The organism is Mucilaginibacter aquatilis (assembly GCF_009755275.1).
Classification (GTDB): Bacteria; Bacteroidota; Bacteroidia; order Sphingobacteriales; family Sphingobacteriaceae; genus Mucilaginibacter; species Mucilaginibacter aquatilis.
Window position 1 is genome coordinate 173015 of sequence record NZ_WQLA01000006.1, and the last position, 57034, is coordinate 230048.

General features: G+C 41.3%; 61 protein-coding genes (2 of these 61 cut by a window edge). 28 read left to right on the forward strand and 33 right to left on the reverse strand.

From position 1 onward, the window contains the following. Positions 1-326, reverse strand: the start of a protein-coding gene (locus tag GO816_RS15185) for a M23 family metallopeptidase (RefSeq protein WP_157542792.1). The gene continues 559 nt to the left of window position 1, outside the view; the window shows 326 of its 885 coding nt (coding positions 1-326); it begins with the start codon at positions 324-326; the stop codon falls past the left edge of the window. Positions 327-515: 189 nt separating this feature from the next. Here GO816_RS15185 and GO816_RS15190 point away from each other — a divergent pair, with 189 nt between their 5' ends. The 5 genes from GO816_RS15190 (at position 516) to GO816_RS15210 (ending at position 7393) form a co-directional block, all read left to right on the forward strand. Beyond that, positions 516-926: a BrxA/BrxB family bacilliredoxin gene (locus GO816_RS15190; RefSeq protein WP_157542793.1), complete on the forward strand. Its 411-nt coding sequence runs from the start codon at positions 516-518 to the stop codon at positions 924-926. Between the two features lie 117 nt (positions 927-1043). Beyond that, positions 1044-3539 carry a M1 family metallopeptidase gene (locus GO816_RS15195; protein WP_157542794.1) on the forward strand — a complete coding sequence of 832 codons (2496 nt, stop codon included), beginning with the start codon at positions 1044-1046 and terminating at the stop codon, positions 3537-3539. Positions 3540-3945: 406 nt separating this feature from the next. Then, positions 3946-5394: a circularly permuted type 2 ATP-grasp protein gene (locus GO816_RS15200; protein WP_157542795.1), complete on the forward strand. Its 1449-nt coding sequence runs from the start codon at positions 3946-3948 to the stop codon at positions 5392-5394. 68 nt (positions 5395-5462) lie between these two features. After that, positions 5463-6398, forward strand: a complete 936-nt coding sequence (locus GO816_RS15205; protein WP_157542796.1) for an alpha-E domain-containing protein — start codon at positions 5463-5465, stop codon at positions 6396-6398. A gap of 11 nt (positions 6399-6409) precedes the next feature. Further along, on the forward strand, positions 6410-7393 hold the full coding sequence (locus GO816_RS15210; protein ID WP_157542797.1) for a transglutaminase family protein: 984 nt from the start codon (positions 6410-6412) through the stop codon (positions 7391-7393). A gap of 63 nt (positions 7394-7456) precedes the next feature. Here the strand turns inward: GO816_RS15210 and GO816_RS15215 are convergent, their stop codons facing one another. Next, the gene (locus GO816_RS15215; RefSeq protein WP_157542798.1) at positions 7457-8251 is read right to left on the reverse strand and encodes a DUF4350 domain-containing protein; all 795 of its coding nucleotides are present in this window, start codon (positions 8249-8251) and stop codon (positions 7457-7459) included. A 77-nt stretch (positions 8252-8328) separates the two neighbouring features. Beyond that, positions 8329-8499 carry a hypothetical protein gene (locus GO816_RS15220; RefSeq protein ID WP_157542799.1) on the reverse strand — a complete coding sequence of 57 codons (171 nt, stop codon included), beginning with the start codon at positions 8497-8499 and terminating at the stop codon, positions 8329-8331. Positions 8500-8659: 160 nt separating this feature from the next. Between GO816_RS15220 and GO816_RS15225 the strand changes: the two genes are divergently transcribed. Then, positions 8660-9115 carry a PA2169 family four-helix-bundle protein gene (locus GO816_RS15225; RefSeq protein ID WP_157542800.1) on the forward strand — a complete coding sequence of 152 codons (456 nt, stop codon included), beginning with the start codon at positions 8660-8662 and terminating at the stop codon, positions 9113-9115. Between the two features lie 93 nt (positions 9116-9208). Here the strand turns inward: GO816_RS15225 and GO816_RS15230 are convergent, their stop codons facing one another. The 3 genes from GO816_RS15230 to GO816_RS15240 all read right to left on the reverse strand — a co-directional run bounded on the left by GO816_RS15230 (position 9209) and on the right by GO816_RS15240 (position 13317). Beyond that, positions 9209-11278, reverse strand: coding sequence for a TonB-dependent receptor (locus tag GO816_RS15230; RefSeq protein WP_157542801.1), 2070 nt, complete (start codon positions 11276-11278; stop codon positions 9209-9211). Between the two features lie 108 nt (positions 11279-11386). After that, positions 11387-12709, reverse strand: a complete 1323-nt coding sequence (locus GO816_RS15235) for a PQQ-dependent sugar dehydrogenase (protein ID WP_157542802.1) — start codon at positions 12707-12709, stop codon at positions 11387-11389. 86 nt (positions 12710-12795) lie between these two features. After that, positions 12796-13317 carry an NADPH-dependent FMN reductase gene (locus tag GO816_RS15240; protein WP_157542803.1) on the reverse strand — a complete coding sequence of 174 codons (522 nt, stop codon included), beginning with the start codon at positions 13315-13317 and terminating at the stop codon, positions 12796-12798. A 158-nt stretch (positions 13318-13475) separates the two neighbouring features. Between GO816_RS15240 and GO816_RS15245 the strand changes: the two genes are divergently transcribed. The 5 genes from GO816_RS15245 to lepB all read left to right on the forward strand — a co-directional run bounded on the left by GO816_RS15245 (position 13476) and on the right by lepB (position 17937). Then, positions 13476-14279 carry a ParA family protein gene (locus GO816_RS15245; protein ID WP_157542804.1) on the forward strand — a complete coding sequence of 268 codons (804 nt, stop codon included), beginning with the start codon at positions 13476-13478 and terminating at the stop codon, positions 14277-14279. A gap of 9 nt (positions 14280-14288) precedes the next feature. Further along, on the forward strand, positions 14289-15209 hold the full coding sequence (locus GO816_RS15250; RefSeq protein ID WP_157542805.1) for a ParB/RepB/Spo0J family partition protein: 921 nt from the start codon (positions 14289-14291) through the stop codon (positions 15207-15209). A 9-nt stretch (positions 15210-15218) separates the two neighbouring features. After that, positions 15219-15911 carry a DUF5683 domain-containing protein gene (locus GO816_RS15255; RefSeq protein ID WP_157542806.1) on the forward strand — a complete coding sequence of 231 codons (693 nt, stop codon included), beginning with the start codon at positions 15219-15221 and terminating at the stop codon, positions 15909-15911. 133 nt (positions 15912-16044) lie between these two features. Then, positions 16045-16797, forward strand: coding sequence for a 4-hydroxy-tetrahydrodipicolinate reductase (gene dapB / locus GO816_RS15260; RefSeq protein ID WP_157542807.1), 753 nt, complete (start codon positions 16045-16047; stop codon positions 16795-16797). Positions 16798-16824: 27 nt separating this feature from the next. Next, the gene (gene lepB / locus GO816_RS15265; RefSeq protein ID WP_157542808.1) at positions 16825-17937 is read left to right on the forward strand and encodes a signal peptidase I; all 1113 of its coding nucleotides are present in this window, start codon (positions 16825-16827) and stop codon (positions 17935-17937) included. Between the two features lie 152 nt (positions 17938-18089). Here the strand turns inward: lepB and GO816_RS15270 are convergent, their stop codons facing one another. From GO816_RS15270 to GO816_RS15285, 4 genes are all read right to left on the reverse strand, one after another. Continuing rightward, positions 18090-20588: a TonB-dependent receptor domain-containing protein gene (locus tag GO816_RS15270; protein ID WP_157542809.1), complete on the reverse strand. Its 2499-nt coding sequence runs from the start codon at positions 20586-20588 to the stop codon at positions 18090-18092. 117 nt (positions 20589-20705) lie between these two features. Beyond that, on the reverse strand, positions 20706-21194 hold the full coding sequence (locus GO816_RS15275) for a TlpA family protein disulfide reductase (RefSeq protein WP_157542810.1): 489 nt from the start codon (positions 21192-21194) through the stop codon (positions 20706-20708). 16 nt (positions 21195-21210) lie between these two features. Continuing rightward, on the reverse strand, positions 21211-22227 hold the full coding sequence (locus GO816_RS15280) for a Gfo/Idh/MocA family oxidoreductase (RefSeq protein WP_157542811.1): 1017 nt from the start codon (positions 22225-22227) through the stop codon (positions 21211-21213). A 231-nt stretch (positions 22228-22458) separates the two neighbouring features. Next, positions 22459-23052: a DUF4142 domain-containing protein gene (locus tag GO816_RS15285; protein ID WP_157542812.1), complete on the reverse strand. Its 594-nt coding sequence runs from the start codon at positions 23050-23052 to the stop codon at positions 22459-22461. A 119-nt stretch (positions 23053-23171) separates the two neighbouring features. On the opposite strand from GO816_RS15285, the gene gcvH reads away from it, so the two are divergent. From gcvH to GO816_RS15310, 5 genes are all read left to right on the forward strand, one after another. Continuing rightward, complete coding sequence (gene gcvH, locus GO816_RS15290; RefSeq protein ID WP_157542813.1) at positions 23172-23552, forward strand: glycine cleavage system protein GcvH; 381 nt, start codon at positions 23172-23174, stop codon at positions 23550-23552. 72 nt (positions 23553-23624) lie between these two features. Further along, positions 23625-23945, forward strand: a complete 321-nt coding sequence (locus GO816_RS15295; protein WP_198171533.1) for a VanZ family protein — start codon at positions 23625-23627, stop codon at positions 23943-23945. Positions 23946-24185: 240 nt separating this feature from the next. Then, a complete protein-coding gene (locus GO816_RS15300; protein WP_157542815.1) occupies positions 24186-24404 on the forward strand; it encodes a FeoA family protein in 219 nt (72 codons plus the stop codon). An 8-nt stretch (positions 24405-24412) separates the two neighbouring features. Beyond that, entirely contained in the window at positions 24413-26524 is a 2112-nt protein-coding gene (gene feoB, locus GO816_RS15305; RefSeq protein WP_157542816.1) for a ferrous iron transport protein B, read from the forward strand. A gap of 36 nt (positions 26525-26560) precedes the next feature. Continuing rightward, the gene (locus tag GO816_RS15310) at positions 26561-27175 is read left to right on the forward strand and encodes a SprT-like domain-containing protein (RefSeq protein ID WP_157542817.1); all 615 of its coding nucleotides are present in this window, start codon (positions 26561-26563) and stop codon (positions 27173-27175) included. On the opposite strand, the gene GO816_RS15315 is transcribed toward GO816_RS15310, so the two are convergent. From GO816_RS15315 to pdxA, 14 genes are all read right to left on the reverse strand, one after another. Beyond that, on the reverse strand, positions 27172-27750 hold the full coding sequence (locus tag GO816_RS15315; RefSeq protein ID WP_157542818.1) for a dihydrofolate reductase family protein: 579 nt from the start codon (positions 27748-27750) through the stop codon (positions 27172-27174). The two genes, GO816_RS15310 and GO816_RS15315, sit on opposite strands and share 4 nt — an antisense overlap. Continuing rightward, the gene (locus GO816_RS15320; protein WP_157542819.1) at positions 27747-29141 is read right to left on the reverse strand and encodes a LutB/LldF family L-lactate oxidation iron-sulfur protein; all 1395 of its coding nucleotides are present in this window, start codon (positions 29139-29141) and stop codon (positions 27747-27749) included. The genes GO816_RS15315 and GO816_RS15320 overlap by 4 nt, the downstream gene beginning before the upstream one ends. Positions 29142-29367: 226 nt before the next feature. Further along, positions 29368-30888 carry a M28 family peptidase gene (locus GO816_RS15325; RefSeq protein WP_157542820.1) on the reverse strand — a complete coding sequence of 507 codons (1521 nt, stop codon included), beginning with the start codon at positions 30886-30888 and terminating at the stop codon, positions 29368-29370. Positions 30889-30933: 45 nt separating this feature from the next. Beyond that, positions 30934-31383, reverse strand: coding sequence for a PH domain-containing protein (locus GO816_RS15330; protein WP_157542821.1), 450 nt, complete (start codon positions 31381-31383; stop codon positions 30934-30936). 9 nt (positions 31384-31392) lie between these two features. Next, entirely contained in the window at positions 31393-31827 is a 435-nt protein-coding gene (rpiB, locus tag GO816_RS15335; RefSeq protein ID WP_157542822.1) for a ribose 5-phosphate isomerase B, read from the reverse strand. Positions 31828-31858: 31 nt separating this feature from the next. Further along, positions 31859-32728 (reverse strand): twin-arginine translocase subunit TatC, encoded by an 870-nt coding sequence (tatC, locus tag GO816_RS15340; RefSeq protein WP_157542823.1) that lies wholly within the window; start codon positions 32726-32728, stop codon positions 31859-31861. 71 nt (positions 32729-32799) lie between these two features. Beyond that, the gene (accC, locus tag GO816_RS15345) at positions 32800-34140 is read right to left on the reverse strand and encodes an acetyl-CoA carboxylase biotin carboxylase subunit (protein ID WP_157542824.1); all 1341 of its coding nucleotides are present in this window, start codon (positions 34138-34140) and stop codon (positions 32800-32802) included. Positions 34141-34235: 95 nt separating this feature from the next. Next, positions 34236-34715, reverse strand: coding sequence for an acetyl-CoA carboxylase biotin carboxyl carrier protein (gene accB / locus GO816_RS15350; protein WP_157542825.1), 480 nt, complete (start codon positions 34713-34715; stop codon positions 34236-34238). A gap of 77 nt (positions 34716-34792) precedes the next feature. After that, positions 34793-35782: a beta-ketoacyl-ACP synthase III gene (locus tag GO816_RS15355; RefSeq protein ID WP_157542826.1), complete on the reverse strand. Its 990-nt coding sequence runs from the start codon at positions 35780-35782 to the stop codon at positions 34793-34795. Positions 35783-35795: 13 nt separating this feature from the next. After that, on the reverse strand, positions 35796-36734 hold the full coding sequence (plsX, locus tag GO816_RS15360; RefSeq protein ID WP_157542827.1) for a phosphate acyltransferase PlsX: 939 nt from the start codon (positions 36732-36734) through the stop codon (positions 35796-35798). A 15-nt stretch (positions 36735-36749) separates the two neighbouring features. After that, on the reverse strand, positions 36750-36941 hold the full coding sequence (gene rpmF / locus GO816_RS15365) for a 50S ribosomal protein L32 (protein WP_157542828.1): 192 nt from the start codon (positions 36939-36941) through the stop codon (positions 36750-36752). Positions 36942-36956: 15 nt separating this feature from the next. Further along, positions 36957-37478 (reverse strand): YceD family protein, encoded by a 522-nt coding sequence (locus tag GO816_RS15370; protein ID WP_157542829.1) that lies wholly within the window; start codon positions 37476-37478, stop codon positions 36957-36959. A gap of 96 nt (positions 37479-37574) precedes the next feature. Next, positions 37575-38753, reverse strand: a complete 1179-nt coding sequence (locus tag GO816_RS15375; protein ID WP_157542830.1) for a DUF5009 domain-containing protein — start codon at positions 38751-38753, stop codon at positions 37575-37577. Between the two features lie 102 nt (positions 38754-38855). Then, entirely contained in the window at positions 38856-39911 is a 1056-nt protein-coding gene (gene pdxA, locus GO816_RS15380) for a 4-hydroxythreonine-4-phosphate dehydrogenase PdxA (protein ID WP_157542831.1), read from the reverse strand. Positions 39912-40102: 191 nt separating this feature from the next. On the opposite strand from pdxA, the gene rsmA reads away from it, so the two are divergent. From rsmA to GO816_RS15400, 4 genes are all read left to right on the forward strand, one after another. After that, a complete protein-coding gene (gene rsmA / locus GO816_RS15385; RefSeq protein WP_157542832.1) occupies positions 40103-40882 on the forward strand; it encodes a 16S rRNA (adenine(1518)-N(6)/adenine(1519)-N(6))-dimethyltransferase RsmA in 780 nt (259 codons plus the stop codon). Then, the gene (locus GO816_RS15390) at positions 40882-41826 is read left to right on the forward strand and encodes an NAD(P)-dependent oxidoreductase (RefSeq protein WP_157542833.1); all 945 of its coding nucleotides are present in this window, start codon (positions 40882-40884) and stop codon (positions 41824-41826) included. The genes rsmA and GO816_RS15390 overlap by 1 nt, the downstream gene beginning before the upstream one ends. A gap of 154 nt (positions 41827-41980) precedes the next feature. Then, positions 41981-42454, forward strand: a complete 474-nt coding sequence (gene greA / locus GO816_RS15395; protein ID WP_157542834.1) for a transcription elongation factor GreA — start codon at positions 41981-41983, stop codon at positions 42452-42454. Positions 42455-42524: 70 nt separating this feature from the next. Beyond that, complete coding sequence (locus GO816_RS15400; RefSeq protein WP_157542835.1) at positions 42525-42929, forward strand: HIT family protein; 405 nt, start codon at positions 42525-42527, stop codon at positions 42927-42929. A gap of 19 nt (positions 42930-42948) precedes the next feature. On the opposite strand, the gene ruvC is transcribed toward GO816_RS15400, so the two are convergent. Next, complete coding sequence (gene ruvC, locus GO816_RS15405) at positions 42949-43560, reverse strand: crossover junction endodeoxyribonuclease RuvC (RefSeq protein WP_394350664.1); 612 nt, start codon at positions 43558-43560, stop codon at positions 42949-42951. A gap of 18 nt (positions 43561-43578) precedes the next feature. Then, positions 43579-44208 (reverse strand): leucyl/phenylalanyl-tRNA--protein transferase, encoded by a 630-nt coding sequence (aat, locus tag GO816_RS15410; RefSeq protein WP_157542836.1) that lies wholly within the window; start codon positions 44206-44208, stop codon positions 43579-43581. 193 nt (positions 44209-44401) lie between these two features. Between aat and GO816_RS15415 the strand changes: the two genes are divergently transcribed. The 3 genes from GO816_RS15415 to GO816_RS15425 all read left to right on the forward strand — a co-directional run bounded on the left by GO816_RS15415 (position 44402) and on the right by GO816_RS15425 (position 48157). After that, entirely contained in the window at positions 44402-45787 is a 1386-nt protein-coding gene (locus tag GO816_RS15415; RefSeq protein ID WP_157542837.1) for a DUF1800 domain-containing protein, read from the forward strand. Between the two features lie 35 nt (positions 45788-45822). Continuing rightward, the gene (locus GO816_RS15420) at positions 45823-47022 is read left to right on the forward strand and encodes a DUF1501 domain-containing protein (RefSeq protein ID WP_157542838.1); all 1200 of its coding nucleotides are present in this window, start codon (positions 45823-45825) and stop codon (positions 47020-47022) included. 64 nt (positions 47023-47086) lie between these two features. Then, a complete protein-coding gene (locus GO816_RS15425) occupies positions 47087-48157 on the forward strand; it encodes a PA0069 family radical SAM protein (protein WP_157542839.1) in 1071 nt (356 codons plus the stop codon). 36 nt (positions 48158-48193) lie between these two features. Here GO816_RS15425 and GO816_RS15430 read toward each other — a convergent pair whose 3' ends face one another. The 6 genes from GO816_RS15430 to GO816_RS15455 all read right to left on the reverse strand — a co-directional run bounded on the left by GO816_RS15430 (position 48194) and on the right by GO816_RS15455 (position 52571). Then, on the reverse strand, positions 48194-49048 hold the full coding sequence (locus tag GO816_RS15430; protein ID WP_157542840.1) for a UDP-2,3-diacylglucosamine diphosphatase: 855 nt from the start codon (positions 49046-49048) through the stop codon (positions 48194-48196). Positions 49049-49301: 253 nt separating this feature from the next. Beyond that, complete coding sequence (locus GO816_RS15435) at positions 49302-49835, reverse strand: DinB family protein (RefSeq protein ID WP_157542841.1); 534 nt, start codon at positions 49833-49835, stop codon at positions 49302-49304. Between the two features lie 3 nt (positions 49836-49838). Beyond that, positions 49839-50231, reverse strand: a complete 393-nt coding sequence (locus GO816_RS15440) for a DUF1573 domain-containing protein (RefSeq protein ID WP_157542842.1) — start codon at positions 50229-50231, stop codon at positions 49839-49841. Continuing rightward, complete coding sequence (locus GO816_RS15445) at positions 50228-51136, reverse strand: hypothetical protein (RefSeq protein WP_157542843.1); 909 nt, start codon at positions 51134-51136, stop codon at positions 50228-50230. Before GO816_RS15445 ends, GO816_RS15440 begins: the two co-directional genes overlap by 4 nt. Before the next feature lie 9 nt (positions 51137-51145). Beyond that, positions 51146-51823: a bacteriocin fulvocin C-related protein gene (locus GO816_RS15450; protein ID WP_157542844.1), complete on the reverse strand. Its 678-nt coding sequence runs from the start codon at positions 51821-51823 to the stop codon at positions 51146-51148. Between the two features lie 52 nt (positions 51824-51875). Beyond that, positions 51876-52571: a YjjG family noncanonical pyrimidine nucleotidase gene (locus GO816_RS15455; protein ID WP_157542845.1), complete on the reverse strand. Its 696-nt coding sequence runs from the start codon at positions 52569-52571 to the stop codon at positions 51876-51878. 115 nt (positions 52572-52686) lie between these two features. On the opposite strand from GO816_RS15455, the gene GO816_RS15460 reads away from it, so the two are divergent. Further along, positions 52687-52941 carry a hypothetical protein gene (locus tag GO816_RS15460; RefSeq protein WP_157542846.1) on the forward strand — a complete coding sequence of 85 codons (255 nt, stop codon included), beginning with the start codon at positions 52687-52689 and terminating at the stop codon, positions 52939-52941. Between the two features lie 11 nt (positions 52942-52952). Here GO816_RS15460 and upp read toward each other — a convergent pair whose 3' ends face one another. Beyond that, complete coding sequence (gene upp, locus GO816_RS15465; protein WP_157542847.1) at positions 52953-53597, reverse strand: uracil phosphoribosyltransferase; 645 nt, start codon at positions 53595-53597, stop codon at positions 52953-52955. A 184-nt stretch (positions 53598-53781) separates the two neighbouring features. Between upp and uvrB the strand changes: the two genes are divergently transcribed. The 4 genes from uvrB to GO816_RS15485 all read left to right on the forward strand — a co-directional run. After that, positions 53782-55803 carry an excinuclease ABC subunit UvrB gene (uvrB, locus tag GO816_RS15470; protein ID WP_157542848.1) on the forward strand — a complete coding sequence of 674 codons (2022 nt, stop codon included), beginning with the start codon at positions 53782-53784 and terminating at the stop codon, positions 55801-55803. 202 nt (positions 55804-56005) lie between these two features. Next, positions 56006-56416, forward strand: a complete 411-nt coding sequence (locus GO816_RS15475) for a DUF4199 domain-containing protein (RefSeq protein WP_157542849.1) — start codon at positions 56006-56008, stop codon at positions 56414-56416. Positions 56417-56513: 97 nt separating this feature from the next. Beyond that, positions 56514-56717 carry a DUF2752 domain-containing protein gene (locus GO816_RS15480; RefSeq protein ID WP_317163649.1) on the forward strand — a complete coding sequence of 68 codons (204 nt, stop codon included), beginning with the start codon at positions 56514-56516 and terminating at the stop codon, positions 56715-56717. Beyond that, positions 56707-57034 carry the 5' portion of a TM2 domain-containing protein gene (locus GO816_RS15485; RefSeq protein ID WP_157542851.1) on the forward strand. Its footprint extends 32 nt past the window's final position, so only the first 328 of its 360 coding nucleotides appear in the window; its start codon is at positions 56707-56709; its stop codon lies beyond the right edge, outside the window. The genes GO816_RS15480 and GO816_RS15485 overlap by 11 nt, the downstream gene beginning before the upstream one ends.

Here is a 57034-nt window from a genome sequence, read left to right on the forward strand (position 1 = left end):
TGTATGCTTTCAATGTAGGTAAGCGCTTTGTGGCTGGTACTGTCATGCGAGGCCGAAATAAGGTCAAGCCTTTCAGAACCTTCACTTAACTGATCCTGCAAAGCCTCAACCTGGGCCATTAAACGTCCGTTCTCTGCTTCCTGCATTTTAGTACGCTTGTTTAGCTGAAACACGGTTACCATTAAAACGGCAATAAGCGAAAAGCATACGGCCGTAACAGTTTTTAACCGGGTAAAGTAAATAGTTTTCACCTGTAACAAACGCTCGCGCAAGCCGGGATTATTCAAAGCACGTTCCCTGCTTAAATTATTTTGTTTTAAGCTCATTCAATAGTTCCTTAATATCTCAATTACTTAGAGGGAGATTTTAAACAAATAGATTATTTTGCCGCATTATACGGCAGTTGACAAACGATGGTTAAAATCAAACGTCAAGATAGTGTTAATATTTTAGTACCTGCAAATAATTAAGGCAGGTTTTAATATTTTTGTAACTCATAATTTAAAACTAACGCAATGTATCCAGAATATTTAGTTGCTCCTATGCGGGCTGATTTAACCACTGCCGGCTTTGCTGAGCTTAAAGATGCCGACGAGGTAAAAAACGCTATTGAAAGCGAAGGAACCGTATTTGTTATGGTAAATTCGGTTTGTGGTTGTGCTGCTGCAATGGCCCGCCCGGCTGCAAAATTAGCCGTTCAAAATCAAAAACATCCTGATAAGCTGGTAACAGTATTTGCAGGCATGGAAAAGGATGCTGTTGATGAGGCCCGTCGTTTGATGTTGCCTTACCCGCCATCATCACCGGCTATGGCTTTATTTAAAAACGGCAAATTAGTACACATGATAGAGCGCCATCAAATTGAGGGCAGACCGGCTCAAATGATTGCCGATAACCTGATTGATGCTTTTGATCAGCACTGCTAATCAGACAAAATATTTCTTTTAAAAATCCGGCTCGCAAGGCCGGATTTTTTATTTTCAGTTAAAAAAAATACTGATATTGGCTGCATAGTAAATTAGCTCATACTGTTAAACTATTATATGACTTTAAACAAACCTTTGGCGCATGCAGTTGCCTGCTTCTGCGTTGCCGTTTTAGCTTTACCGGCTTTAGCCCAAACCGGTGAAAAAGCCCCCGAATCGCCTAACCTTAAAATTTACCGCGCAACTCCCGAAAAAATCAACGACCTGGTACACACCAAGCTTGATGTACGCTTTGATTATAAAAAACGCTTTTTATACGGCAAAGAGTGGATTACGCTTAAACCGCACATGTACCCTACTGATAGCTTAAGGCTTGATGCTAAAGGTATGGATGTAAAGAGCATTGCCATTGTTAGCAACGGCAAAAACACGCCGCTTAAGTTTTCTTATGACAGCCTTTCGCTTGCCATTAAGCTAGACCGCGTTTACCGTAATAACGAAAAGTACGTTGTTTATATTGACTACACCTCAAAACCCGACCAGCTGAAAGCAGCGGGCAGCCTGGCCATAAGTGATGCAAAGGGCTTATACTTTATTAACCCCGATAGCGCTGTGAAGGACAAACCGGTTCAAATATGGACTCAGGGCGAAACTGAAAGCTCATCGGCATGGTTCCCTACCATTGATAAGCCTAACCAAAAAACCACCCAGGAAATTTACATGACTGTGCCGTCAAAGTATGTGACACTTTCAAACGGCAAATTAACAACGCAAAAAAACAACGGTAACGGTACCCGTACCGATTACTGGAAACAAGATTTACCTCATTCACCGTACTTGTTTATGATGGCTGTGGGTAACTTCAAAATTCAGAAAGACACCTGGAAAGGCAAAGAGGTTAGCTATTACCTTGAGCCTAAATATGCTCCTTATGCCAAAACCATATTTGGTTACACACCAGAGGCCATTGAGTTTTACTCAAAAACTTTAGGAGTTGATTACCCTTGGGCAAAGTATGCACAAATTGTAGTGCGTGATTATGTAAGCGGAGCAATGGAGAACACCTCAGCTACGCTACATGGTGATTATGTACAAGGCACCGCACGCCAGTTTCTTGATCGCTATTATGCAACCTCGCAGGGCGAAAGCACGGTTGTGCATGAGCTTTTTCACCAATGGTTTGGTGACTATGTAACGGCCGAAAGCTGGAGCAACTTAACTGTAAACGAATCATTCGCTGATTTTAGTGAAACCATGTGGGCCGAGTACAAATATGGTAAAGATGAAGGTGAAGCCCACATTAACGGTGATAGGCGTCAGTACTTAAACAGCGGCGAAGTTGCTGCGGCCAAAAATCTTGTTCGCTTCCATTATAACGATAAGGAGGACGTGTTTGACGTAGTTACTTATCAAAAAGGCGGATCGATACTTTATATGCTACGCAACTTTTTAGGTAACGATGCTTTCTATAAAGGACTAAACATTTACCTTAAAACCAATGCGTTTAAAAATGGTGAAGCCCACCAGCTACGTTTAGCACTTGAAGAAGCGAGTGGTAAAGACTTAAGCTGGTTCTTTAACCAGTGGTATTACAACTCAGGTCATCCGGTGCTGAATATTACTTACGGGTGGGATGCAGCTAAAAAAACACAGTCGGTATACTTGCAGCAAAGTCAAACCGGCAATGCGTTTAAACTACCAATGGCGGTTGATATTTATACCGGTGATAAGAAAGTACGCCACATGGTTTGGATGCGTGATAAAACCGATACGCTGACATTTAAACTTGATGCCAAACCAGATTTGGTTAACGTTGATGGCGACAAAATGCTTCTTGCCAAAAAAACTGACAACCACACGCCTGGGGAATTTCTACACATGGCCATGCATGCGCCGTTATACATGGACCGTTTTGAAGCCTTAACCTGGGCCGAAGCACAGCGCTCTGACAATGCGATTGCACGCCAGATAATTATTGCTGCGCTTAAAGACAAATACTACGGCTTACGCCTTAAAGCTTTAAAGGCGCTTAAGCTCACGAACGATGATGTAAAAAAAGCCGCCTTACCATTGCTTGCTACCATGGCAAAAAGCGATGCCAACAATTTGGTAAAGGCCGGTGCATTAACCGCTTTAGGCACATTAAAATCTGCTGATAATAATGCATTGTTCAAGCAATCATTAAGCAGCCAATCATACGCAGTACAGGCAGCAGCCCTTGAGGGCTTAAGCCAGCTTGATCCTACAGGCAGCCTATCTATTGCTAAAGGTTTGGAAAAAGACAGTGAAGGCGAATTGGCTCAAACTATTGTAAATACATATGCAACAAACGGCTCAGATGCTGAATGGCCTTATGTAAGCCGCAAATTTGAAGAGGCTGACATTCAAGGAAAATTTGCATCAATACGTAAAGTTGCTGCCTTTATTGGTCGTTTGAAAAGTTCGGAGTATGCACGTCAGGGTATTGATCAAATACGCAGTACCGGTGTACGTTACAAGCAGTATGGAATTGCGCCTGCAGTTACTCAAATACTGGAGGGCATTAAAGCTCAGCGTAGCGGTGATGAAGCTTCTGTAAAAGCTGTTGATGCAGCAATAAAAGAACTGCGATAATTAAAATTCATTAAAATCAAACGGCTGCCCTTAAGGCAGCCGTTTTTTGTTTGAGTAATGCAGCATTTGCTGCTTGAGTAGTTATATAGTTTTTAGGGGAAAGGGCACAATTAAAGAACAAGTGAGCTAAATTACTGTTATCAAAAATAGCTTCAAAAAAACTGTTTAAAAGATTGTTGTAATAAACACCGTTCGGAAAACACCGAAACGGTGCTTTGATATTCGCAAAGGTCAGTTAAATGCGTAAATCTTGACGCAATAGTATAAATATAACAACAGTTATCAAAATTTTTTATTCAATTTTAAATTTATTAATAATTTATGATTCAAATTATCAAAAACTGTTATTAAATTACGACAAACTTATAATTTCTCAGTTTCTGTATGTGTAAATTTCCAATCGCTTATGTATAAATCGGCGCATTTTAACGATTACAATGCCATTAATGGCGTTTGGGACGAAATGTATAGCGAAAATTCAACCATTCGCAATCATTATCAAAAGGTAATTAGCTACCTTTCTAACGAATCTACCGATAATCTCAATAAAAAAGAGGAATTGGCGCGTCGCCTGTTCATGACGCAGGGAATAACATTCACTGTTTACAATAGCGGCGAGGGTATAGAAAAAATATTTCCTTTCGATATTATTCCGCGCATAATTACCGCTCCTGAATGGAAGCTGGTTGAACGGGGCATAAAACAGCGTCTTACAGCACTTAACTTGTTCTTAAAAGATGTTTACCATAACCAGTTCATCATTAAAGATGGTATTGTACCAATTGACGTAATCTATTCATGTCCGCACTTTTTGCGCGAAATGTACAAGCTTGACGTACCTTATGATATTTACGTACATATTGCGGGCATTGACCTTATTCGCGATGAAAAAGGCACATTTTACGTACTTGAAGACAATTTGCGTACACCATCAGGAGTAAGTTACATGCTTGAGAACCGTGAGATTACCAAGCGGCTGTTTCCTGATTTATTGCCGCAATGCAATGTGCGCAGCGTAACAGAGTACCCTACAATTTTGTATAAAAACCTGATGGCGCTATCGCCGCGGCGCATCAGTAACCCTACGGTGGTATTGCTTAGTCCGGGCATATATAACTCAGCTTATTTTGAGCACACTACCCTTGCCAGGCTAATGGGCGTTGAGTTGGTTGAAGGGCGCGACCTTGTTGTAAACAATCACAAAGTTTACATGAAAACCACAACAGGCCTGCAACAGGTTGATGTAATATACCGCCGGGTTGACGATGACTTTTTAGATCCGCTTGTGTTTAACCCTAAAAGCGTGTTAGGTGTGGCTGGTTTAATGAGCGCTTACCGCAAAGGCAATGTAGCCATTGTAAATGCCATTGGTAACGGCGTTGCCGATGATAAGGCCATTTACAGCTACGTGCCCGAAATGATAAAGTATTATTTAAATGAGGAGCCTATTTTAAAAAACGTGCCTACTTACCAGTTACGTAATGATGATGAGCGTGAATATACTTTTGCCAACATTAATACCATGGTAGTGAAAAAAACCAACGAAAGCGGCGGGTACGGCATGCTTATGGGCCATGCGGCAAGCGAGCAGGAAATAGATGACTATAAAAAGGAAATACTAAAAGAACCTCGCAATTTTATAGCCCAGCCCACAATTAGCTTATCAGCTGCACCGTGCTACCTGCAGGGAGCATTACAACCCCGCCGTATTGATTTACGCCCCTATGCGCTTTGCGGCCCCGATGGTATTGAAATAGTACCAGGCGGACTTACCCGCGTAGCGCTTAAAGAAGGATCACTGGTGGTAAACAGCTCGCAGGGTGGCGGCAGTAAGGATACATGGGTGCTTATGTAAGCATTGGCAAATAAGATTATCAACCAAATTAAGTAAATAAGAAAAGCTCTTTTAAGTGGGCATAACATATGTTAAGTAGAGTAGCAGCAAGCTTTTTTTGGCTGAGCAGATATATTGAGCGCAGCGACGGCATTTTGCGCATGTTGAAAATAAATTACGCATCATCGCAGGATGCAGTGCGAGAGTTTACATGGGAACCGGTTATACGCATATATTCGGGTGTCGACGATGAATTGACAAGCAAGCTGCATAACGACAGCCGGGCGGTGCTTAGCTACATGGTTAGCGGTCGAAACAACCCTAATTCAATTACTAATATGATTACCCTGGCCCGCGAAAATGCCCGCAGTGTACAGGAACATATTACGCGCGATTTATGGCAGTGTCTAAACGAATATTATCATTGCGTTAAAGATCCGAGCATAAATCAACGCCTGATGGAAGATGACCCCATTAGTGTACTGGATGTTTTGATAAAGCAAATTATGCTATACTATGGCACGGCCGAAATTAGCATGGAACGCGGACAAGGACGTAGCTTTATGAATATTGGCAAGTACCTTGAACGCAGTATACAGGCAGTTGACATTCTTGATGTAAAATTTGGTTCGGTAAACGCAAACCCCGATTTATTGACCGACACTACTTACTGGAAACATTTGCTGCAATCATTAGGTGGTTACGAGCTTTATCTTAAAACCTACCGCGACGGAATTGAAGCTCAAAATGTGATGGAGCTGATTATTTTAAATGATGATTTTCCCCGGTCGGTAATTTATTCGGCTAATAACATTCACCGCTATTATGACAGATTAAAAAATGAAAGCCATTTAAGCAATCACCGGAACATTGCTTTCCAAATTGGTAAACTGCAAAGTTTTATACAATATAGTTCGGCACAAAGCATACGCCAGGTGGGCTTGCACCAATTTTTAACTCAAATACGGCAAGACTTATTTGCCATTGGCACATCAATGAATGAACATTACTTTGCCAATTATTAATTCAATTAGCTATGCCTGAATTTAAAATACAGCATATAACCCGTTATACCTACGAGGGCCTCGTACGCGATAGTGCGAATCAAATTATCCTCTATCCTATTACCGATGTTGCACAGGAGGTATTAAAACACGACCTTACAATTACGGGCAATCCGGTGGTTGATACGCATATTGATTACTATGGTAACCAAGTAGGCAGCTTTACTTATCTTGAAAAGCACAGCCGCCTGGTAATAAATTCTGAAGTGATTGTTGTAACGCACCCTAAAGAGCTTCCGGCTGATGATATTGCGGCAGATGAGCAGTGGCAAATGCTTGCCTCGGTACAGTTCATCGTACCATATATTGACTTTTTAAAGCCTGAATACTTCGAATCGTTACCAGAGCTTATAACTACCATTGAAAGTGAAAGGTTACAGGGTGAAACGCCTTACCAAACCGCATTGCGTTTTGCCGGCTATATTTACAAAAACATCAAATACCTGCCCGGCGTAACAACGGTTGAAAGTACACTTGACGAAGTTTGGAAACTAAAAGCCGGTGTATGCCAGGATTTTGCGCATCTCTTTATACAGATATTGCGCCTGCTGAAAATTCCGGCAAGATATGTAAGCGGCTATATATGCCCCAACCATAACGGTATGCGTGGCGAAGGTGCTACCCATGCCTGGGCCGAAGTATTTATACCTAATTATGGCTGGATTGGCATCGATCCTACGAATAATTGTGTGGCCAATGAAACTCATGTACGCCTTGCCGTAGGCCGCAACTTTTCAGACTGCTCGCCGGTTAAAGGTGTTTACAAGGGCAACTCAGGCCATATGCTTGAAGTAAAGGTAAGCGTTGAATATAAAGGCTTGCCGTCTTCCGAGCCCGAAAACCTGATACCGACCAATCAATTTATTCAAACAATAGAGTCGGAGCCTTTTACAACAAACAGCTACCGACGCTACCAGGAAATAATGCTGATGCAACAGCAACAACAGCAGCAGTAATATTTTAATAAAAGAGAAAAGGCCGTTATTATTAACGGCCTTTTCTCTTTTAAACTGAAAATTCTATTTTTTAGGAACGAGACTTTTTAACCAAACCACCAGGTCGTAAGCAGCTTTATCGTTTTCAAAATTCAGGTTAGCCGGTAATCGCCCGTTGGTGTACTCATCATACAGCCACGGATCGGCAATAGCTATCACATGCCCTTTACCATGCATGGCAGTGGCTATCAGCGTTGCTCCGGCAGCGTTCTTAAGCACAGGGCGTGCGTTACCGCTTGTAGCAATTGAGCAGGCATCCTTCATATAAATTTTCTTTGATGTTTTGAAAACCGGGTTGTCTTTGATAAAAACCCCACCATCTTCAAAATGGTTATCATCAATCACATGGTTTTGAATATCATCATTAAAATGCATTCCAAACACTGCAGCTAATTCGTTATAGTGTTTAAACTCCACATTAGCACTATCGTTAGCAAACATTACCAACACACCACCTTTTTTAACCCAGGCGTCTATGTTTTGAATATCAGCCGGCATTATATAATTAGGAGCAGGATTTTCCTTTTTGCTATCAGGATCAACTATAATGTAAACATCTGTACCTTTTAAATTCGCCGCGGTTGGTGCTGCATTTAACGAGTTTAGCTTAAAGCCCTGGCTTTTGAAAACATCTCCCAAAACAGAGAATCCGTTGTAGTCCTTTTCTTCCCAGATGTAGTGAAAACGCTCTGGTTGTCCCTGGCTGTTTTTCCTTGTTTCGTGGTTAAAATGATAATCGAGAGTTACGGTTTGAGCCTTGCAGTTGACCGCTGTAAAGCCCAAAGCCATTAAAAATGCGTAACAATAATTGATCTTCATAGCAATGTTATAATCGTTAGCGGGCTAAACTATAACTTTTAGTTTATAAACCGTTAAGTGCTATTCAATTTTACAAATCAATCTTCCAGCTGCTTGCTGTCTTTCTCTTTATCTTCATGTATTTTCCGGGTACGATCCTCGGCTTTTTTCACTTCATCGCGCTCGCTTATAGGCTCATCTGTTTTCAAGCTCTCTTCATTTTCTTCAGCACCTTTAATCGGTTTTTTATCGCTTTCATGATTTGCCATAATTCAAAAATTAAATAAGTTACTTTAATGAGTAACGTGACACCAGTCAGGCAGTTTTAATTAATTAATTTCTACGCTTATTCCTGCTAAGAATAATAAAGGTAAAACCTAATGCGACCACTGACGTTTTTAACTTCAGATTAATAAACTTATCTACATTATGGAAACTATAGAAAAATCAGTAGAAATAATTAACGATTTAATAGAGATTAACAACGATCGTGCAGACGGATTTCAAAAAGCCTTGAAAGATTTAGAAGGTGGTGAGTCTGATCTGAAATCATTATTTGAAGAATACAGCAGCCAAAGCCGTCAGTTTTCACAAGAATTAACTGCATTAGCAGCACAACACGGTGGCGATACCGAAACCGGCAATAGCGTATCAGGCACATTACACCGCGCATGGATTGATGTAAAGGCATTGTTCACAGGCAGCGACCGTAAAGCAATTCTTGCTGAGTGTGAGCGCGGAGAGGATGCTATTAAAAAAGCATACCGTGAAGCCCTTGCAGAAGGCGTATTACCGGCAGAAGCAATTACATTAATAGCTAAACAAGCTCAGGCAATCGGTCAGTCACATGATCGTATTAAAGCATTACGTGATAGTGCACAATAATTTGCTGATAAGCATAAATAATAAAAGCCGCTAATGCGGCTTTTATTATTTTAAGAGATTTAAGACTCTAATTCTCATAAGCTTACTACGCAATTAAATACTCAAATTCAAACCTGCATAGTAGTTGCGCAAAGGTGCCGGGTTAAAAAACCTATTACCCACTGCATTCAAATCATTACCTAAGCTGTATTTTTGATTCAGCAAATTATCGGTACCTGCATATATATTTATTTTCACTTTGCTTGCAGCACGGTTTAGTTGTAAACCAGCTTTAGCTTGCAGCAAATTATATTTACTGGCGTAAACGGTGTTTGCATCATTAACCGGTAACCTACCAGTATAATTATGCTGAATGAACACGTAAACAGTTTTTGGGAACCGGAACTGCAAACTGCTTACCGCTACATTTTTGGGTACACCAGTTAAGCTATTCCCTGAGTAATTGTTATTGTTTACGTTGTAGTTTCTGAAATTAAAGTTATTATAGGTAAAGGCCTCATTAAACTGGATACCTCTTAAAAAGCCATTGGCTTTCAGTTGCATAATCCAGCTTGTAAAGCTTAATTCCACACCTAATTGTTTGGTGCCACCGGCATTTACAAAATAGTCAGTTTCATTGGCCAGACGTTGATTTACAATGGTGTTCCTAAGGCGGTAATAAAATACCGAAGCATCTAACATTAAACTTTCATCACTATTACGCACCCTTAAACCAGTTTCATAATTCCACCCTGTTTCGGGCTGGAGATTTATATTCACAACATTGTTGCTTGGCCTTACCTCAGCTATGGTTGGCGTTGAATACCCCCTGCTTACCGATGCGCGCCATATAAAATTATCGAGTATTTGGTACGATAATGCTATACGCGGCATTAACTGCGGATCAAAGTTTTTAGTGTTCCTTTCCTGCTCATTCAAAGGAAATATATTTTGGTACTTGTAGCTATAAAAGTTAAGGCTTAAAGCGGCTTCAATATTCAGTACCTGGAGTATTTTGGCTGCATAACGTGCAAATACAAAATGTTGGTTTGTGTTTACATTGTCAAAGGCCTGCGGTTTTCCTATCTCCCCCCTTTGATTATCGTAGTTGTTTATTGTTGCATTAGTTTGCTGCCATTCAGCTCCAAGGTTAACCTTCCAATCCATACTATTTGATGGCAAACCGACTAATTCAAAATAGGTTCTTCCACCGTAGGTGTTTTCATTACGTTGTTCGTAGTTTGTTATAAACGGGTTATTGAACTTTACGCGTGTTCCAAAAACAGATGCTACATTACGGATACGATCTGTTAACCGAACCTCGTTAACTAAACCACCAAATAAAACCTTTGTACTTATGCCTATATTTTGATCAATGGCTCCCGGTAAGGTAGCCGTTGCAGGGCGTGATGCACGCGGGTTACTATCAAATTGTGCCTGATTAAGCCCGCCCGGTGTTTGGTATTGTAAATCAGAGTAAAAGCCAAGTGCTTTCAGTTGGTTGGCTTGCCCGTAACTGTACCTATCAACTAACTGAAAATAGTGCCGCTGAAGGTAACTATGATCACGATAGCCATCATAAGTTTGATAAGCTTGCTTTATATCCAGTTGGTTTTTGCCCCATTTTTGGCTAACCCCGGCGTTTTGATGTATCAAGCCATATGAGCCAGCGTTAAAGTTTAAATCAACTTTGCTACTATCGTTTAATCGATTTACTGGGTTGATAATAACAACACCGCCCGAATTAGCACCAAAAAGGCTGCCATCAGGCCCCTTTAATACTTCTATACTGTGCAAACTGGCTACGTCCAGGGCGTTCAAATAACTGTTGCCACCGGCATCGGTAAGTGGAATTTCATCAAAATAGATTTTAACATTACGCACACCAAAAGGCGACCGCAGCAAACTCCCTCTTATAGACAGGCGGTAACTGCCCGGCGTACGCTCTTCCATACGTATTCCGGGCAATGTATTCATAGCGCTAACTAACGAGTTATTAGGCTGCAGGTTCAGTTGTTTGTTACTCAAAACACCAACAGAAGACGGCACATTGAAAATTCGTTGTTCTGATAAATATCCTCTTACAGTAACAGGCTCAATGGTACGGGAGCTATCCTGCATTTGCGCATATATATTTGAAGCCGAAAACAGGACAAAGGATAGAGTGGTAAGTTTTTTATACATAGGCACGGTTACACACAAAAACAAAAGTAGTCCTTTTACCTAAAGGACTACTTTTGTTAATTTATTAATTAAATGATGCGAGCTAACCCGCAAAAAATAAAACAGATCTTATTTTTCAGCACTTACGCGCCAAATTTTATTACCAGAGTCATCGGCCACCAATAGCGAGCCGTCTTTTGCTACAGCTACGCCAACCGGCCTGCCATAAACTTTGTTTTGTGCTGCATCAGCGATAAAGCCTGTTAAAAAGTCTTCGGGTTTGCCAGGCTTGCTTCCGTTAAACGGCACAGCTACAACTTTATAACCCACCAGCTTTGAGCTATTCCATGAACCATGCTGACCTACAAAAGCAGCGTTCTTATATTTTGAACCAAAACCATCGCCGTTATAGAAGGCCAGGCCTAATGATGCCGTGTGTGAACCTAATGCAACGTCAGGCACTAAAGTGCTCTTAACTAAATCAGGGCGTTGTCCTTTCAAACGAGGATCTTCATGCTGGCCAAAGTAAGCATATGGCCAACCGTAATAACCACCCTCTTTAACACTGGTTAAGTAATCAGGCACTAGCATATCTCCCAGTTCGTCACGCTCGTTAACGGCGGTCCAAATATTGCTTGTACCAGGGAAAAAGTCAATACCAACCGGGTTGCGTAAACCACCGGCATAAATTTTTTCGTCTGAGCCGTCGGCATTCACCACCAAAATATTTGCTCTGCGTGCTTCGTTGGCAATACCATGCTCGGCCACATTACTACCCGAGCCTACGGTTATATATAGCTTACTACTGTCTTTACTAACAAGCAGGTTGCGCGTCCAGTGGTTATTGTAACCACCGGCAGGGAGCTTAAGTACACGTTTTCCTTCGGCCGTAATGCGGGCATCTCCCGGTTTGTAAGGGTAACGCCATAAGCCATCTGTATTGGCTACGTAAAACCAGTTACCTATAACAGCCATACCAAATGGCTGGTTAAGTCCGCTTAAAAACAATCCTTTCTTATCAACCACGCCATCGCCGTTACTATCTCTGAAAATAACAATGGTGTTGGGGCTATCGCCCATGTTTTGTGATTTGGTTTTGCCCACAAGCGCCGAGCCTGCCTTTTTCAAACCTTTAGCCTCGGTAGTTGCCAGGGCAGCAAACACGTCGCCATTTGGAGCAACGTATATATTACGCGGATTATTTAAATCCTCTGCATAAAGGCTTACTTTGAAGCCTGCCGGAGCAGTAGGTGTTTTACCTTTAGGCCATCCTATTACTTCGCAAAAGTTTTTAACCGATTTGGTTTCGTAAGGTGCTGGTAAATTCACTTGCTGGCCAACCTTATCGGCAGTGGTATCGGCCATTGCCGGATCGGGCTTCTTGTTTTGCTGGCAGCTGCTAAAAACTGCACCCGCAGCAACGGCTACATATAGGAAGTTTCTGATTTTCATAAGGTACTCTTTAGTTAAGACTAAGAGAATTAACCTTATAGGCAAAATTTTGTTTGGCAAACGAAATAACAAGCAGGCTTAAGAACCTAAAAAGTTACAAACTTTTCAATTTGCTCGTTAACAAATTTCAACGTACGCTCTTCAAACAACTCGCCTTCGGCATTTATCTCCTTGCGTATAAATGGAATGTGTATACGCAACGGCAACACATGCATATGCAGGTAGCTGCAAACACCTGCAAAATGTTCAACTCCGCGTATGTTACCATAAGTGCCTGAGGAATGCCCTACAAGCGCGGCTTTTTTATCATAAAAGCTATCCGGAAAATCACAGGCATCAATAAAGGCCTTTAACACGCCCGGAAAGCTGCCGTTGTATTCGGGAATAACAAACAAAAACTTTTGTGAGGCATTAATGAGCTTTCGTATCGGACCAAATTCGGCGCTGCATTTGCCGTACATATCAGTTTGGATGAAGTTTGGCGGCAAATTTTCTAACGACAAAAGCTCAACTTCCAAACCCTTTTTTATAAGCTGCCTTTGATAATATTTGGCTAATTTTAAAGTTGAACTTCCAGGACGGTTAGTAGCAGCAACAACGGTAATCATTAAAAAAGTGTTTATAAGTTAACGCAACACCATCGACTGCCGAATTGTTTAATTTCGTATCTTTAGCCCCCGGTTTAAAGCAAAGCGAAAGTATAAATTTTTAGCTTTACTTTTGATTATCCGGCAAAGGCTGTTTTCTTAATATCTGAGGTAATAAAATGAGTAAAATAATAGCTTTAGCTAATCAAAAAGGTGGCGTTGGCAAAACCACATCGTCTATAAACCTGGCTGCAAGTTTAGCCGTTTTAGAGTATAAAACGCTACTGGTTGATGCCGATCCGCAGGCTAACTCAACATCGGGTATAGGCTTTGATCCACGCACTATAAAAACCAGCATATACGAGTGTATCATTAACCAGGTTGAGGCCAAAGACGCCATCCAGAAAACCGATACACCCAACCTCGACCTGTTGCCTGCTCATATTGATTTGGTAGGTGCCGAGATTGAAATGATTAACCTTACCGACCGCGAGTATAAAATGAAAGCCATTTTAGACCAGGTTCGCGATCAGTATGATTTCATCATTATTGACTGCTCACCATCGTTAGGCTTAATTACCATCAATGCACTTACCGCGGCCGATTCGGTAATTATTCCAGTACAGTGTGAGTATTTTGCATTGGAAGGTTTAGGAAAGTTATTGAATACAATTAAAATTGTTCAAAACAGGCTAAATCCCGAGTTAGATATTGAAGGCATTTTGCTTACCATGTATGATGTTAGGCTGCGCCTGTCAAACCAGGTTGTTGAAGAAGTACGTACACACTTTGAAGATCTTGTTTTTGATACCATTATACAGCGCAACACCCGTTTAAGCGAGGCTCCAAGCTTTGGTGTTTCGGTAATTATGCACGATGCAACCTGTAAAGGCGCAGTAAACTATTTAAACCTGGCACGCGAAATTATACGCAAAAACGGTTTAGGACAAACAGCAGGTAAAGCTACACCTGCAGCAGTTTAAGTTTTATAAATGAGTTTAGATAAAAAGAAGGCATTAGGAAAAGGGCTGAGTGCCCTGCTCAATGATTCGGACAGTGTAAAAGCCCAAAGCAATTACCAGCGCGAAACAGGGAGCACAAATAACTCGAACGCAGGTAATGCCCTGGGTTCGGTTAATGAAATACGTATTGCCGAAATAGAGATAAATCCGTTTCAACCCCGTACTGATTTTGACGAGCAGGCGCTTATTGAACTTGCCGAATCAATTAAATTACAGGGGTTAATACAGCCTATAACAGTTAGGAGGGTAAATTCTCACTCCTATCAATTAATATCGGGCGAGCGCCGTTTACGTGCGTCAAAACGTGCCGGCTTAAACACTATTCCGGCCTATGTGCGCACCGCCAACGATCAGCAGATGCTGGAGATGGCGCTTATAGAAAACATTCAGCGTGAAAACTTAAACGCAATGGAAGTTGCCTTAAGCTTTCAGCGTATGATTGATGAATGCAGCCTGAAACAGGAAGAGCTTGGCGAACGCGTAAGTAAAAACCGCAGTACAGTTACTAATTATTTACGCTTGTTGAAGCTGCCACCCAGCATACAGGCATCTATTCGTGATGGGGATATCAGTATGGGTCATGCCCGTGCGTTAATCAACATTACCGATCCGGTTAAACAAGTACACCTGCACCAGCAAATATTGCAGCAGGGCCTGTCGGTTCGTAAGGTTGAAGAGATGGTACGTGCACTGCAAAACGGCCCTGAGAAAAAAGAAAGCAATAAACCTGCACCTGTTCCGTTTCAGTTACAAAAAATCCAGGACGATCTGGCATCAAAGTTCAGCAGCAAGGTAAAACTTAAGGTAGGCAACAAAGGCTCGGGCAGCATTGAAATACCCTTTTTATCGCAGGAAGACTTAGGCCGTATACTCGAGATGCTGGATTGGTAAAACCATCACATGAACAGGCTTATCATAATAATTATTGGCTTAATCCTTTTTTCGGCTACAGCTTACGCGCAAAAGCCCGATACTGTAAGGCTGCGCGATGAAATTGAACGTCGGCAACGTGTGCGCGACTCTGTTGCAGGTAAGCGTGTTATAACCGATGTAATTACCAAAAAAAATAAAAAGCTTTACCGGCCCGATAGCACGCATAGCCCCTCGCTTGCTTTTAAACGCTCTGCGTTTGTACCCGGTTGGGGTCAACTTTATAACCGTAAATGGTGGAAGCTTCCCTTGGTGTATGGTGGTTTAGGCGGACTTGCTGGAATATACATATGGAACCGCGGTAATTACAAAGACTTTTTACGTGTATATCAATTAAAAAGAGCCGGTGCAAACCAACCCGATGAAAGTGACCCGCAAAGTGTTAAGGACCTTTTTGCACGCGCAGCGGGTATATCACAAACTACTATTGAAAATAATGTAAATTACCACGAACGTAATATGCAGTTATGTATTTTAGGCTTTGTTGGTTTTTGGGGCATACAAATGATTGATGCTTACATTGATGCCAAATTCATCCACTCCTATACCATGGATCGCGATTTGAGCTTTAAAATAACCCCCGGCATTGAAACAGGCCCGTTGTATGCTTCAGGTAACTTACCTTCTATTACTCCCGTTTTAAAATTGAGCCTTACGTTTTAGGCACTTCAAACGTCTTATGATTCGGAAATCCGGCATACATAAGCAGCACTAATATTTCTTCGGTTATGCGGGTTTTAAAAGTTACCTTTACCGTTAAATAACTGTAATTTATTCGTTTTAACTAAATTGCTCCATGAAAATTGCGCTCTTCGGATACGGCAAAATGGGTAAAATCATTGAAAAGATAGCTACCGACCGCCGTCACGAAATTGTACTGATAATTGATAAAGACAACCTGCACGAGGCCACAGTTGAAAACCTTCAAAAGGCTGATGTTGCCATAGAGTTTAGCACACCTGCTACCGCTATCCAAAACATGAATCTTTGCTTTGAGGCCGGTGTACCACTGGTGGTGGGCACAACAGGTTGGTATGAAAACCTTGATGAGATTAAAGAAAAGTGCATTGCCGGTAACAATACGCTAATGTATGGCTCTAACTACAGTGTTGGCGTTAACATCTTTTTTCATGTAAACCGCATGCTGGCAAAAATTATGAACAACTATCCTTACTACGAAGTACAGGTAGAAGAAATTCATCATACGCAAAAGCTTGATTCGCCCAGCGGTACCGCTATAACGATAGCCGAGGGAGTGCTGGAAAACTTTGATGCAAAAAACGAGTGGAAGAACGTATTGGTAACTGACACTGGTGAGGCGGCTGATGATGCGCTTACCAATAGTCAATTGCTGATTGAGTCGCACCGGATTGAGAATGTACCGGGTACACATACCGTAATGTATGACTCTGAAGTTGATAGTATTGAATTTAAACATACAGCCCATAACCGTAATGGCTTTGCCTTAGGTGCTGTAATAGCAGCAGAATGGCTGAAAGATAAAAAAGGATTTTACGCTGTAACAGATATGTTTACCTTTAACGCCTGATACGGCCTAAATTATTGATTATAAAATATGAACTGGAAATTCTGGGAGAAGAAGAACAAGGAAGATCAGCCTAAAAAGAAAAAAAGTGCAGCACGCGAATGGACGGATGCCATTATTTTTGCAGTGGTTGCAGCTACGCTTATACGTACATTATTCATTGAAGCTTACACCATTCCAACCGAATCAATGGAACGCTCACTACTTGTGGGTGATTTTTTGTTCGTAAGCAAGGTAAATTATGGCGCCCGCACCCCAATGACGCCTATCGCTTTCCCTTTTGCGCATCATACTATGCCAATCATAGGCACCAAGGCTTATTGGGATGGCGTGAAATTGCCTTACTATAGATTACCGGGCTTAAGTGATATTAAAAAAGGTGATGTTGTTGTATTTAACTACCCAATGGAAGCCGACAGCCCGTTTTACCGGCCGGTTGATAAGCGTGAAAACTACATTAAACGTTGCCAGGGAACACCCGGCGATACGCTTTCAATAGTTGACGCACAGGTATTTGTTAATGGCAAGGCTAACCCTAACCCACCCGAAGGGCAAATTAATTACGAATTGCAAACCAACGGTACAGAAATTAACCCTAAAATTTGGGAAGAGCTAAATGTAACCATATCTGATTACAGCCCTTATCCTACCATGACAAAAGCATCTGCAGATGCTTTAAAGAAGATGGGTAATTTCACCATGGTTAAACCGCATATATCGCCAAAGGATTCTGTTAGCCTGATGGAAGAACCTGTGTTTCCTAAAGACAAGCATTACGAGAAGTGGAACCAGGATAATTACGGCCCGATCATAGTACCTAAAAAAGGATGGACTGTAAAACTTGACAGCTTAAATCTTCCATTTTATAAACGTGCTATTACAGTTTACGAAGGCAACAAGCTTGAAGTAAATGGCAACGACATTTTAATTAACGGTGCTAAAGCTGGCAGCTATACCTTTAAAATGAATTACTACTGGATGATGGGCGATAACAGACACAACTCTTTGGACTCGCGCTTTTGGGGCTTTGTACCTGAAGACCATGTAGTAGGCAAGGCTTTGTTTGTATGGATGAGCTGGGACAGCAACGCCAGCTTCCTGAACAAAATAAGGTGGAGCCGCCTGTTTATGGGCATTCATTAAAAAGCAAAACCCGGTTTAAGCCGGGTTTCATTTTGTTATCATTTATCGTCTTTACTTATACGTCAAACTTCAGTTTAACATGTAATGATAAAGAAAGAAGCCGCCTTGAACACAGTATCAAGGCGGCTTCTTTTTGTTACTTACTTATATCTTTAATTACTGCGGAGCATAGCGCCACCGCCCATGCCTCCACCCATGTCATCAAGGTTTCCTCCACCATTGTCCTGGTCTTGGTTTCTTTTTCGTTTTTGCTCTGAACCATTGCTGCCAAACCTGTACGATATAGTGAAGGATATGGTACGGAATGAAAAACGACGATAAGACTCAGATGTGTAAGGAACATTCACTGTTGTGTTGTTGATGATTGATCCGAACCTGCGGGTATTAAATATATCGCGCACATTTCCGCTTATGTTTAAAGCCTTGGTAATGTCGTAACGCACGCCACCATCAAAGCCATATAACGCTTTGCTGTACCCCTGTGCAATTACTTGTTTGCCCTGGTAATCGCCGCGCAATTGTATGCCTAACTTTTTAATTGGCTTAATGTTAGCTGTAAGGTTACCGTTAAAAGCGTAGCCTGAGCTTGACGGAACAAACAATGCCGGATCGCCCTTGATGTCACGATAATATACGTTTACGTTACCTGTTAAATCAAACTTTGATGATGCAGTTAGCTTGGCAATTAATTCATAACCTGCGTTTGCTGCACTGTTAATATTTGCAAACTGTGTAATGGTTCGTACCGAATCGAGCGGTAAACGCACCTGCTGTATGTTTTCGTTGGTGTAACGATAGTATAGTGATGAGGTAAGCGTAAGCGCATTCCAGTAGTTGATGTAGCTTAACTCAAATGCATGCGTATCTTCAGGGCGCAAGCTTGGGTTACCCTGTTGGTAGTTCAGCGGGTCGCTACGATCTAAAAACGGGTTTAACTGCCTGTCGCGTGGCCTGCTTACACGGCGGGTATAGCTTAATTGCAAAGTTTGATTCTCAGTAAGCTTGTCGCTCAGAAACACACTTGGATACGGACGGAAATAATCCTGCTTGAATTCCTGTGTGCTACCTGCCAAACGGCTGCGAATATGCGCATCTTCTAAACGCACACCAACCTGTACACCAAACCTTCCAAACTGACGCTGATAGTTAGTGTAAACAGCATGCACCTGCTCGTTATAAAGTAAGTTGTTTGAACGGGTTGCGTCATATACAAACTGGTCTTGGGTACCGTCAATCAAAGCAAACGCCCTGAAATCATTATCATTACGGTTAAAAGTACTGCGATAACCCGCCTCTAATTTACTGTCTTTGGTTAGCGGCGTGGTATAATCTGCCTGCAGGTTCCAGTTGCGCTGGCGTCCCCTTGTAAAGTTATTTTGCCTGAAGAGACTATCACTTAAGGCTGGTACGTAAAAGTTGTAACTGGTAAGCAACTGCTCATCACCATCTTCTTTTTGCGATGAGTAACCTACGTTGGCTGTAAGCTCCTGGCCGGGCTTCTTATATTTATGGCTAAAGTCGGCGTTCAGGTCAAAATTGGTACCCGAGTTTGACGAAACGTTATTTTGATTTAAACGCTGTGTTAAAGCGCTATTACGGGTTATACCGGTTCCGCCATTTTGAAAGCGATCACGGTCGCGTATATTGATATTATCAGATAATGTTAAAACACTTTTTGAGTCAAGATTGATATCAATACCAGTACGGATGTTATGAGAATTAAACTTGAAGGTTTGATCTGATTCCTGGTTTTGGAATATTGCTGTATCAGTACCAGGGTAGGTAATTCTGTTGGTATAACCATTGCCAATACGGTTGGCTTTACGGTAGCTGTAATTTCCAAAGATGTTTACCGCTGATGTTTGGTAGGCCAGGTTTAAACTTGCGTTACGTTGCTTTTGATTACCTATGGTACCGGCTACTGAGCCATTGAAACCAAGCTGTGCGTTACGCTTTAAAATAATGTTGATGATACCTGATTGCCCTTCAGCATCATATTTTGATGACGGATTGGTAATTACCTCAATATTTTCAATGGCGCTTGCAGGTATAGATTGTAGTATATCACTCACACTGCCGCCCGATATTGCCGATGGCTTGCCATTTACCAACACACGCACATTGTTTGAACCACGTAATGCTACATTACCTTCAACATCAACCTGTACCGATGGCACGTTGGTTAATAAATCAGTTGCCGAGCCACCCTGGCTAACTAAACTCTGGTCAACACTAAATACCTTTTTATCGGTGCTGAGCTTAATCTGGCTGCGTTGTCCGGTTACCACCACTTCTTTAAGCACTCCTTTGGCTGGCTTAATTTTAATTGCTGCCAGTTGAATTACTCTTTTAGCCGGTGTAATCTGTACGTTTTCCTGCGTAAAGGTAAGGTAACCTAAAAAAGTTGCTTTGAATGTATAGGTGCCATCTTTTAAGCCGTCAATTTTGAAATTTCCGCTTAAATCTGTTTGTATACCTTTTGTTGTATTATCGGCTTTGTTGGTTATGCTAACACTTGCAAACTCAAGTGGCTGGTTGGTGTTGGCATCAACCAGTTTGCCGCTTACCGAACCGCCGGTTTGGGCCAGTACGTTAAGCGTGAGTAAAGTAAATAAAAATAAAAGTGTTCGTTTTATAACCGGAAAATTCATCCGGCAAAAATCCCCTTTTTAAATTTACCCCAATAGTAAGCCTTGTAACTTTATTGCTAATTAACCATGTAGTTGAGGTAATTTTTTTATTACCAAATAAGCATGCTTGAACTTAGGTTAGCCTTTCTTAACTATAGCTGCCAGGTCTTTCACTTTAGGCTCTTTATCAAAGGTTTTTAAAAGCTTACCATTACGGTTGTAAATGGCAACGTAAGGCGTCATTTTAACCCCGTAGTAATTTAATATGTCATATGAGCCCTGCTCGGTGCCAACAGTTACATTTGGATAAGCCGAAAGACCAAAATCGCGGTGAAAACCTTTCACCATCTTATACATGGCATCGGTAATTAGCACTATTTGCACTTTCGAAAAATCCTGCTTCATACGCTCCTTCATGTCATACATCAACTGCTGGCAATGGCCACAGTCTGGCATGAAATAAATGATCATTACCGGCATTGCTTTTTTAAGGTTGGCCTGCGTGCGGTATGTACTATCAGGAGCTAAAATTTTATACTTAGGAATATTTTGAATCTTAGCATTATTTTGAGCCTGCGTACATCCAACGGCCACAATAAAGCTTAATAGTAAAAGTATTCTTTTCATCGTGTGTAACATTGTACTATAATTCCAGCAGTTCAAGTTGCCATGCCACATGCTCATCTGTTATTGGGTAAACAGCGCCATTGGCTAACGTTTGGTAAACGGCTTCGAACAAATTTAAATAATTACCTTCAAGTGATGGTATTTTTTCAAGGGTCTTTTCCGTACCAATACCCATTATGGTTAATATACCTTCGCTACCTTCAGGCTCAACGCCATAATTATGGTCAGTTGGTTTTATGGCTTTATCAAGCTGCGCTTCCTGTACATCTACCCTGTCCTTAACATAACTTCCAGCTGTGCCATGCACGATAAAAGAGGGCATAGGGTGTGCAATTAAAAGCCCCGATGTTACATTTACTACCAGTTGGTGAGGGTAAGTAAGTTGATAAGAAAAATAATCAACAACCTCTGAACCCTCGCGGTGCGTTGCAGTAACTTTATTGGCAGTAATGGGTTTGCCAAACAAACTTATAATCTGGTCTAACAAATGCGGCCCAAGATCATAAATCAAGCCATTAGCCGGTGTTTGTGCGGTTTCTTTGAACAGCTTAGGACTTAATACTGGTCTGTACCTGTCAAAGCGGAAATTAACTTCGATCAACTCCCCTAACCGGCCGCTTTCAATTATGTCTTTAACAGACAGGAAATCACTGTCCCACCTGCGGTTTTGGTAAACCAGTACGTGCAAACCTTTTTGCTTTGCAATATCAAACAATTCAAACAGTTGCGCTGAGGTTGCCGTTACAGGCTTTTCTACCAAAACGCTTTTCCCGGCAAGCAGAGCTTGCCTGGCGTGTTCGTAATGCAAATAATTTGGCGTATTAACTATAATCAGTTCAATTTCGTTATCTGCAAGTATTGCTTCAATACTATCGTAACTAATTACATCGGGGTAAAACTGGTTAACGTTTTTATTGGTACGTTCAACAACAGCCTTAAAATTGAACCCTTGATGCGCATGTACAAACGGTGCATGAAATATACGCCCCGACATGCCAAAAGATAAAATACCGGTAACAATAGGTGATGACATATTGCAAGTATACAGCTTTGTTAAGGGAGTTTAAAAACGAGTGCAAAAACATTGCAGCAGCAGGTAAATTGATTAGCAATACTCTTTATTGCACACAACTTTAAGCCCACACAGTCACCCATCATTTAATAGGAATATATCTCCAACCAACTTACTAACTGCAATCCAACTCAACAAAAAAGGGAAGGCTTTTACAGCGCTTCCCTTTCATTTGTTGATAACAACAAAAAACTATTTAACACCTTTTTCAATGGTTTCGATAGCCTGAAGATGGCTTTTCAAGGCTGGTAATGATTGAGTTGCAAATGATTTTAAATCAGCATCTTTCAAATCTTTTGAACCACCTTCAAATAAATCAACCGCTTTTTTGTGGTCTTTTACCATCACGTCAACGTAAGCTTTATCAAAGTCGGCACCTGATTTTGCTTGTAAATCGGCCATTGTTTTTTGCTCATCAGCACCTACTGTAGTTGGCAGGGTAATGTTTTTAGCCTTAGCTAATGCCATTAATTTCTCATTTACACCGGTATGATCTTTTACCATCATATCTGCAAATTCTTTTACTTTTGCATTAGTTGCTTTGGTTAAAGCCAGTTTTGACAATTCAACTTCGGCCATACCTGCATTAGCTGCAGAAACAGCAAACTCAGCATCATCATTTACTACAGCAATACCACCGGTTTCAACTGCGTTGCTTGATGTGTCTTTGGTATAATTTGCACTGTCTGCATTAGCAGCGCTATCATTGTTTGATCCGGCTCCGCCGCATGATTGGAATGCCAGGGCGGCCAGCGCCAGCATTGCTATTGAACATACTTTTTTCATAACGTAGATATTTTCTTAATTGTTGATTAATGCAAACAACAACAATGACGCATTTGGGTTTTAAATAACTTCGGAAACTTAAAGGCTTTTACTATTTTTGGGCACCAACAAAAAACGATATGAATTTTCCGGCAGAATTAAAATACACTAAAGACCACGAGTGGATTAAGGTTGAAGGCAATGAAGCCTACATAGGCATTACGGAGTTTGCCCAGCGCGAACTTGGCGACATTGTTTACATTGACATAAACACTGTTGGACAAGAAGTTGCGAAAGAAGAAGTATTTGGCACGGTTGAAGCAGTTAAAACTGTTTCAGACCTTTTTATGCCGGTTACTGCAACCGTTTTAGAAATCAATGATAAACTTGATGCACAGCCCGAGCTGGTAAACAGCGATCCATACGGCGATGGCTGGATGGTAAAAATAAGCCTTAATGATGTTGCAGAAGTTGAAGCACTGCTTTCGGCCGACGACTACAAAGGTTTGGTAGGCGCTTAATTAATGAAGTTGCTTTTTAAATATTATAAGCTCACCCTAGGGTGGGCTTTATTTATTTTGGTGATATGCAACATGCCTATGGGCGAAATAGGGAACTCGCCCAGGTTTTTTGCAGGTTTTGATAAATTGGTGCATTGCGGCCTGTTTTTTGTTTTTGACATATTAATTGTTCATGCAATTATACAACAGCGCCGTAACCTTACCTGGCTCAACGCCGTAAAAGCACTTACAATTAGTATAGCCTACGGAGCTTTGATTGAGCTTTTACAGCTTTATGTGTTTACCTGGCGTAGCGGCGATTGGAATGATTTGTTTGCTGATGCCGTTGGGGCAGGCATGGCAACGTTTGGCAGCATACTAACGGTAACTCTGGTAAGTAATGAAAAAATTTAAGTTTATAGCTGTGTTCGCCCTGTTTGTATCAATGACATCATGTGCTGTACTAAAAAAAGATTGTGGCTGCCCTCATTTTGGCAAACTACACACCGGCCACTCTGTAAATAATAAGGCTTAAAACTTTTAAACCTGTTTTATAAGCCACATATGTAAATCACCTTTTTATCGTTTGTAATGTAAACGGGCTACTCTTATTTGGATTTGTTTTAAATAAGGAGTATGTTTGCACATACATTTATGAAGAAGCTTTCGGAACTTGAAGTAGGTAAAAAGGGTGTAATCAAAGAATTTACCGATTTAGAAATGTCGGTTAAGTTGATGGAAATGGGCTGCCTTCCGGGTGAAGAGATTAAACTGGAACGCATAGCTCCACTAGGCGACCCAATTGCCGTTGCCGTTTCCGGCTACATGCTCAGCCTGCGCAAACAGGAAGCTTCAACCATTATTTTACAGTAGTTATTGCATTGAAGGCTGAGATAAGAGTTGCACTTGTTGGAAACCCCAATACCGGTAAATCAACCCTGTTTAACCTATTAACCGGACTAAACCAAAAAATTGGAAACTTTCCGGGTATAACGGTTGATAAAAAAACCGGCTTTAGCAGCCTGCCCGACGGCCGACGCGCCGAAATAATTGACCTGCCGGGCACTTATAGCCTATACCCTAAAAGCCGTGATGAATCTATAGTATTTTCTGTACTTGCCGATAAGGTTCACGAAACTCCCGATCTTATAGTTGTTATTGTTGATGCCTCTAACCTGAAAAGGAATTTACTCCTGTACACACAGGTTGCCGATCTTAAAATTCCGGTAATAGTTGCATTGAATATGATGGATATGGCCAAAAAAGATGGCATAACCATTAATATTGACAGCCTCTCAAAAAAATTAGGTGTTCCTGTAATTCCTATATCAGCCCGCCGTAACGAGGGTATTGATAAATTAAAAGAGGCCATATCATACGCTAATAAATTTGCACTTCAACAGCAAAGCATTGATGTTAAGACTATTGCACCCCAACTGGTTGATGCCATTGCAGAGGAGATGCAACTGGAAAACCCTTATTACGCGTTACAACTTGCTCACCAACATGAGCATTTAACCTTTTTAACTCCCGAGCAGAGCAGCCGTATTGAGGAATTGGAAGGCATTCATCAGTTTCATTCACAACAGGCGCAGGCGGCCGAGACTATAGCACGCTACAACTTTATTAACGATTTGCTTTATGATACGGTTAAAACTGAGCAAACAGCGCAGGAAGAGACGCTAAGCAACCGTATAGATAAAGTTTTAACACACCGTGTTTTTGGCTTTGTGATATTCTTCGGCATATTGATGTTTATATTCCAGGCTATTTTTGCGTGGTCATCATACCCTATGGATCTCATTGAGTCCCTATTCATATGGATGCAGGAGGGTGTACACAAAATAATGCCGGCTGGTCCACTAACCGATTTACTTGCCGACGGCGTTGTAGCCGGCTTAAGCGGAGTATTAGTATTTATACCACAAATTGCCATATTATTTGCCTTTATAGCTATTTTAGAAGATACCGGCTATATGGCCCGTGTTACCTTCATGATGGATAAGGTGATGCGCAAGGTGGGACTAAATGGCAAATCAGTAGTTCCTTTAATTGGCGGCTTTGCTTGTGCTGTACCATCAATAATGAGTACGCGCACCATTGAAAACTGGAAAGACCGTATGATTACCATTATGGTAACACCGTTGGTTGCCTGTTCGGCGCGCTTACCTGTTTATACACTACTTATTGCCCTGGTGGTACCAAACCGCAATGTTTGGTGGATATTTAATTTACAGGGGCTGGCCTTAACGGGCATGTATGTACTCAGCCTTGTTTCGGCTGTTGTGGTAGCCTGGGTTATGAAGCACATACTTAAAGCCCGCGAGCGCGGCTACTTTATAATGGAGCTACCGGTATACCGTATGCCGCGGTGGAACAACGTTTTGCTTACCATGTATGACCGTGCTAAAACCTTCGTAATTGAAGCAGGCAAGGTAATCATAGCAGTATCAATCATATTGTGGGTACTGGCATCTTACGGTCCGGGCGATAACTTTAACCAAATTGAAAAGAAATATAGCCAGCCACAGTATGGGCAAAAAATGAAGCCAACAGAAAGGGAGCACGCTATAGCATCAGAAAAACTGGAAAGCTCGTACGCCGGTTACCTGGGGCATGTGATTGAACCGGTAATAAAGCCACTTGGCTTTGACTGGAAAATAGGCATTGCCATTATCACCTCCTTTGCGGCACGCGAAGTATTTGTGGGAACTATGGCCACCATTTACAGTGTTGACGGCGACCCTGAAGAGATACAATCTGTTAAAGACAAACTGGGTACAGCCCGTAATGCCGAAACCGGCCAGCTAACCTTTACTCTTGCCGTATCATTCTCGTTAATGATGTTTTATGCTTTTGCTATGCAATGTGCCAGTACCGTGGCCACCGTATATCGCGAAACTAAAAGCTGGCACTGGCCCGTTATACAATTTGTATACATGACAGCTTTGGCCTATACAGCGAGCTTTATTACCTACCAATTATTGAAATAAAACTTTGCGTTATTTATATTTAATTGAGGAATTGAATTGGATAAGGTTAAAGTTTTAGAAAAGTATTTACCTGCCGGAGCTGCACCGTTGGTAGCGCGCTGGATTGATTACTTTAAATGCGAATTTAAAATATCACGTAACCGTAATAGCAAATTTGGTGATTACCGCCCGCCGTTTCAGGGTAAAGGGCATCGCATATCGGTTAATCATAATTTAAACCCTTATGCATTTTTAGTTACTACAGTGCATGAGTTTGCACACTTGCATACCTGGAATCAGCATAAAAACCTCATTAAACCCCATGGCAATGAATGGAAAGCAAACTTTAAAAAGATGATGCAGCCATTTTTTGAACAGCAGGTATTTCCACCCGATGTTACCTTTGCAATAACGGCTTACTTAAATAACCCGGCCGCATCCAGTTGTTCTGACCTTAATTTGTATCGTACGTTAAGGAAATATGATAACAATGCCACAGCAGTAACCACTGTAGAAAAAATCCCATTAAAAGCCGTTTTCAAGATCAAGGACGGCAGGATATTTCGTAAAGAAGAGCAACTTCGTAAACGTTTCAGATGCACAGAGATAAGTACTAAACGCATTTACCTGTTCAGCCCTGTAGCCGAGGTAGAACTGGTTGATGTAGCTTAAAACATTCGTTCATCTAATTCATCCAATTGAACATCAAGTGCATTCGTATCAAAAAGAGGCTTTAGTACATAAATAAGCTGTACCAACCCGCTGCTGTAGGTAATTGAATCTTTTAAAAGCAGTTCAACACGATTTTTTAAATTCTCAAATAAAGGCTTGCCACTACCCAAAATTACAGGGTGTACCGACAGTTGCATTTCGCTTATCCAGCGTTTATCCAAAAAGTACTTTACTGCTTCTGCGCCGCCATATAACCAAATGTTACCTCCCTCACCATTAATTACCGACTGCACTTTAGTATCTATATCTGTACTACCAATAAGTTCCACATTGGGATGCGTCGCAGATTTTATCGTATCAGAAAAAACATAAATTTTCTTTATACCCGGAAAGTATTCGTCCTCTTTGCCTGCAAACAACTCGTAGCTTTTACGGCCAACAAAAATAGCATCAGTTTGTGCAGCAAAATCACTTAACCCGTAATCCTGATCGGTAAAACACCAGTCATACTCACCCTCGGGCCCCTCTATATAGCCATCAAGGCTTACAGCCAGGTTTAAAATTACTTTTCTCATTTATCTTTATCGGGTGATGCCTGTTCTTCTTTCCAGCGTTGTGCAAATGATTTTTCAGCTACTTCGGGCATTGCTCTGTATTTGCCCCACGATTTTTTGAAAAACGTACGCAGCATAAAGTTTTTTACCTTGCCTCCAAAAAAATCAGTAAGCTTGCGGCTCATCATCGCTTTTTTCCACGCCGCCCAGCCCCATTGTTCGGGCTTACTTACTACGCCTTCTTTAACTGCATCGCGACGGTTTAGCAGCAGCATTTTATGTATATCAATTTTAACCGGACAAACCTCTGTGCATCTGCCGCATAAGCTCGATGCGTAGCTTAAATGCTTAAACTCTTCCATACCGCGCATATGCGGCGTAATTACCGAACCTATGGGCCCACTGTACGTTGTACTGTAAGTATAGCCACCAACATTTTGATACACCGGACAGGCATTTAAGCATGCACCACAGCGAATACAGTACAAACCCTGACGCTGATCTTTTTGCGCCAACAAATCGGTGCGGCCATTATCAAGCAGGATAACGTACATCTCTTCGGGTCCATCCGTTTCGGTTGGTTGGCGCGGACCTGTTAAAATAGTGTTATAAACAGTAAGATTTTGACCTGTACCATGTGTAGCCAGCATAGGCCAAAACAAGTCAAGATCAGCTATTGAAGGTATAATTTTTTCGATACCAACTACGGCTATATGTACTTTCGGGAAAGTTGTAGTAAGACGTGTATTACCTTCATTTTCGCTTACAGCTATGCTACCGCTATCTGCTATAAGGAAATTCGCTCCTGTTATACCGGCATCAGCCTGCAGGTATTTTTCACGCAGTAATTCGCGGGCTTTAGCGGTAAGCTGCTCGGGAGTTGAATCTATAGGCGTACCAAATTTTTCATGAAACAGCTTTGCAATATCTTCTTTGGAGAGATGCATGGCGGGTGTTACAATATGATAAGGCTTTTGCCCCAGCAATTGTACAATGTACTCGCCTAAATCAGTTTCAAGAGATTCAATGTTATTTTCTTGAAGAAATTCATTTAAGTGAATTTCTTCGGTTGCCATAGTTTTTGACTTAACTATGCGCTTAGCTCCAATTCTTTGCAATATAGCCAATATTTCCTGCTGAGCCTCCTGCACATCATTAGCCCATATAACCTTACCTCCCCTACGCTGAAAATTAGCTTCAAATTCGGGCAGGAACTTATCAAGGTTTTCCATTACACGCCATTTTATAACGTGCGCTTTGCGCTTGGCCGCTTCCATATTAGCAAGCCGCGCTGTACCGCGTGCAACAGAGGTATGATAGCGCCCCATGTTGAAGTTTATAATGCGGCGATGATCGCGGTCAAAAACCTTCTCCTCCGAATCAGTCAAAAATTTGGCAGCAGTATCTCCCATAGAGGCGAAAATAGTATTTTTTTAATATTGATAGTAGCAGGGCCACGGTTCATCCCTTGTCAGTATTCCCTAATGGCCTTTAAACGTTAACAATAATGTGTACCGTATAAAATTAGGACTAAGCCTAACTACGCTACTAACAATTACAATAAGCAGCAAGTGTGTTTAACAAAAAAAGCGCCGTGAGGGTTTCCCCAACGGCGCTTATGTTTTCAACAAATATAATTTAGTTACGGTTGGCGGGCATGTCGTTAGTAACGTCCACTACCGGGCGTTCGTCACGGTTTGCCAATTCCCAGCCGGTGTAAAACACTAATTGGGTACGCTTAACCAACAACGGAAAATCAATTTTACTTACTTCATCACTCACACGGTGATAATCTTCATGTACACCGTCGAAGTAAAATACAATTGGCACATTGTGCTTAGCAAAATTATAGTGATCTGAACGGTAATAAATACGCTCAGGATCTTTAGGATCATTGTACTTATAATCTACAGCCAACTTGGTATAAGTATTATTAGCGTTCTCGCTTATTTTATGTAAGGTGGTGCTCAACTTGTCTGAACCGATTAAATAGCAGTAGTCAGGCGAATCTTTGTGAGCCGGGTCGCGGCGGCCAATCATATCAATGTTTAAATCGGTAATGGTGTTAGCCATTGGGAACACCGGGTTTTGCGAATAGTATTCAGAACCCAGCAAACCTTTTTCTTCGCCTACGTTACCTAAAAACAAAACGGTGCGGCGAGGACCTTTACCATCTTTTTTTGCTTTCATAAATGCAGTTGCAATTTCAAGTATACCAACGGTACCTGATCCATCATCATCAGCACCATTATTAATGCGATCACCAGGAGTGCCTTCGGGCTCCATGCCTATATGATCATAATGAGCTGAGAATACCAATACTTCCTCTTTCAACTTAGGGTCAGAACCCGGTATCATTGCTACAATATCAACAGCTTTGGCATCGGTTGTAGTAGTAGCATAAGCAGCCTCTACACTTGCTTTAACGGTTTGCACTGCAGGTGCAGCTTTTAATTGCTCGTAGTTTTTACCACTGGCTTTTAATAAATTGTCGGCAACGGTGTTGCTTACCATTAATATAGGAGCACGATCAGCAATCGGACGCGGTGTAGCCGACTTTAAAGTCATGCGACCGTTGTTGGCTATAATTGGGTTAACTTTACCTACGCCCAAAACTAACGCAGCTTTTTTTGCCATTAAGGCTACCGCCACACGGTTAAACGCACCACGCGCAGGCGCCTCGGCACCCGGCTTAGGCTCAGTAATTACCAGTACTGCTTTACCTTCTACGCTAATATCTTTTAATTCAGCTTCTGAACCGTAGCCTACAAAAACAACTTCCTGTACGTTAATGGTCTTTACACCTGAACCGCCTAATACCGAAAAATCTTTGCCTTGTGTAAGCTTAGCACCATTCACAGTCATTGAATTAACCGAGAAACTGGTTACAGATAAAGGCACATCTAAAAAGTATGAACCTTTGTTAGCTGGTAATAACCCTAATTTTTGGTATTCGCCGGCTAGGTACTTAGCTGCTCTGTCAGCTCCGGGTTTACCTGTTTCGCGGCCTTCCATTTCATCAGATGCTACAACAGTTAAATGCTTTTTCGCATTTTCAACGGTAATGTACTTGGCATACTTTACCGCAGTTGCATTTTGCTGGGCACATGCCCCCAGCGCTACAGCCAAGGCAGCGCCGCATAGTATAACTCTTTTCATTTGAGTAAAGGTGTAATAGTAAAAGTAAGTTGAGAAGAACAAAGCTTAATATCCAGCATTATTGATTATTATATCACTTAGCAGTGAGTCAGATTCGCCTTTAAATTTCCTTATTTCGTCGCGCAGATAGGCACTGTTTTTTATTCCTTCAATTAGCACAACATGTTCTGTTAAATCGCCTACGGTAAATAGTTGCAGGTTTGCAATACCTACCAATCTTTGTATCAACGGCTCAACAATCCGGGTGTCTATCACTTTGTGTATAGCCATTTCATTTGTTATCCTGTTCCAAACGCCGCGGCTAATAATAATTCGTTGTGTGGTGATTTGAAATTTGGTGGAAGCGGTTTTAATATATGCCCAGATAGCTATAAATATAGGGAACACCAACCAAATGAATAAAAAGCATAATATGTAAGTTCCCAAATTCATTAATTGAGATGGCTTGCCTTCCCATATAACGGTTTCAGCTGATTCGTTTTGATTTTTCATCATTCAAACAACTTAACAAGACATTTTAGCAACGCGGTTAGCATGACGTCCACCTTCAAATTCGGTTGACAGGAACAATTCAACTATCTGTTTTGCATCTTCCAACGATATAAAACGCTCAGGTATACAAACGATGTTTGCATTATTGTGCTGGCGGGCTAACGAAGCCAGCTCAGGTAACCAGCAGATTGCTGCACGTACTCCCTGATGTTTGTTAGCTGTAATAGCAACGCCGTTGGCACTGCCACAAACCAAAATACCAAAATCAAACTCGCCGCTTTCAACTGCCAATGCTACCGGATGAGCAAAATCAGGATAATCAGTTGATTCGGTTGAATAGGTACCAAAATCCTTCACAACGCTTTGCGGTAACCACTGCAACAGTTCTTGTTTGTAGTTGAAGCCGGCATGATCAGACCCTATAGCTATTTTAAGTTCTTTGTTCATTACTGTGAATTTGATAAAGTTTGTTGTTATGTTATTGCGTTTTTACCAGTTGGTCTTGACGCTTAAGCTTTCTTTTTTCAACCACCCCGGCTACAACAATGCCTACTTCATAAAGAATGAATAATGGCACACTTACAATACTCATGGTAAGCATATCTGGAGTGGGGGTAATTACTGCTGATATAACAAGGATGCCTACAATTGCAAACCTGCGTCCGTTACGCATAAATGCCGGCGTAAGAATTCCTAACGTTGATAAGATGTAAACAATAATAGGCAACTGGAACACAACACCTGTTGCCAGGGTAAGCGTAGCTACTGATGAAAGATAAGAATCAACAGTAAACATATTCTCTATTTTATCGCTCACGCTTAAGTTGGCCAAAAAGCTTATAGACTCGGGCGCAACAATAAAGTAGCCGAACATTATACCCAACAAAAACAGCAACGAAGCATATATTACAAAGCCGCTGGCTGCCTTTCTTTCCTTTTCATGCAGGGCAGGCTTTATAAAACGCCATACTTCCCACAGTAAATAAGGGAAGCCTAAGGTTATACCAATAATCAGTGCCGAATTCAGCTCAAGTGTAAACTGCCCTGCCATTTCGGTATTGATTATTTTGCCAGGGATTTTGTCGATACAAAAACCGGGGCGTTGCAAATAATCTCCTAGCTTACAAAGCATACGATACGTCCAGAAGTCGGTACGCATAGGACCCATAATCACATTGTCGAAAACCCAGTCGTAGTAAACAAAGGCCAGTATGGTAAATACCAAAACGGCAATACTTGCACGAATCAAATGCCAGCGTAAGATCTCGATGTGGTCAAAAAACGACATCTCTACATCAAGGTCCTTACTTTTATCTTTTATTGCTTTTACTATCTTATTATCGCTCATGTATTGTAAACAAAAATACCATTCTGTATAACATACGAATGGTATTTGAGATTAATTTTATTTTTCGAAATTTATTCAGCAATCTCGAAGCTTTCCATAAACTTGGTGGTAAAGTTACCTGCCCTGAAGTTAGGATCCTGCATTAACTGCAGGTGGAAAGGAATTGTTGTTTTTATACCTTCAATAACAAACTCGCTTAGCGCACGGTGCATGGTATTCAATGCCTCCTCGCGTGTTTGTGCAACACATATAAGCTTGGCAATCATTGAGTCGTAATTTGGTGGAATTACATAACCACTGTAAACGTGCGTATCAACGCGTACACCATGGCCACCCGGAGAGTGAAAATTAGTTATTTTACCCGGCGACGGGCGGAAGTTGTTGAACGGATCTTCGGCATTTATACGGCACTCTATGGCATGCATTGTAGGCTCGTAGTTTTTACCTGATATTGGCGTTCCTGCTGCAACTTTAATTTGTTCTTTAATCAAGTCAACGTTAATAACTTCTTCAGTTACCGGATGCTCCACCTGTATACGGGTGTTCATCTCCATAAAGTAGAAGTTATGGTGCTTATCAACCAAAAATTCGATGGTACCTGCACCTTCGTATTGAACGGCTTTGGCTCCTTTAATAGCAGCCTCACCCATTTTTTTACGCAGCTTTTCGGTCATGAATGGTGAAGGCGATTCTTCAACCAGCTTTTGGTGACGACGCTGAATAGAGCAATCACGTTCTGAAAGGTGGCATACTTTACCGTACTGATCACCTACCACCTGAATTTCAATGTGACGAGGATCTTCTACGTATTTTTCAAGATATATACCATCGTTACCAAAGGCAGCACCGGCTTCAGCACGGGCCGAATCCCAGGCGGGTTCAAACTCCATGTCGTTCCAGACAATGCGCATACCACGGCCACCACCACCGGCAGTAGCTTTAAGTATAACTGGGTAACCAATTTTGTTGGCAATATTAATACCTTCTTTTACATCATGCAGCAAACCTTCCGAACCTGGTATGGTTGGCACACCGGCTTTTTTCATGGTTGCTTTGGCAGCTGCCTTGTCGCCCATGTCGTTTATCTGATCGGCAGTGGCACCAATAAATTTAATACCATACTCAGCACAGATAGCTGAAAACTTTGCGTTCTCTGACAAGAAACCATAGCCCGGATGTATAGCATCGGCGTTGGTTAACTCGGCAGCTGATATAATGTTAGGAATATTTAAGTAAGAATCGCGGCTGGCCGGCGGACCAATACATACGGCCTCATCGGCAAAACGTACGTGAAGGCTATCGCGATCAGCAGTTGAATATACGGCTACCGTTTTAATGCCCATTTCCTTACAGGTACGGATAATGCGCAGGGCAATCTCGCCACGGTTAGCTATGAGTATTTTTTTAAACATGAGTTAGTGTTAGTTAAGTGGTTAATTAAGCTAAGTAGTTGATTGAGTTTTAAAACCACTCACTTTTCAACTATTTAACCAATGAACTTAACATATTACATAGGTTCTACTAAAAACAAAGGCTGGTCATATTCAACCGGTGATGCGTTTTCAACCAGTATTTTAACAATACGGCCTGATACTTCTGATTCGATTTCGTTAAACAGTTTCATAGCTTCGATAATGCAAAGCACACCACCTGGTTTAATTTCATCACCCACGTTTGCAAACGATGGTTTATCAGGAGATGATGAACGGTAAAAGGTACCAATCATTGGCGATTTGATGGTAACGTATTTAGATACATCGGCGGCAGCTGGTGCCTCTGCAGGAGCAGAAGTGTGTGCAGCAGCAACAGGAACAGCCGGAGCTGCAGCAGGAACGCCTGGCTGTGGTACTGGTAACGTTGCGTTAACAATAGTTGGAGCCTGGTTTGTTTTTATTGTGATCTTGAACTCGTTCTGCTCGATGGAAACCTCGTTTACGCCCGATTTTGAAACGAAACGGATCAAATCTTGTATTTGTTTAATATCCATGTTTTAGGTGTAATTGGTTCTTAACAAAAATTAAGAACCTAAGTTATAACAAATTAAATAAAAATTGTTCCCAAATTTTAGTAGGCCCATTTCAGGAGCATTGAGCCCCAGGTAAAGCCACCGCCAAAGGCTGCTAATACAATATTGTCGCCTTTTTTGAATTTACTTTCCCACTCCCACAGGCATAGTGGTATAGTGCCATTAGTAGTATTGCCATAACGTTCAATGTTAATAACAACCTTACTCTCATCAATGCCCATGCGGTTTGCGGTAGCATCAATAATACGTTTGTTGGCCTGGTGTGGCACAAGCCACGCTATATCATCAGCAACAAGGCTGTTGCGCTCCATAATTTCGGCAGCAACATCGGCCATATTGGTAACGGCAAATTTAAATACGGTTTTACCCTCCTGGTAGGCATAGTGTTCACGCTTGTCAACGCTATCATGCGTTGCCGGGCGTAATGAACCACCTGCTTTCATATGTAAAAATTCACGACCCGAGCCGTCACTTTTAAGCACCGAATCAACTACACCGTAGCCTTCAGTATTTGGCTCCAGCAATGCACAGCCACAGCCATCACCAAAAATAATGCAGGTAGCACGATCCTGGTAATCAATTATTGATGACATTTTATCGCCACCAACTACCAGTACTTTTTGGTGTTTACCGCTTTCAATGAATGATGCACCGGTTGCTAATCCAAATACAAAACCCGAGCAAGCCGCCTGCAAGTCATACCCCCAGGCATTTTTAGCTCCGATTTTATCAGCTAAGATATTAGCCGTAGCCGGGAAAGGCATATCAGGAGTAGTGGTGCAAAAAATTATAAGATCTATTTCTTCGGCGCCTATGCCGCGTTTTTTCAGCAGGCCCTCAACGGCCGGAACAGCCAGATCAGACGTAGCGGTACCTTCGCCTTTGAGTATGCGGCGCTCTTTAATTCCGGTACGAGAGGTGATCCACTCGTCGTTAGTTTCAACCAACGATTCGAGTTCGTGGTTGGTAAGCACATATTCGGGTGCATAGCCATGTACAGCGGTAATTGCAGCCTGTATTTTATGCATCTATCTTAAGGGTTTAAACGAAAGCTTGTTTAATTTTATCAACCAGCTTGCTCTCGGCCATATTGGCTGAAAGCAATACCATGTTTTTTATAGCTTCAGGACTTGAGATACCGTGCCCTACCACTACAGGCGCATTTACCCCAAGGATAGGGCTGCCACCATACTGCTCGTAATTAAAACGATCAAAGAATTCATCTTTAATGCGTTTTTTACGGGTAATTACATAAAATGATTCTGACAGTTTAAGTATAACGTTACCGGTAAAGCCATCGCAAACAAATACATCGGCGCTATCGGTAAATAAATCGCGGCCTTCAACGTTGCCTACAAAATTAAACTGGTTAGTTTCTTTCATTAAAGGATAGGTTGCCAGGCTAAGCATGTTGCCTTTTTCTTCCTCCTCACCTATGTTCATAAGCGCAACACGCGGGTTGCTCATGTTATAAACATTTTGCGCAAGAAGGCTACCCAAAACACCAAATTGCAAAAGCACATCGGGCTTACAATCGGCATTGGCACCTACATCCAATAAAATACCCAAACCGCCTTCCAGTTTGGGTACAATAGTAGTCATGGCCGGGCGTATAACACCCGGAATAGTTTTTACACTGAACATAGCACCCACCAGCATAGCACCGGTATTACCTGCCGAAGAAAAAGCCTGGATAGACCCTTCCTTAAGCAACTTAAAACCAACACTAATGCTTGAACCCTGCTTTTGAGTAATTGCTTTAGTAGGATGCTCACCCATGCCAATCACCTCGGTTGTATGCACAAACTCAAAGTGATCAGGGTTAAAGTCATTTTCCTGAAGAATACCTGAGGCAATATCTTTATCGCCTATAAGTACAAGCCTTTGCTCACCGGATAAAGCTTTATAAGCTTCAATTGCTCCTAAAACAGTTGCCTTAGGGGCATAATCTCCGCCCATAATGTCTAAGCCTATCTTCATTTGCAGGAAACGGGCTTAAACAGTGGCTGCTTTCTCAATCAGTAATTTACCGTTGTAGTATACGTTACCATCAACAGTGTACGCACGGTGTGGCAAATGCACAGCGCCGGTAGCAGCACAAGTAGTTAATGAAGGAGCTTCAGCTTTATAATGCGTTCTGCGTTTTGCAGTTCTTGATTTGGAGAACTTACGTTTTGGATTTGGCATAACCTCTTATTTATATCATTTTAATTTTTTGAGTGCGTCCCAGCGTGGGTCTTCACTCTTTTCCTTTTCATCACCGCCCGACAGCTCATTCAACCTGTCAAGCATATCTTTATCACAATCGCGTCCGTTACCCTCGTTACTGCAAGCAGTTATATAAGGAACGGCAACGGTAATGTATTCATATATTAAACCGGCAATATCAATTTCTGTATCGTTTTTGCCAAGTGTAATTATCTCTTCGTCCTCGTCAATTTCTTCCTCGCCAAACTTTGCAATCTGCTGTTCGTGTATATCAACCGGCTGGTTGTACTCAGACAGGCAACGGTCACAAGCAAGCTCAACAGTGCCGAAAATATGAAAATCCAGGATAATCATAGTCTCCTGCTTATCAAGCACCACGTTGCATTGCAGCTTACCGTTTTTTACCAGCGAGTATTCAAACTCTTTAAAGAACGACTCGTCTACAACATAGTCAAACTCGTGCCTGCCAAGCTTGAGGCCGGTATAAGGAATTGAATATGTTTTTAACGTTTTCAATGAGCGATAATTAGCCCGCAAATGTAGATATTTTTTATTTAACTGTAAAACGTTTTTTCAAAATGAGTTGCGACTCTGTGTGAACACTAAGGGTACCTATATTTTTAACCTGATATTTATCCTGTCAAGCAAACCCGCTACCCATATCATTGCAAATGAAAAAACAAGGCATTTAATAAGTCCGCCGGTTCCTTCACTTAAATATTGCGGGTAACCAAAATCGGTCATACCGTAAATAGGGTAAAATATAAAGGGTATAATGTAACAGGTAAACGTGTTGGTACCGGCAGGCTTAATAAAATTAAACCAGTTATATTTTTGCTTTACATCAACCAAAAACAAAAACGCCATGTAAGCAACAAGGCTTATTGAAGTACATATTAATACCCACGAGGGTGTATCACGTGCTTTTGAAATACCACCTATGTACCGCACTATAAAACCAAGGTTACCCAATATTAAAGCTAACAGTATGATGCCGGGCCATAGCAGATTGAGCTCGCCACTCTTCATCAGCCGCATATACATTACCGAAACCACTATGCCTGCCATAGTAAATGCCTGCATGGCACCATTGCCGGCCAGCCATATGTAACTCTTCCACGACATGATAAACTCGAGCCAGCCAAAATGAAAGTCAATATTAATAAGCAGGAAAACAATCCAGGCCGCAACCTGAATCCATAATACGCCTTTTGAGTAATGATATATAAGCGCACAAAATAAATAAGACCAACCTATTAGTCCCAAAATACCCCACCAGCTAAAATGTAACCAAACCCAATGATTAGGATCGTTACTACGATACAGTATTGACATGGTGGTTAGTAGCACTACGCCTACACCCCTTAATAAATTACGGGTTGATACCGATACGGCTCGGTAATCTAAAAATATAAGGAAGAAACTGATAGTCACGCAACTTTCCCAAACGGGCTTAGGCAGCAGCGTGTTCAAGTCATCATAGGTTTCCATATTGGCATGAAAAAAACCAATAAGCATTAACGCCAGCGAACGGGTAACAATGCGAAGGGGAACACCCCTGCCACTATTCTCCCTGTTTTGGAAAGCAAAGGGTATTGATAAACCTACAATAAACAAAAAGGCAGGAAATATAACATCAGCCAGGCCAAGGGCATCTACATTATCTCCGGCATGTTTAATCCATAGCGGGGTGTTAGGTACATCTTCCAAATCATTTACAAAAATCATGAGGAACATGGTAACCGCACGGAAGGCGTCGATAGACCGCACCCGGATATATTGGTTATTCATTATGGCAGTAAACGTAGTAATGATTTACAACTGAAACAGTATTAAAGTAACGGCTGTAACATTTAAACATTGCCACCTGTTTGTAACAGATGTATGATAAAATTAATCCCTGTCGCGGCTTAGCTTACTAAACTGTAAAGGATTTTCATTAAGTATTTCATTTTCACGGCGGCGGCGTACAATATGAATCGCTTCAAACAAAGCTTCGCGGAACGAAACCTCAGAGGCCTTGTTTTTACCGGCAATATCATAAGCCGTACCATGATCGGGTGAGGTACGCACAAATTTAAGTCCTGCGGTAAAGTTTACGCCCGATTCAAAAGCAATTTGCTTAAACGGAATCAAGCCCTGGTCATGATACATGGCCAGCACTGCATCAAACTGCATATAAGCACCATTTGCAAAAAAGCCATCGGCAGGGTAAGGGCCAAACGCCAGTATATCATTGGCGCGTGCTTCTTCTAAAGCCGGTATAATGATGTCCTTTTCTTCCTGGCCTATTAAGCCATTATCGCCCGCATGCGGGTTTAAGCCTAATACAGCAATACGCGGTTTGCGTACCCAAAAATCCTGCTTCAGGCTGGCGTTCATCAGCTTAAGTTTGGCCAGTATTTTTTCGGCGGTAATACTTTGGGCAACCTGCGATACCGGTATATGGCCCGTTACCACCCCTACCCTTAAAGTTTCACTCACCAAAAACATTAACACCTCACCAGCGCCATCACGCTCTTGAAGGTATTCTGTATGGCCCGGAAAATTAAATTCTTCGTTTTGGATGTTGTCTTTATTGATAGGAGCCGTTACCAGTGCATCAATTTCACCGGCAAGTAAATCGTCAGTGGCACGTTGAAGCGATTTGAAGGCATATTTGCCACCGGTTTCGTTCACAACGCCTAACTCCAGCTTAACATCTTCTTCCCAGCAATTAATAATGTTGGCCTTTTTATGATGAGCATTGGCGGCGCTATCAATAACATTAAAGTTAAGATCATGCACCTGCACCGTCCGGCGGTGAAACGAGGCTACTTTGGTATGCCCGTAAACAATTGGAATGCAATAGTCAAAGATTTTTGTATCGGCTAAAGTTTTAATAATAATCTCTAAACCAATACCATTAACGTCTCCTATACTAATTCCAATTTTTATCTTCTCACTCATGTTCTTTGATGATGTAGGGTGATCTTACTCAATTGCTGAATTTTAAGATCACAACAATAAACTAGTGCAAATACACCAATTAAAAATTGATGTATTTATATTCTAACAATTACAAATAAAAGGTTTTCGGCAATAATGTTTACCATACAAACGCAAATATCACGTAATTTGTAAAAATTAGCACAGCGTTAATGTCATTAGTACGAGCAAAAAAACATCTGGGTCAGCATTTTTTAACTGATAAAAATATTGCATTAAAAATAGTTGAAAGTCTGCGCCCAAACGAAAAATATACACAGGTTTTAGAAGTTGGGCCAGGCATGGGCATACTATCTGATTTCCTGTTACAGAAAACCGAATATCAAACCTATTTAATTGATATCGACACTGAATCGTATGAGTTTTTGCACAAGAAATATCCGCAATTACAGGAGCGTTTAATTAATGCCGATTTTTTGGAAATGAATTTTAGCAGCGTGTTTGATAAGCCTTTTGCTATCATTGGCAACTTTCCATACAACATATCATCGCAAATACTTTTCAAGGTTTTAGATAACCGCCAACAGGTGGTTGAGGTAGTAGGTATGTTTCAAAAAGAAGTTGCCGAACGTTGTAACGCCAAAGCGGGCAGCAAGGAGTATGGCATACTGAGCGTATTTTTGCAGGCTTATTATAAAGTTGAGTATTTGTTTACGGTAAAAGCAGGCGTGTTTAATCCGCCGCCTAAAGTACTATCGGCCGTTATTAGGCTAACCCGTAACACAACTAAACAGCTTAACTGTGATGAAAAGCTTTTTTGGCAGGTGGTTAAAGCAGGTTTTAACCAGCGCCGCAAAACCCTGCGCAACGCCTTATCATCATTAATAAATAAAGAAGCAATGGCTGCTGATACCATGCTTGATTTGCGTGCCGAACGCCTTACCGTGGCCGATTTTATAGAACTTACCAACCGGATAACTGCAAATCGTTAATGAATACCAAAAGCATTCTTATTGTTGATGACCTGCACCCTCTTTTTATTGAAGAGGTAGAAGCGCTAGGCTACCGGTGTGATTACCAACCGCTAATTAAGCGCGATGAGGCTTTAAAAGTTTTAAGCAACTATGACGGCCTGGTTATACGGTCAAAATTTTTGGTTGACAAGCAGGTGCTTGATGCTGCCCTGCAGCTTAAATTTATTGCCCGTGCAGGCGCCGGCATGGATAATATTGACGAGACCTATGCGATAGAAAAAGGCATTAAGCTAATTAATGCTCCTGAAGGCAACAGTGATGCCGTGGGCGAACATGCCATAGGCTTACTGCTTTCGCTAATGAATAACCTAAACCGTGCAGATGCTGAAGTGCGCACCGGCTTATGGCAGCGCGAAGCCAACCGCGGCTATGAGCTTAAAGGCCGCACTGTTGGGATCATTGGTTACGGACACATGGGCCGTAGCTTTGCCCGTAAGCTAAAAGGCTTTGAGGTTAATGTTATAGCCTATGATAAATATAAAACCGGCTTTAGCGATGAATATGCCAGAGAAGTAAGCATGGAGGAAATTGTGAAACACAGCGACGTATTAAGCTTGCATACTCCCCTTACTGCTGAAACCAACGGACTGGTTAACGATGAGTACCTCTTTCACTTCAAAAAGCCTATTTTTTTATTGAACACCTCACGCGGACAGGTAGTACACACACAGGCCGTTTTGAATGCTATAAATCAAGGCAAAATTTTAGGCGCCGGGCTTGACGTATTGGAGATTGAAAAATTCCCGCTGCTGGCCCAACAGCAATGGTTTGAAGATTTGCGTACTAATGGCGAGGTTATTTTAAGCCCGCATGTAGCTGGATGGACATTTGAGTCATACCGTAAAATAAGTGAGGTTATGGCGTCCAAAATAAAAAATTTGGATATTCAAACTTTAAAATAGTATCTTCGTTTTATACCTAACAAGACTATGGCTGCGTTGTAGCTACATAGTCTTGTTTGTTTTTTATGGCTGTCGCGTCCTTTCTTAAAAACAGGAAGGGCGGTTTTTTTTGATAGCATTTCAACAAAAATATCTACTTAAAATTATTGTGTTTATGGCTGAGGTTGCATACTTTACCAAAGAAGGTTTAGAAAAATTAAAAGAAGAATTACAACAGTTAAAAACTACGGGTCGTGCTAATATAGCTAAGGCAATTGCCGAAGCACGTGACAAAGGCGACTTATCAGAGAATGCTGAATATGATGCAGCCAAAGAGGCACAGGGTTTACATGAAACCAAAATTGCCAAACTGGAAGAAACGCTTGCAAACGGCCGTTTATTAGACGAGTCGAAAATAGATACCTCGAAGGTTTTAGCCTTATCAATAGTTACCATTAAAAATACTAAGAACGGTGCTAAAATGACTTACCAGCTTGTAGCTGAAAGTGAAGCCGATCTTAAAGCGGGTAAAATCTCGGTAGCATCACCAATTGCCAAAGGTTTATTGGGCAAAAAGGTTGGCGACAAAACTGAGATACAGGTACCGGCCGGTAAAATGGAATTTGAAATTCTTGAAATTAACAGATAAAATATAGCTAAGTAGCGGTTAAACACTCGTTAGTTAATTATTGTATCAAATAAATAAACTCAATCTACCTATGAGTATCTTTTCAAAAATTGTATCGGGCGAAATACCTGCACACAAAGTTGCCGAAAGCATTGATTATTTAGCGTTTTTGGATATAAGTCCGTTAACTGAAGGACATGTGCTGGTTATCCCAAAAAAGGAAGTTGATTATCTGTTTGATTTGGATGATGAACTGTATACCGGCTTGCAGCTGTTTGCAAAAATTGTGGCAGATGGCATAAAAAAAGCCGTACCCTGCAAAAGGGTTGGCGTTGCAGTAATTGGCCTTGAAGTGCCACATGCCCACATACACCTTGTACCGCTTAACAATATCGACGACCTCAATTTTTCGCGCCCCAAACTAAGCCCAAGCCCTGAAGAGCTGGAGGCAACAGCCGAGAGGATAAAGATTGCTTTACGCGAAGAGAGAGATTAAATAATATTCAAGAGCCGGGTTATTCCTGGCTCTTGTTTCTTGGTTCAATTTTTTGGCTAACTACTCTTTTATTGTTATCCTTAACAAAAGCTTCCCAACCCGAATAACTTATTTTACTGCCCCTTCCCGTAGTAATTTTTTGAAAGCTATGGCAAACCGCTACCGCAAGCCCGTCGGTGGCATCTAAAAACTCCGGAGTTTCTTTGAAATTTAGCAGGCGTTGCAACATGGCTGCTACCTGCTCTTTAGTAGCATTACCATTGCCCGTAATTGCTTGCTTTATTTTACGCGGCGAATACTCATTAACCGGAATATTACGTGACAATGCCGCAGCAATTGCTGTTCCCTGCGCCCGGCCAAGCTTAAGCATTACCTGTATATTTTTGCCGTAAAAAGGTGCCTCAATAGCCAGCGCATCCGGGTTATAGTTATCAATAAGAGCAATGGTTTTTTCAAAAATACGCTGTAGCTTAAGCATATGATCATCGGCGTTGCCTGGTATTTTTACTACTCCAAGCGCAATTAGTTCTGTTTTAGAACCCACCTCTTTTATAAGCCCGTAACCCATTACCACCGTACCAGGGTCAATGCCCAGTATAATCCGTTCCTTTTGCGGCTGTATAATATTCACCTGGTAAAGGTAGGTATTTTAAGATTGTAACTCTTTCAGATATTCCTGCCTGCTTATAAATCTCGCCCCCATACTTTCTAAATGCTCCGTATGTACCTGGCAATCTATTAGCACATATTCGGTAGTTGCACAAAGTTTAATAAGTGCTGCTTTTGAAGCATTACTCACCTTACTGAACATGCTTTCACCACAAAACACCTTCCCTACTTTAACCCCATACAACCCGCCAACAAGCGTATCATCCTGCCATATCTCGTAAGAATGGGCATAACCAAGTTTATGTAAGCCAATATACGCAGCTTTCATTTCTTCGGTTATCCAGGTACCATCCTGCCCTGCTCTTGGCACAGCAGAACATGCCTCAATCACGTTTTCAAATGCGGTATTTGATGTTGCTTTGAACTTGCCCGAACGCAATACCTGCCTCATACTTTTACTTACACGTAGCTCATCAGGATATAATACAAAGCGTTCATGCGGTGAGTACCATAAAATTGGCGTATCGTTACTGTACCATGGAAATATACCATGCTGGTAGGCCAGTAGTAAACGTTCGGCAGACAGATCGCCGCCAACTGCAAGCAGGCCATCTTCTTCTGCCAACTCAGGCTTGGGGAAAATAATACGTTCATCCAACCTAAAAATCATACTCAAAGGTAGCTCTTTACCGTTGAGTATATTACTTCACCCAATTAAATTGCTGCTACTGGTTGATATTAAAATGGCTCAAAATGATGACCATCGTTAATCTATTGTTTAATAATTAAGTCAGAATATATTTACACAAACCACTTACCTTTAACAAATTATACCACATCCGCTACGTTAACCTTGTTAAGTTATGGATAATTTAAAACAGGTAAAACACCTTTACGCCCGTGCCGGCTTCGGAGCTGATTTTGCTCAGTTGCATAGTCAACGAAACTGGAGCGCAAAAAAAACTTTACGAAAGCTCTTCAAAGAGTCGGAAGAGATACAGCCGCTTGCGGCAATCACAGAAAACCTTGATTTAAGACAGTTACGTAAAGATGCAGCCGAGGGCGAACGCAAAGCTATACAGGAGTTACGCAACCAGCAGGAACGTTCGTTAAACGCCGCCTGGATGAAGCAAATGAGTACAACCAACGCTCAACTGCGCGAGAAGATGACCCTGTTTTGGCACAATCACTTTGCCTGTAACATTGGCAATTATTACTTTCAGCAACAGTTAAATAACATACAGCGCACGCATGCTCTCGGCAATTTTAAAACGCTGCTTATTGCGGTTTCACAGTCTGCCGCTATGCTTAATTTTTTAAATAACCAGCAAAACAGCAAGGCGCACCCAAATGAGAACTTTGCCCGCGAGTTAATGGAGTTATTTACCTTAGGCCGGGGAAATTATACTGAACAGGACGTAAAGGAATCGGCAAGGGCTTTTACCGGTTGGGCGCATAATGGAAAAAGCGGAGAATTTGTCTTTAAGGCTGGCAACCATGATGATTTATCAAAAACATTTATGGGCCAAACCGGAAATTTTAATGGCGAAAATATCATAGACATTATACTGGCCAATAAACAAACCGCTAAGTATATAAGCACTAAATTGTACCGCTACTTTGTTAACGAAACGCCTGATGAAACACATGTTAACCAAATGGCCGATGTATTTTATAAAGCAGGTTATGAGCTAAAGCCTTTACTTGAATTTGTATTTACAGCCAATTGGTTTTATGAAGATAAAAACGTTGGGAATTTAATTAAATCGCCGGTTGAATTGCTGGTTGATCTTAACAGGCGCTTTTATATTAGTTATGATAATCCTGATGTGCTTTTGCAATTTCAACGCACGCTGGGCCAGGTACTGTTTCGCCCGCCAAATGTGGCCGGGTGGCCTGGTGGCCGCAACTGGATAGACAGTTCTTCACTAATGTACCGCATAAAAATTCCATCAACTATACTTAACGCCGGTATTATTGACTTTGCAGGCAAGGCAACACCTGAGGATGAAGCGTACCTGGCTTCGCAACGCAAACAGCAATTCAACGTAATAAAAAGGGTACAGGCCAACGCCGATTGGAATAAGTTTTTAGAAGGCATACCATTAAAAGCTCAGCGTGAACAGGTAGCTGCCTATTTGTTAGAACCACCGCTAAATGCGCGCATTGTAGCCGAAGTGAATAAGGCTGCTGACATAAAAATCATGGTAATACAGTTGGTAAGCACGCCTGAGTACCAACTTTGTTAATTAAAAAGTTAACCTCTCATTAAAAGAGAAAAGTTATGAAAAGAAGAGATTTTTTAAGAAGCAGTACCCTGGCATCAGGCGCTTTTTTAATACCTGCCTTCTTAAAACCGTTTGAAACGATGGCAATGAGTGCTGTAAGCGGTTATAAAAACCTGGTAATAATTCAGCTATCGGGTGGTAATGATGGCTTAAATACCGTTGTGCCTTTTGGCGATGACATTTACTATCAAAAGCGTAAAACAGTTGCCATAACACCCAACGAGGTTATAAAACTAAATGACATACAAGGGTTAAACCCTAACCTATCAGCGCTTAAAGAAATTTACGATCAGGGGTGGATGAACATTATCAATTCGGTTGGCTACCCTAACCCCGACCGCTCTCACTTCCGGTCAATGGATATATGGCAAACGGCAAGTAATTCAAATGAATTTTTAAGTACCGGCTGGATTGGCCGCTATCTTGACTCAAACTGCCAAACCTGCCAAAACCCCTATACAGCTATTGAGGTTGACGATACGCTTTCATTAGCCATGAAGGGTAGCAAAATGAAAGGCATTGCCGTACAAGATCCTAATAAGCTTTACCAAACCACCCGCGAGCCATTTTTTAAAGATTTGATGCATGGGCCTGACAACAATCACTTACATGAGGATAATTTAGGCTACTTGTACAAAACGATGATTGAAACTTATTCATCGGCTGATTACATTCAAAAAACCAGTAAAACTTACAACGTGGTTGCCCCCTATCCAGCCACCGGGTTTGGTAACCAGTTAAAAAATGTTTCAAAGTTTATTAACTCCGGGCTTAATACACGTATTTACTATGTATCATTAGGTGGTTTTGATACGCACGTTGGTCAACAAAACCAGCAAGGACGGCAGCTTAAAACTTATGCTGATGCTGTGGCCGCTTTTGTAAAAGACCTCAAGCAAACAGGTAAGCTTGATGATACCTTGATTATGACCTTTTCTGAATTTGGCCGCCGCGTTGAACAAAATGCCAGCAATGGCACTGATCACGGTACCGCTAACAACGTGCTTTTGTTTGGGGGTAAACTTGGTAAGGCCGGTATATACAACAACGCGCCTGATCTGGCAAATTTGGAGAATGGTGACTTAAAATATCAGATAGACTTTAGAGATATTTATGCTACGCTGTTAAAAAAGTGGCTTAACGTTAATGACGGTTCCATATTGAATGCTCAATTTACGGGACTTGACTTTGTTTAAAAACTGATTTTAATTATTTAAGAAAACAACACATTATTACTAATAAATTTAGCAGTTTTGTGTTATGGCATTTGAGGCTAACCATGATTTTTTTAAGGGAAGAGGCGCGCAGGTAAATACTCATAATAAGTTTTTGCAAAAAAAATATGTTGCCGAACATATTGAGGGCCTAGACGAACCATTGTTGCTCAACAGTAAAACGCAGATTTTTGAAGAAAACCCTAAACAAATTGTAAGCAAAAGCAACAGCCCAGATATAAGCCACATGCACTCAATTAATCCATACCAGGGATGTGAGCACGGCTGCATTTATTGTTACGCCCGAAACAGCCATGAGTACTATGGTTTTAGCGCAGGGTTAGACTTTGAGCGAAAAATTATTGTAAAGCGTAATGCCCCTGAATTGCTCGAAGCATATTTTAACCGCCGACGATATCAACCTACTCCTATTGTTTTATCGGGCAATACAGATTGCTACCAGCCCCTGGAGCGCGACTTGAAGATAACGCGACGACTGCTGGAGGTATTTCTACAATATAAACACCCGGTAAGTATCATTACCAAAAACAATCTCATTTTGCGCGATCTTGATATTGTTACTGAGCTGGCAAAGCTTAACCTGATTCATGTAAACATTTCAATTACTTCGTTAGATGAGCAGCTTAGACAAAAACTGGAGCCGCGTACCGTAACTTCAGTTGGCCGGTTAAATGCTGTTGAAAAGCTATCGCAAAAAGGCGTACCTGTAAGGGTAATGACAGCGCCTATAATACCCGGACTAAACAGCAATGAGGTACCCGCTATTATTAAGGCAGCCGCCAAAAGAGGTGCCGTGGCCGCTGGCTTCACCATGGTTAGACTTAACGGTGCCATAGCAGAAATTTTTACCGACTGGATTTATAAAACATTTCCTGACAGGGCCGATAAAGTTCTGAACCTCATTAGGCAAACGCATGATGGTAACCTTAATGATAGTGAATTTGGCCGGCGTATGAGTGGCGACGGTGAAGTGGCCGAGTCTATTCAGCAGTTGTACCGCATGGCGTGTAAACGCTACCTGGCTGATAGAGATATGCCCGCTTACGATTTAACATTGTTTACACCTAAAACAGGCAGGCAGGTAACGTTATTTTAATTAACGCTCTCTCTATGTTTGCGTATATAAATCAGCCTAGTGCTGTTCAAGCTTAAACTTTTCGAGCAATACTTTCACATCCAGGCTTGAGTGCAATTCATCGTTATCGCTGCTATCTTCCTCGTCGGGTTCTGATGAAAAGTTGGCAGCGTTATACTTAAATATAGTCCATTCATTATGACTGTATTCCAACGCTGTAAGGCTTTCCACCCAATCACCAGAGTTCAGATAAAGAACCGAACCTGCTCCATTTGCAGATTGAATTTGCCGTATCTCAGCATGATGAATATGACCACATATAACATAGTCATAGCCTTTATCTACGGCAAGGTCTGCAGCGGTTTGTTCAAAATGATTAATAAATTTAACAGCCTCTTTTACTTTACCTTTAATTTTCTGCGAGAAGCTCATCTTTTGCCTGCCTGCCGCTGTTAAAAACCAGTTTACAACGCTATTAATTATGATGAGCGTATCATAACCTATGGCACCTAACTTAGCAAGCCACTTTGAATGCTGCATGGTAACATCAAACACATCACCATGAAATATCCATGCCTTTTTATCGCCAACAGGAAGTAGTATTTTATTGAGGAGCTGAAATTTCCCGAGATTGAAATCAGTGAATTTTCGCAGCATTTCATCATGATTACCGGTAAGATAATATACGGGAATGCCATCGGTTACGAACTTTAAAATACGGCGAACAACCTTCATATGCGCTTCGGGCCAGTATGATTTACTGAACTGCCATATATCGATAATATCACCGTTTAAAATAACCTGCTTTGGGCGTATGCTTTTAAGGTATTGCAACAACTCTTTGGCGTGGCAGCCATAAGTACCCAGGTGTACATCTGAAATTACTACAATATCAACTTCGCGCTTTGCCATGCATACTAAAACATAAGCGTTACTATGTGCTTTTTACAAAGCACCTGATACAAAGTGTCGGGCCTGCGCGGTATAAAGGATAAGTTATTCGTCTTCGTCGTCTTCTCTTACACTAAGTTCATACGGACTTAGGTAAAATATGCCAACCAGCAATAACAAACCGCTAACTATCAGGTATGGAAACTCGATATTCATAATAACAGTACAAAATTCAGGTTAAAAAATTATTTTAACGTTAAGACTGCATTAAATCTCAATTAGTTACCTGTGTGGAAAACTTTTTACTTATGCGGTTTAATTGTTTTAAGTGGTGCTGTAAATGTATGCGCGAAAACTTAAACCATTGCCTTGCATTAAGCATACCAAGGCCAGGATGACTTATTTTAAATTCGTTGGAGGAATGCTGTATTAAAGGCCACACATCATCAATCCTTTTACGCATTTTAATGATGAGATTACGCGCCTCTTCTTTAGTAATATTCTTTGTAAGATTTTCTATTACGGCCGGTGCTTTGCGCTTACCAGGCGGGAACTGGCCTAACAAAAAAAACAGCATACCCTTAAGGTTTAATCCCTTACCAGTATGCACGCCAGTTTTACGACAACATTTTTCGGCAGCAACGGTTGACCCTAGGTTGGCCTGCATAATATGTGAGTAAACCTCCGCAAATGACCATCCTCCACCGGGTGGTGTTTGATTAAATTGCTCATCCGGAATTGTATCAATTAATTGCCGGTAATCATCAAGTGCGGCAATAAGCGCTTTATGTTCGGTTGCTAAGTTCATTTCTTACTTACAAACAACCATTTTTACAATAAGTGTGTGCAGTTGTGGCTTTGTATTAGTCCTTACCACAACGCTACGCTCCATGGCGCCAATTGTATTAGCCGCTTTAGGATCAAACACTACCTTGATTACACCTTGCTCATGATAAGCTATGGGCTTTGCGGTGTAGGATGGTATTGTACAGGTACAATCGGCAGCAACACTTATCAATTTAAGTTCTTTTTGTCCACCGTTTGTAAAACCGAAAGTTGCAGTTACCGGCTTTGCATTAAAGTCTATCCTTCCAAGGTCAATTACAGATGACTTGAAGTTAATAACCGGTTCCTCGGGCTTGTTACTGCATCCGCACAACACTACTACTATTAAAGTTAAAAACCTAAAGATGTTACGCTTCATTTCTTGATCAGGCCAAGTGTTTCATCAGCGTAAGTAATGGCATCGAAACTGTAAAATCCGTTTTGTAAACGTATAAACTTGAAGCCCGGACCTACTAATACTTCTCCCGGAAATTTACTTACGCCAATTTGTTGGATTAATTTATCATCAAATAAATAGCCATAAATTATAGGGTCGTTCAAATCCGGCTTTATCCGCGCTTTAAATTCATCAAAGCCTTCCAACCTGGCATTGTAAACGTTCACAATTTTAATATTGGTGGGTAGTTTAAGAGCAAAGCTTTTTAAAAACTGCGTTTTTATCTGACTCGCAGCGCTGGTGCTATTACCAAAATTAATAATATAGTAATTGCGGCTATTCCATGCTAAGCGGTGGCCGCCTGTATCAATAAGCTGTTCTTTAAGTTTAGTTAAGGCCTGCGCAGGTGGCCCTTCCACAGCGCTGTTTACTCCCGTATAAGCCTCAACGTAAGGATCTTTCATCGCTATGGAACAGATAAAGAAAAGTAACGTAACTGAAACAACAAACGTCATTAACTTTTTTGTCAGGTTAAATTCGGAAATTACATAGGCAATTACCTCAGCCGACAAGACTATTAAAGTTTGCAGTGGAAAATGATACGGATACAACACGCCCCAACTGGTGAGCAGTCCCTTAATGGTTAGCGCTGCTATTGGTACGAATAAAAGGCTGAGGGTAATTTGTGGCTCAATTTTTTTTCCTGTTAGCCAAAGCAATGCTAACGAGGCGGCAAAATAAAGCGTAAAAGTCGCCTCAAAACCTAAAGTTCTGCTTTGTAATAATCCGCCTGCAATTAAAAACTGATTAATGGCGGCGACAATACATGCGAAAACAATGACAAAAAAAATCAGCGTAGAAATTTTAAGCCCGGTTGATGATGTCATAACAACTTACTATCCTTCGTCTTCATGCTGTTCTTCGGCCATTACCAGAGAGCACTTTCCGTTACATTCGTAAATTAAAAAAGTACCACAGTAGCCGTTAGCTGTACAACCTTCAACCCTTAAACAATCGCCCTGGCTGCCACACCAGTCACTTATCACGCTACATCCGCATCCGCTTCCTAAAACAGTTTTATAGCTAAGGCTTAAATTATTGGAGTTTGATTTTCCTAAACCAACAAATACTTCTTTGTCAAATTTAGCAACATCACTTATAAGGTAGCGTAACTGCGCCTGGGTAAACACTTTAGTAGCCTTAATTTTCCACTCATCAAAAAATGCCGATTGTCCGTAACGTTCAGTTTTTGACGTAAACAGCAATACGTTCAACTTTGCAACAGCCTGTTTAAATAAACCAGCTTGCTCGCTATTAAGTACACCTGAATTAAGAATTGCCTGGCTACGTTCGGCCCAAACAGTATAACGTTCGGTGCCGCTTAGTATATCTGTGTAAGCTGCTTTACGTTCTGTATAAGAACTTAAAGTGACTACTTCGTTGATTAACGCTTTGTCAACAACCGATACACCTGTTGTTTCCTGATCTGGCTGCGAAGAAGATTGTTCTTTTTTGCAAGACATGAAGGCGCATAAAAACGCGCAAATTGTGATAGTAAGTAGCTTTGTTTTCATGACCAAGATTTTATTATTGGTTAAAATAAATGTAAGATATTTTTTACAACTATTATAATATATTTCTTAATTCATTTAAGCTGAAAATTTGCATCGGTACATCAGCGGGCTTACTGACTTCCAACGGGTTAAAGTAAATAGCATCTATACCAAAATTAAGCGCACCATATACGTCGGCTTCCAGGCTGTCGCCTATCATTACACACTCATCCTTGTTTGCTCCGCTTAACTGCAGGGCATATTCAAAAATGCCCTTATGAGGTTTATTTATACCCACCAGTTCACTTATTATTACGTTTTGAAAATAGGTTTCCAAGCCGGTGCCTGATACTTTTTGCCTTGTCGCACTTTCAAAACCATTTGATATGATATGGAGTGTATATTTACTTTGAAGATAGGAAAGCGTTTCGTGTGCGTAAGGGAACAAATTGGTTTTTGTAGGGCATAGCTCTACATACGCATCTTCAAAAGCTTCGGGTATGGCGTCGGGTTGTAAGCCCATATCAGTAAATGTTTTCCTGAAACGCGTTTGGCGTAACGTTTCTTTGTCAATTTTACCTAAATGATAATCTGTCCATAAAGCATGGTTGTTGCGGGTGTAGGTAGCTATAAAATCTTTTGCTGAAGTAATGCCTAAATCTTCAAGCTTATGCAGCACAAATAGTTCCTGTAGTGTTTCATCGGCATTGCGGTCAAAATCCCAGAGTGTATGATCGAGGTCAAAAAAAATATGCGAGTAACGTTTCATAATAATAAGGTGCAATGCTTAAGCGCGTAAATATATGAAGCTGTTAAGCGATTGAAAGTGCAATGTTACCTCAACCAATATTTATTTGATATGTTGTAAGTGCAAAACATTTAATATGCATTTACTAACAAAAACCATTAAAGCAAATATAGCCGAAGCTACCGGAGCAAAAGCAACAGGTGCATTAGCTATAGGTGCTGCAGCACTGGGTGCTTTTGCAATTGGAGCCCTGTCTGTTGATGCAGTAGCCATAGGCGCCCTTGCCATCGGAAAAGTATCTATAAAACGTATGGTAATTAAAAACCTTGAGGTTGATACGCTTACAGTGAATAAACTTACAATAAAGGAAAAAGCTGTTAATCAAGAGTAAGCATAGAAAAATTAAATTTTTTCGCCAAAAGCCAGGTCGCCTGCATCACCCAAGCCGGGTACGATGTATGATTTGGTCGTCATTTCCTCGTCTACAGCACCAATCCATAAATTTGCCATTGGTAAATGAGCACGTACATGTTCTACGCCTTCGGCACTTGCAATTACAGCTGCAATATGCAAAGCCGCAATATTATACTGGACTAATAACTCTTTGCAAACCTGTACAACACTCTGCCCTGTTGCCAGCATGGTATCACACAAAATAAACGTCTTACCTTCCAAATCAGGCGTTGATATATGTTCAATATCAATTACAAAGCTGCCGTTTTTTTGCGTTTTACGATGAGCCGTAACAAAAGCCGACGCCGCCTGATCATAAACATTCATAAACCCTTGGTGAAATGGCAGCCCGGCACGTAAAATTGTTCCAAGCACAGGATGCTCTACCGGAACATTAATTTGCGCTATACCCAGTGGTGTTTGTACCTCGACACCAATATAATTCAACTGTTTGCTAATCTCATAAGCCAGCGCTTCGCCAATACGCTCCTGGTTACGCCTGAAACGCATACGGTCAGTCTGCACTTCGCTATCCCGCAGTTCGGCAAGGTATTGGTTGCAAATGGAGTTGGTGTGGTTGAGTATAAACAGCATGGTGGCGGTAAGCGTTTAATGCAAATGATTGGATGAGTGTAATAGTGTTGTCTTCTTTACAAAGAAACTATTTATGCCCAATAAACGTTTGGTATATTTGAATTTTACGCACCACTTTATGTTGTGCGTTGTGCCTTTCAATTATTAAATTAAACTTACTCTTCCTTCAGGACGTTAGTAGCTTATGGATTTTAAAATAAATTCACATTATGTACCCACCGGCGATCAGCCCAATGCAATTAAACAGTTGGTTGAAGGTGTTGAAACTGGTGAAAATTACCAAACTCTTTTGGGGGTTACAGGTTCGGGTAAAACATTTACCATAGCCAACGTTATTGAGCAAACTCAAAAGCCTACGCTTATACTCAGCCACAACAAAACGCTGGCCGCTCAGTTGTATGGCGAGTTCAAGCAGTTTTTTCCTGAAAATGCGGTAAATTACTTTGTTTCGTATTACGACTACTATCAACCTGAAGCATTTATACCTTCTTCAAATACTTATATAGAGAAGGACTTACAGATAAACGACGAAATTGAAAAGCTACGCTTGCGCACCACATCGGCATTAATGTCGGGGCGGCGTGACGTTATTGTGGTATCATCCATTTCCTGTATATATGGTATGGGTAACCCCGAAGACTTTACCAATTCCATATTTAAATTTGCTGTGGGCACCCGCATAAGCCGTAATGCGTTTTTACACCGTTTGGTTGAAATATTATATGCCCGCACCACAGCCGAATTTAAACGCGGTACTTTTAGAGTAAAAGGTGATACGGTTGACATTTACCCTGCTTACCTTGATTATGCTTACCGTATAATTTTTTACGGCGATGATATTGAAGAGTTAAGCAGCTTTGATCCGCAAACGGGCAAAACGCTCGAAAAAATGCAGAACATGGTTCTGTTTCCGGCCACGTTATATGTCGCTCCGCGAGACAGGTTTACCAGCAGTATATGGGCAATACAAGAGGAACTTGAACTGCGTAAAAACCAATTTATTGAAGATAAACGATTTTTAGAAGCCAAGCGCCTCGAAGAGCGGGTAAATTACGATTTGGAGATGATACGTGAACTGGGCTACTGCTCAGGTATTGAGAATTATTCGCGATTTTTTGACGGTCGCAAGCCCGGTATGCGTCCCTTCTGTTTGTTAGATTACTTTCCTGATGATTACCTGATGGTAATTGACGAAAGCCATGTAACCGTGCCGCAGGTTCGCGCTATGTACGGCGGCGACCGTTCTCGTAAAGTATCTTTAGTTGAATACGGCTTCCGCTTGCCGGCAGCTATGGATAACAGGCCACTTAACTTTGAAGAATTTGAACGCCTTGCACCACAAACTATTTACGTGAGCGCAACACCCGGAGATTTTGAGTTGGAAAAATCGGGCGGTGTAGTAGTTGAACAGGTGATACGGCCAACGGGGTTGTTAGATCCAGTTATCGAAATTCGCCCTATAATTAACCAGGTTGACGACCTGCTTGATGAAGTAGATAAAACCATTAAACTAGGTGACCGTATATTGGTTACAACGCTTACCAAACGTATGGCCGAAGAGCTGGCTAAATACATGGACCGCCTTGGCATCAAATGCCGTTACATACACTCAGAGGTTAAAACGCTTGAACGTGTTGAAATTTTACGCGGTTTACGCCTGGGCGAGTTTGATGTACTCATAGGCATTAACTTACTTCGTGAAGGTTTAGACTTACCCGAAGTATCATTGGTGGCCATATTGGATGCTGATAAGGAAGGCTTTCTCCGTTCAGAACGTTCGCTTATACAAACAATTGGTCGTGCCGCACGGAACGACCGTGGACGGGTAATTATGTATGCCGATACTATTACCGAAAGTATGCGTGTTACTATTGACGAAACTACCCGCCGCAGGGAAAGACAGGTTGCTTACAATGCGGAACATGGCATTGTACCTAAAACGGTTGGAAAATCAAAAGAAGCTATCATCGAGCAAACTTCTGTTGTTGACTTTAAAGGCGGCGTTCAGCGTGCCTACGTTGAGGCGGAGGAAGTTTCAATAGCTGCCGACCCTATTGTACAATACATGAGCAAGCCTGAACTGAAAAAGGCCATTGATAACACTAAAAAAGATATGATGGCCGCCGCTAAGGACATGGACTTTTTACTTGCCGCAAAACTACGCGACGAGATGTTTGCACTTGAAAAAATGCTTAGCGAGAAATAGCTTTTTGAACCGGAATTGGATTAATGAGTGATTGATTAGGTTTAACAAAATACCTGAAAGGCTTATTATAGAAACACACAAATCGCATCCAATTCCGGTTTAAACTCACATTGCTGTTTAAACAAGCGCAAACAAATACGCCGCAATAATCCTTTTATGGGTATAATTAGATACGAATACATCAACTATAACCATAATTACCATGAAAAACGCATTAGCATCAGGATTAATCATAGGAATATTAAGCGGCTTATGGCTCTTCATCATGCGCTGGGCAGGTTACACAACCTTTAACGACCAGGTATCGCCAATTGAATATATTTCAATAAGTATTCCAATTATTGGTGTATTTTTAGGACTTAAAGCCTACCGCGACCAGGACTTAGGCGGAAGATTGAGCTTTTTAGAAGGCTTGGTGCAAAGTTTAAAAATATTACTTATTGGCGGTGTAATTGCCGGTTTTATAGGTGTAATATACGTTAACTACGTTGAAGCGGAGCACAACTTCCGTGACTTTTCGGGCCGCTTGTTTGGCGCGTTACTTATAGGTGTTTTATCTGCCCTTGCAGCATCGCTGTTGTTAATGAATAAATCAGGCCGATCTGTTGACTAAACAACTTAAAATACATTTTGAACTTATTTTTTGGGTAACAGCCATCATATGTTTAGCTGTTTCCCATCCTGCACACAAAGGGCATTTTGCCCTTTGTGTGTTTAAAATAGTTGGGGTTAACTGGTGCCCCGGTTGCGGCATAGGTCATTCCATATCATGGCTGCTACATGGAAACATCCAACAATCTTTTAAAGCCCATTGGCTGGGGATTCCGGCTTTACTTGTAATAATTTACCGCATTGGTTGTCTAACCTTAAATCGTTTGTTTAACTTTAAGAAAACTTCAACTCATGGACTTTAACTATTTCGCCGCATTTTCAGGTCTTACACCCGAGGAAGCAACCTTTTTGCAGCAAGCCACTGTTGGCTTAGAAGAAAGACAACAACAGCAATTTCTTGCACTCTATGGCAGCAAACGCCGTAGCCCGCAAGATATTTTGCTATTTACGCTGCTTGGCTTTGTAGGTATTGCAGGAATACAGCGCTTTATAACAGGCCAGATATTTATGGGTATCATATATTTCTTTACTGCTGGTTTTTGTTTTATAGGTACCATTGTTGATTTAATAAACCACAAAGAGCTTGCTAACGAGTATAACAAGCAAATGGCCTATGAAT

Excerpts from the sequence above, each read along its gene's own strand:
- GO816_RS15190 (WP_157542793.1), top strand. The coding sequence starts at position 516 with ATGTATCCAGAATATTTAGTTGCTCCTATGCGGGCTGATTTAACCACT.
- GO816_RS15195 (WP_157542794.1), top strand. The coding sequence starts at position 1,044 with ATGACTTTAAACAAACCTTTGGCGCATGCAGTTGCCTGCTTCTGCGTT.
- GO816_RS15200 (WP_157542795.1), top strand. The coding sequence starts at position 3,946 with ATGTATAAATCGGCGCATTTTAACGATTACAATGCCATTAATGGCGTT.
- GO816_RS15205 (WP_157542796.1), top strand. The coding sequence starts at position 5,463 with ATGTTAAGTAGAGTAGCAGCAAGCTTTTTTTGGCTGAGCAGATATATT.
- GO816_RS15210 (WP_157542797.1), top strand. The coding sequence starts at position 6,410 with ATGCCTGAATTTAAAATACAGCATATAACCCGTTATACCTACGAGGGC.
- GO816_RS15215 (WP_157542798.1), bottom strand. The coding sequence starts at position 8,251 with ATGAAGATCAATTATTGTTACGCATTTTTAATGGCTTTGGGCTTTACA.
- GO816_RS15220 (WP_157542799.1), bottom strand. The coding sequence starts at position 8,499 with ATGGCAAATCATGAAAGCGATAAAAAACCGATTAAAGGTGCTGAAGAA.
- GO816_RS15225 (WP_157542800.1), top strand. The coding sequence starts at position 8,660 with ATGGAAACTATAGAAAAATCAGTAGAAATAATTAACGATTTAATAGAG.
- GO816_RS15230 (WP_157542801.1), bottom strand. The coding sequence starts at position 11,278 with ATGTATAAAAAACTTACCACTCTATCCTTTGTCCTGTTTTCGGCTTCA.
- GO816_RS15235 (WP_157542802.1), bottom strand. The coding sequence starts at position 12,709 with ATGAAAATCAGAAACTTCCTATATGTAGCCGTTGCTGCGGGTGCAGTT.
- GO816_RS15240 (WP_157542803.1), bottom strand. The coding sequence starts at position 13,317 with ATGATTACCGTTGTTGCTGCTACTAACCGTCCTGGAAGTTCAACTTTA.
- GO816_RS15245 (WP_157542804.1), top strand. The coding sequence starts at position 13,476 with ATGAGTAAAATAATAGCTTTAGCTAATCAAAAAGGTGGCGTTGGCAAA.
- GO816_RS15250 (WP_157542805.1), top strand. The coding sequence starts at position 14,289 with ATGAGTTTAGATAAAAAGAAGGCATTAGGAAAAGGGCTGAGTGCCCTG.
- GO816_RS15255 (WP_157542806.1), top strand. The coding sequence starts at position 15,219 with ATGAACAGGCTTATCATAATAATTATTGGCTTAATCCTTTTTTCGGCT.
- dapB (WP_157542807.1), top strand. The coding sequence starts at position 16,045 with ATGAAAATTGCGCTCTTCGGATACGGCAAAATGGGTAAAATCATTGAA.
- lepB (WP_157542808.1), top strand. The coding sequence starts at position 16,825 with ATGAACTGGAAATTCTGGGAGAAGAAGAACAAGGAAGATCAGCCTAAA.
- GO816_RS15270 (WP_157542809.1), bottom strand. The coding sequence starts at position 20,588 with ATGAATTTTCCGGTTATAAAACGAACACTTTTATTTTTATTTACTTTA.
- GO816_RS15275 (WP_157542810.1), bottom strand. The coding sequence starts at position 21,194 with ATGAAAAGAATACTTTTACTATTAAGCTTTATTGTGGCCGTTGGATGT.
- GO816_RS15280 (WP_157542811.1), bottom strand. The coding sequence starts at position 22,227 with ATGTCATCACCTATTGTTACCGGTATTTTATCTTTTGGCATGTCGGGG.
- GO816_RS15285 (WP_157542812.1), bottom strand. The coding sequence starts at position 23,052 with ATGAAAAAAGTATGTTCAATAGCAATGCTGGCGCTGGCCGCCCTGGCA.
- gcvH (WP_157542813.1), top strand. The coding sequence starts at position 23,172 with ATGAATTTTCCGGCAGAATTAAAATACACTAAAGACCACGAGTGGATT.
- GO816_RS15295 (WP_198171533.1), top strand. The coding sequence starts at position 23,625 with ATGCCTATGGGCGAAATAGGGAACTCGCCCAGGTTTTTTGCAGGTTTT.
- GO816_RS15300 (WP_157542815.1), top strand. The coding sequence starts at position 24,186 with ATGAAGAAGCTTTCGGAACTTGAAGTAGGTAAAAAGGGTGTAATCAAA.
- GO816_RS15315 (WP_157542818.1), bottom strand. The coding sequence starts at position 27,750 with ATGAGAAAAGTAATTTTAAACCTGGCTGTAAGCCTTGATGGCTATATA.
- GO816_RS15320 (WP_157542819.1), bottom strand. The coding sequence starts at position 29,141 with ATGGGAGATACTGCTGCCAAATTTTTGACTGATTCGGAGGAGAAGGTT.
- GO816_RS15325 (WP_157542820.1), bottom strand. The coding sequence starts at position 30,888 with ATGAAAAGAGTTATACTATGCGGCGCTGCCTTGGCTGTAGCGCTGGGG.
- GO816_RS15330 (WP_157542821.1), bottom strand. The coding sequence starts at position 31,383 with ATGATGAAAAATCAAAACGAATCAGCTGAAACCGTTATATGGGAAGGC.
- rpiB (WP_157542822.1), bottom strand. The coding sequence starts at position 31,827 with ATGAACAAAGAACTTAAAATAGCTATAGGGTCTGATCATGCCGGCTTC.
- tatC (WP_157542823.1), bottom strand. The coding sequence starts at position 32,728 with ATGAGCGATAATAAGATAGTAAAAGCAATAAAAGATAAAAGTAAGGAC.
- accC (WP_157542824.1), bottom strand. The coding sequence starts at position 34,140 with ATGTTTAAAAAAATACTCATAGCTAACCGTGGCGAGATTGCCCTGCGC.
- accB (WP_157542825.1), bottom strand. The coding sequence starts at position 34,715 with ATGGATATTAAACAAATACAAGATTTGATCCGTTTCGTTTCAAAATCG.
- GO816_RS15355 (WP_157542826.1), bottom strand. The coding sequence starts at position 35,782 with ATGCATAAAATACAGGCTGCAATTACCGCTGTACATGGCTATGCACCC.
- plsX (WP_157542827.1), bottom strand. The coding sequence starts at position 36,734 with ATGAAGATAGGCTTAGACATTATGGGCGGAGATTATGCCCCTAAGGCA.
- rpmF (WP_157542828.1), bottom strand. The coding sequence starts at position 36,941 with ATGCCAAATCCAAAACGTAAGTTCTCCAAATCAAGAACTGCAAAACGC.
- GO816_RS15375 (WP_157542830.1), bottom strand. The coding sequence starts at position 38,753 with ATGAATAACCAATATATCCGGGTGCGGTCTATCGACGCCTTCCGTGCG.
- pdxA (WP_157542831.1), bottom strand. The coding sequence starts at position 39,911 with ATGAGTGAGAAGATAAAAATTGGAATTAGTATAGGAGACGTTAATGGT.
- rsmA (WP_157542832.1), top strand. The coding sequence starts at position 40,103 with ATGTCATTAGTACGAGCAAAAAAACATCTGGGTCAGCATTTTTTAACT.
- GO816_RS15390 (WP_157542833.1), top strand. The coding sequence starts at position 40,882 with ATGAATACCAAAAGCATTCTTATTGTTGATGACCTGCACCCTCTTTTT.
- greA (WP_157542834.1), top strand. The coding sequence starts at position 41,981 with ATGGCTGAGGTTGCATACTTTACCAAAGAAGGTTTAGAAAAATTAAAA.
- GO816_RS15400 (WP_157542835.1), top strand. The coding sequence starts at position 42,525 with ATGAGTATCTTTTCAAAAATTGTATCGGGCGAAATACCTGCACACAAA.
- aat (WP_157542836.1), bottom strand. The coding sequence starts at position 44,208 with ATGATTTTTAGGTTGGATGAACGTATTATTTTCCCCAAGCCTGAGTTG.
- GO816_RS15415 (WP_157542837.1), top strand. The coding sequence starts at position 44,402 with ATGGATAATTTAAAACAGGTAAAACACCTTTACGCCCGTGCCGGCTTC.
- GO816_RS15420 (WP_157542838.1), top strand. The coding sequence starts at position 45,823 with ATGAAAAGAAGAGATTTTTTAAGAAGCAGTACCCTGGCATCAGGCGCT.
- GO816_RS15425 (WP_157542839.1), top strand. The coding sequence starts at position 47,087 with ATGGCATTTGAGGCTAACCATGATTTTTTTAAGGGAAGAGGCGCGCAG.
- GO816_RS15430 (WP_157542840.1), bottom strand. The coding sequence starts at position 49,048 with ATGGCAAAGCGCGAAGTTGATATTGTAGTAATTTCAGATGTACACCTG.
- GO816_RS15435 (WP_157542841.1), bottom strand. The coding sequence starts at position 49,835 with ATGAACTTAGCAACCGAACATAAAGCGCTTATTGCCGCACTTGATGAT.
- GO816_RS15440 (WP_157542842.1), bottom strand. The coding sequence starts at position 50,231 with ATGAAGCGTAACATCTTTAGGTTTTTAACTTTAATAGTAGTAGTGTTG.
- GO816_RS15445 (WP_157542843.1), bottom strand. The coding sequence starts at position 51,136 with ATGACATCATCAACCGGGCTTAAAATTTCTACGCTGATTTTTTTTGTC.
- GO816_RS15450 (WP_157542844.1), bottom strand. The coding sequence starts at position 51,823 with ATGAAAACAAAGCTACTTACTATCACAATTTGCGCGTTTTTATGCGCC.
- GO816_RS15455 (WP_157542845.1), bottom strand. The coding sequence starts at position 52,571 with ATGAAACGTTACTCGCATATTTTTTTTGACCTCGATCATACACTCTGG.
- GO816_RS15460 (WP_157542846.1), top strand. The coding sequence starts at position 52,687 with ATGCATTTACTAACAAAAACCATTAAAGCAAATATAGCCGAAGCTACC.
- upp (WP_157542847.1), bottom strand. The coding sequence starts at position 53,597 with ATGCTGTTTATACTCAACCACACCAACTCCATTTGCAACCAATACCTT.
- uvrB (WP_157542848.1), top strand. The coding sequence starts at position 53,782 with ATGGATTTTAAAATAAATTCACATTATGTACCCACCGGCGATCAGCCC.
- GO816_RS15475 (WP_157542849.1), top strand. The coding sequence starts at position 56,006 with ATGAAAAACGCATTAGCATCAGGATTAATCATAGGAATATTAAGCGGC.